Origin of the sequence: Stappia sp. (assembly GCF_040110915.1) — a bacterium.
Classification (GTDB): domain Bacteria; phylum Pseudomonadota; class Alphaproteobacteria; order Rhizobiales; family Stappiaceae; genus Stappia.
Genome location: NZ_CP157793.1, coordinates 3,819,350 through 3,875,541, shown reverse-complemented (window position 1 = coordinate 3,875,541; position 56,192 = coordinate 3,819,350). Strand labels below are relative to the sequence as shown.

Annotated in this window: 51 protein-coding genes (2 of these 51 running past the window's edge); 28 read left to right on the top strand and 23 right to left on the bottom strand. The window is 68.4% G+C overall.

What is annotated here, in order from left to right; genetic code table 11:
- Positions 1-131, bottom strand: the beginning of a protein-coding gene (locus ABL312_RS17290; RefSeq protein WP_349358645.1) for a TlpA disulfide reductase family protein. The gene continues 526 nt to the left of window position 1, outside the view; 131 of the gene's 657 nt are visible here — the first part of the coding sequence; it begins with the start codon at positions 129-131; its stop codon lies off the left edge, out of view.
- A 44-nt stretch (positions 132-175) separates the two neighbouring features.
- Here ABL312_RS17290 and argH point away from each other — a divergent pair, with 44 nt between their 5' ends.
- The 4 genes from argH (at position 176) to ABL312_RS17270 (ending at position 6,013) form a co-directional block, all read left to right on the top strand.
- Entirely contained in the window at positions 176-1,591 is a 1,416-nt protein-coding gene (gene argH / locus ABL312_RS17285) for an argininosuccinate lyase (protein WP_349358644.1), read from the top strand.
- 88 nt (positions 1,592-1,679) lie between these two features.
- Positions 1,680-1,913: a lipoprotein gene (locus ABL312_RS17280; protein ID WP_349358643.1), complete on the top strand. Its 234-nt coding sequence runs from the start codon at positions 1,680-1,682 to the stop codon at positions 1,911-1,913.
- Between the two features lie 112 nt (positions 1,914-2,025).
- The gene (lysA, locus tag ABL312_RS17275; RefSeq protein WP_349358642.1) at positions 2,026-3,300 is read left to right on the top strand and encodes a diaminopimelate decarboxylase; all 1,275 of its coding nucleotides are present in this window, start codon (positions 2,026-2,028) and stop codon (positions 3,298-3,300) included.
- Between the two features lie 109 nt (positions 3,301-3,409).
- On the top strand, positions 3,410-6,013 hold the full coding sequence (locus ABL312_RS17270) for a TIGR02302 family protein (protein ID WP_349358641.1): 2,604 nt from the start codon (positions 3,410-3,412) through the stop codon (positions 6,011-6,013).
- 404 nt (positions 6,014-6,417) lie between these two features.
- Here ABL312_RS17270 and ABL312_RS17265 read toward each other — a convergent pair whose 3' ends face one another.
- Genes ABL312_RS17265 through ABL312_RS17255 form a run of 3 tightly spaced genes read right to left on the bottom strand, consistent with a single transcriptional unit; the run spans position 6,418 to position 8,474 of the window.
- Positions 6,418-6,816 (bottom strand): response regulator, encoded by a 399-nt coding sequence (locus ABL312_RS17265; RefSeq protein WP_349358640.1) that lies wholly within the window; start codon positions 6,814-6,816, stop codon positions 6,418-6,420.
- A 15-nt stretch (positions 6,817-6,831) separates the two neighbouring features.
- Positions 6,832-7,380 carry a hypoxanthine phosphoribosyltransferase gene (hpt, locus tag ABL312_RS17260; protein WP_349358639.1) on the bottom strand — a complete coding sequence of 183 codons (549 nt, stop codon included), beginning with the start codon at positions 7,378-7,380 and terminating at the stop codon, positions 6,832-6,834.
- A gap of 8 nt (positions 7,381-7,388) precedes the next feature.
- Positions 7,389-8,474: a zinc-ribbon domain-containing protein gene (locus ABL312_RS17255; RefSeq protein WP_349358638.1), complete on the bottom strand. Its 1,086-nt coding sequence runs from the start codon at positions 8,472-8,474 to the stop codon at positions 7,389-7,391.
- 262 nt (positions 8,475-8,736) lie between these two features.
- Here ABL312_RS17255 and ftsE point away from each other — a divergent pair, with 262 nt between their 5' ends.
- Both ftsE and ABL312_RS17245 read left to right on the top strand, forming a co-directional pair.
- Positions 8,737-9,396, top strand: coding sequence for a cell division ATP-binding protein FtsE (gene ftsE, locus ABL312_RS17250; RefSeq protein ID WP_349358637.1), 660 nt, complete (start codon positions 8,737-8,739; stop codon positions 9,394-9,396).
- A gap of 184 nt (positions 9,397-9,580) precedes the next feature.
- Positions 9,581-10,480: an ABC transporter permease gene (locus ABL312_RS17245; protein WP_349358636.1), complete on the top strand. Its 900-nt coding sequence runs from the start codon at positions 9,581-9,583 to the stop codon at positions 10,478-10,480.
- Positions 10,481-10,641: 161 nt separating this feature from the next.
- Here ABL312_RS17245 and rplS read toward each other — a convergent pair whose 3' ends face one another.
- Positions 10,642-11,112, bottom strand: a complete 471-nt coding sequence (rplS, locus tag ABL312_RS17240) for a 50S ribosomal protein L19 (RefSeq protein WP_349358635.1) — start codon at positions 11,110-11,112, stop codon at positions 10,642-10,644.
- 275 nt (positions 11,113-11,387) lie between these two features.
- Complete coding sequence (gene trmD, locus ABL312_RS17235; protein ID WP_349358634.1) at positions 11,388-12,110, bottom strand: tRNA (guanosine(37)-N1)-methyltransferase TrmD; 723 nt, start codon at positions 12,108-12,110, stop codon at positions 11,388-11,390.
- A 110-nt stretch (positions 12,111-12,220) separates the two neighbouring features.
- Between trmD and ABL312_RS17230 the strand changes: the two genes are divergently transcribed.
- On the top strand, positions 12,221-12,739 hold the full coding sequence (locus ABL312_RS17230; protein ID WP_349358633.1) for an antibiotic resistance protein VanZ: 519 nt from the start codon (positions 12,221-12,223) through the stop codon (positions 12,737-12,739).
- Here ABL312_RS17230 and rimM read toward each other — a convergent pair.
- From rimM to ffh, 4 genes are all read right to left on the bottom strand, one after another.
- Positions 12,652-13,257: a ribosome maturation factor RimM gene (gene rimM, locus ABL312_RS17225; RefSeq protein WP_349358632.1), complete on the bottom strand. Its 606-nt coding sequence runs from the start codon at positions 13,255-13,257 to the stop codon at positions 12,652-12,654. The genes ABL312_RS17230 and rimM overlap by 88 nt on opposite strands.
- Positions 13,258-13,399: 142 nt before the next feature.
- Entirely contained in the window at positions 13,400-13,786 is a 387-nt protein-coding gene (gene rpsP / locus ABL312_RS17220; protein ID WP_349358631.1) for a 30S ribosomal protein S16, read from the bottom strand.
- A gap of 29 nt (positions 13,787-13,815) precedes the next feature.
- The gene (locus ABL312_RS17215) at positions 13,816-14,112 is read right to left on the bottom strand and encodes a chorismate mutase (protein ID WP_349361443.1); all 297 of its coding nucleotides are present in this window, start codon (positions 14,110-14,112) and stop codon (positions 13,816-13,818) included.
- Between the two features lie 59 nt (positions 14,113-14,171).
- Entirely contained in the window at positions 14,172-15,713 is a 1,542-nt protein-coding gene (gene ffh, locus ABL312_RS17210) for a signal recognition particle protein (RefSeq protein WP_349358630.1), read from the bottom strand.
- 438 nt (positions 15,714-16,151) lie between these two features.
- On the opposite strand from ffh, the gene ABL312_RS17205 reads away from it, so the two are divergent.
- Positions 16,152-17,594 carry a TrkH family potassium uptake protein gene (locus ABL312_RS17205; RefSeq protein ID WP_349358629.1) on the top strand — a complete coding sequence of 481 codons (1,443 nt, stop codon included), beginning with the start codon at positions 16,152-16,154 and terminating at the stop codon, positions 17,592-17,594.
- Positions 17,595-17,598: 4 nt separating this feature from the next.
- On the opposite strand, the gene ABL312_RS17200 is transcribed toward ABL312_RS17205, so the two are convergent.
- Positions 17,599-18,282, bottom strand: coding sequence for a YggS family pyridoxal phosphate-dependent enzyme (locus ABL312_RS17200; protein WP_349358628.1), 684 nt, complete (start codon positions 18,280-18,282; stop codon positions 17,599-17,601).
- Positions 18,283-18,475: 193 nt separating this feature from the next.
- Between ABL312_RS17200 and leuS the strand changes: the two genes are divergently transcribed.
- From leuS to holA, 3 genes are read left to right on the top strand one after another with little or no spacing between them, the layout of a single operon-like run.
- Positions 18,476-21,088: a leucine--tRNA ligase gene (gene leuS / locus ABL312_RS17195; RefSeq protein ID WP_349361442.1), complete on the top strand. Its 2,613-nt coding sequence runs from the start codon at positions 18,476-18,478 to the stop codon at positions 21,086-21,088.
- The gene (lptE, locus tag ABL312_RS17190) at positions 21,075-21,659 is read left to right on the top strand and encodes an LPS assembly lipoprotein LptE (protein ID WP_349358627.1); all 585 of its coding nucleotides are present in this window, start codon (positions 21,075-21,077) and stop codon (positions 21,657-21,659) included. Before leuS ends, lptE begins: the two co-directional genes overlap by 14 nt.
- A gap of 6 nt (positions 21,660-21,665) precedes the next feature.
- A complete protein-coding gene (holA, locus tag ABL312_RS17185) occupies positions 21,666-22,709 on the top strand; it encodes a DNA polymerase III subunit delta (protein WP_349358626.1) in 1,044 nt (347 codons plus the stop codon).
- Between the two features lie 151 nt (positions 22,710-22,860).
- Here holA and ABL312_RS17180 read toward each other — a convergent pair whose 3' ends face one another.
- Entirely contained in the window at positions 22,861-23,415 is a 555-nt protein-coding gene (locus ABL312_RS17180; RefSeq protein ID WP_349358625.1) for an RNA methyltransferase, read from the bottom strand.
- A gap of 160 nt (positions 23,416-23,575) precedes the next feature.
- Between ABL312_RS17180 and ABL312_RS17175 the strand changes: the two genes are divergently transcribed.
- Complete coding sequence (locus ABL312_RS17175) at positions 23,576-24,550, top strand: NADPH:quinone oxidoreductase family protein (protein WP_349358624.1); 975 nt, start codon at positions 23,576-23,578, stop codon at positions 24,548-24,550.
- A 214-nt stretch (positions 24,551-24,764) separates the two neighbouring features.
- On the opposite strand, the gene ABL312_RS17170 is transcribed toward ABL312_RS17175, so the two are convergent.
- Positions 24,765-25,568, bottom strand: coding sequence for an exodeoxyribonuclease III (locus ABL312_RS17170; protein ID WP_349358623.1), 804 nt, complete (start codon positions 25,566-25,568; stop codon positions 24,765-24,767).
- A gap of 219 nt (positions 25,569-25,787) precedes the next feature.
- Between ABL312_RS17170 and lysM the strand changes: the two genes are divergently transcribed.
- The 3 genes from lysM to ABL312_RS17155 all read left to right on the top strand — a co-directional run bounded on the left by lysM (position 25,788) and on the right by ABL312_RS17155 (position 28,663).
- Positions 25,788-26,225, top strand: a complete 438-nt coding sequence (lysM, locus tag ABL312_RS17165) for a peptidoglycan-binding protein LysM (protein WP_349358622.1) — start codon at positions 25,788-25,790, stop codon at positions 26,223-26,225.
- A 223-nt stretch (positions 26,226-26,448) separates the two neighbouring features.
- Complete coding sequence (locus ABL312_RS17160) at positions 26,449-27,174, top strand: GH25 family lysozyme (protein WP_349361441.1); 726 nt, start codon at positions 26,449-26,451, stop codon at positions 27,172-27,174.
- Between the two features lie 415 nt (positions 27,175-27,589).
- Positions 27,590-28,663 (top strand): pentapeptide repeat-containing protein, encoded by a 1,074-nt coding sequence (locus ABL312_RS17155; RefSeq protein WP_349358621.1) that lies wholly within the window; start codon positions 27,590-27,592, stop codon positions 28,661-28,663.
- Positions 28,664-29,148: 485 nt separating this feature from the next.
- On the opposite strand, the gene ABL312_RS17150 is transcribed toward ABL312_RS17155, so the two are convergent.
- Entirely contained in the window at positions 29,149-31,188 is a 2,040-nt protein-coding gene (locus ABL312_RS17150; protein WP_349358619.1) for a protein meaA, read from the bottom strand.
- A 438-nt stretch (positions 31,189-31,626) separates the two neighbouring features.
- Between ABL312_RS17150 and ccrA the strand changes: the two genes are divergently transcribed.
- The 3 genes from ccrA to ABL312_RS17135 all read left to right on the top strand — a co-directional run bounded on the left by ccrA (position 31,627) and on the right by ABL312_RS17135 (position 35,345).
- Positions 31,627-32,922, top strand: coding sequence for a crotonyl-CoA carboxylase/reductase (gene ccrA / locus ABL312_RS17145; RefSeq protein ID WP_349358618.1), 1,296 nt, complete (start codon positions 31,627-31,629; stop codon positions 32,920-32,922).
- 93 nt (positions 32,923-33,015) lie between these two features.
- Complete coding sequence (locus ABL312_RS17140; RefSeq protein WP_349358617.1) at positions 33,016-33,555, top strand: CAP domain-containing protein; 540 nt, start codon at positions 33,016-33,018, stop codon at positions 33,553-33,555.
- A gap of 122 nt (positions 33,556-33,677) precedes the next feature.
- Entirely contained in the window at positions 33,678-35,345 is a 1,668-nt protein-coding gene (locus tag ABL312_RS17135) for an AMP-binding protein (RefSeq protein WP_349358616.1), read from the top strand.
- Between the two features lie 8 nt (positions 35,346-35,353).
- Here the strand turns inward: ABL312_RS17135 and ABL312_RS17130 are convergent, their stop codons facing one another.
- Together ABL312_RS17130 and ABL312_RS17125 are read right to left on the bottom strand one after the other, a co-directional pair.
- Positions 35,354-36,487, bottom strand: coding sequence for a GNAT family N-acetyltransferase (locus ABL312_RS17130; RefSeq protein ID WP_349358615.1), 1,134 nt, complete (start codon positions 36,485-36,487; stop codon positions 35,354-35,356).
- A gap of 304 nt (positions 36,488-36,791) precedes the next feature.
- A complete protein-coding gene (locus ABL312_RS17125; RefSeq protein WP_349358614.1) occupies positions 36,792-38,201 on the bottom strand; it encodes a lipopolysaccharide biosynthesis protein in 1,410 nt (469 codons plus the stop codon).
- A gap of 237 nt (positions 38,202-38,438) precedes the next feature.
- Here ABL312_RS17125 and ABL312_RS17120 point away from each other — a divergent pair, with 237 nt between their 5' ends.
- From ABL312_RS17120 to ABL312_RS17110, 3 genes are read left to right on the top strand one after another with little or no spacing between them, the layout of a single operon-like run.
- Complete coding sequence (locus ABL312_RS17120) at positions 38,439-39,302, top strand: inducible mutagenesis protein A (RefSeq protein ID WP_349358613.1); 864 nt, start codon at positions 38,439-38,441, stop codon at positions 39,300-39,302.
- Positions 39,187-40,836 carry a DNA polymerase Y family protein gene (locus ABL312_RS17115; protein ID WP_349358612.1) on the top strand — a complete coding sequence of 550 codons (1,650 nt, stop codon included), beginning with the start codon at positions 39,187-39,189 and terminating at the stop codon, positions 40,834-40,836. Before ABL312_RS17120 ends, ABL312_RS17115 begins: the two co-directional genes overlap by 116 nt.
- Positions 40,833-44,213 (top strand): error-prone DNA polymerase, encoded by a 3,381-nt coding sequence (locus tag ABL312_RS17110; protein WP_349358611.1) that lies wholly within the window; start codon positions 40,833-40,835, stop codon positions 44,211-44,213. The genes ABL312_RS17115 and ABL312_RS17110 overlap by 4 nt, the downstream gene beginning before the upstream one ends.
- A 264-nt stretch (positions 44,214-44,477) precedes the next feature.
- Here ABL312_RS17110 and ABL312_RS17105 read toward each other — a convergent pair whose 3' ends face one another.
- The 4 genes from ABL312_RS17105 to ABL312_RS17090 form a co-directional block, all read right to left on the bottom strand.
- A complete protein-coding gene (locus tag ABL312_RS17105) occupies positions 44,478-45,194 on the bottom strand; it encodes a GAF domain-containing protein (RefSeq protein WP_349358610.1) in 717 nt (238 codons plus the stop codon).
- 403 nt (positions 45,195-45,597) lie between these two features.
- Complete coding sequence (locus ABL312_RS17100) at positions 45,598-45,909, bottom strand: DUF190 domain-containing protein (protein WP_349358609.1); 312 nt, start codon at positions 45,907-45,909, stop codon at positions 45,598-45,600.
- Positions 45,910-45,922: 13 nt separating this feature from the next.
- Positions 45,923-46,915, bottom strand: coding sequence for a sodium-dependent bicarbonate transport family permease (locus tag ABL312_RS17095; RefSeq protein ID WP_349358608.1), 993 nt, complete (start codon positions 46,913-46,915; stop codon positions 45,923-45,925).
- Between the two features lie 125 nt (positions 46,916-47,040).
- A complete protein-coding gene (locus ABL312_RS17090; RefSeq protein WP_349358607.1) occupies positions 47,041-47,766 on the bottom strand; it encodes a carbonic anhydrase in 726 nt (241 codons plus the stop codon).
- A 308-nt stretch (positions 47,767-48,074) separates the two neighbouring features.
- On the opposite strand from ABL312_RS17090, the gene ABL312_RS17085 reads away from it, so the two are divergent.
- Complete coding sequence (locus ABL312_RS17085) at positions 48,075-49,127, top strand: MaoC family dehydratase (protein WP_349358606.1); 1,053 nt, start codon at positions 48,075-48,077, stop codon at positions 49,125-49,127.
- Between the two features lie 16 nt (positions 49,128-49,143).
- Here ABL312_RS17085 and xerD read toward each other — a convergent pair whose 3' ends face one another.
- Together xerD and ABL312_RS17075 are read right to left on the bottom strand one after the other, a co-directional pair.
- Positions 49,144-50,076 (bottom strand): site-specific tyrosine recombinase XerD, encoded by a 933-nt coding sequence (xerD, locus tag ABL312_RS17080; protein WP_349358605.1) that lies wholly within the window; start codon positions 50,074-50,076, stop codon positions 49,144-49,146.
- Positions 50,077-50,112: 36 nt separating this feature from the next.
- The gene (locus ABL312_RS17075; RefSeq protein ID WP_349358603.1) at positions 50,113-50,256 is read right to left on the bottom strand and encodes a hypothetical protein; all 144 of its coding nucleotides are present in this window, start codon (positions 50,254-50,256) and stop codon (positions 50,113-50,115) included.
- A gap of 174 nt (positions 50,257-50,430) precedes the next feature.
- On the opposite strand from ABL312_RS17075, the gene ABL312_RS17070 reads away from it, so the two are divergent.
- From ABL312_RS17070 to ABL312_RS17060, 3 genes are all read left to right on the top strand, one after another.
- Positions 50,431-51,039 (top strand): shikimate kinase, encoded by a 609-nt coding sequence (locus tag ABL312_RS17070; RefSeq protein ID WP_349358602.1) that lies wholly within the window; start codon positions 50,431-50,433, stop codon positions 51,037-51,039.
- Positions 51,040-51,059: 20 nt separating this feature from the next.
- A complete protein-coding gene (gene aroB, locus ABL312_RS17065; RefSeq protein ID WP_349361440.1) occupies positions 51,060-52,211 on the top strand; it encodes a 3-dehydroquinate synthase in 1,152 nt (383 codons plus the stop codon).
- A 68-nt stretch (positions 52,212-52,279) separates the two neighbouring features.
- Entirely contained in the window at positions 52,280-53,617 is a 1,338-nt protein-coding gene (locus ABL312_RS17060) for an HlyC/CorC family transporter (RefSeq protein WP_349358601.1), read from the top strand.
- A gap of 108 nt (positions 53,618-53,725) precedes the next feature.
- On the opposite strand, the gene ABL312_RS17055 is transcribed toward ABL312_RS17060, so the two are convergent.
- Positions 53,726-54,031 (bottom strand): BolA family protein, encoded by a 306-nt coding sequence (locus ABL312_RS17055; RefSeq protein ID WP_349358600.1) that lies wholly within the window; start codon positions 54,029-54,031, stop codon positions 53,726-53,728.
- Between the two features lie 185 nt (positions 54,032-54,216).
- Here ABL312_RS17055 and ABL312_RS17050 point away from each other — a divergent pair, with 185 nt between their 5' ends.
- The 3 genes from ABL312_RS17050 to cobT all read left to right on the top strand — a co-directional run.
- Positions 54,217-54,837 (top strand): J domain-containing protein, encoded by a 621-nt coding sequence (locus ABL312_RS17050; protein ID WP_374730143.1) that lies wholly within the window; start codon positions 54,217-54,219, stop codon positions 54,835-54,837.
- 349 nt (positions 54,838-55,186) lie between these two features.
- On the top strand, positions 55,187-56,173 hold the full coding sequence (gene cobS / locus ABL312_RS17045) for a cobaltochelatase subunit CobS (RefSeq protein ID WP_349358599.1): 987 nt from the start codon (positions 55,187-55,189) through the stop codon (positions 56,171-56,173).
- Between the two features lie 11 nt (positions 56,174-56,184).
- Positions 56,185-56,192, top strand: partial view of a cobaltochelatase subunit CobT gene (gene cobT, locus ABL312_RS17040; RefSeq protein ID WP_349358598.1) — the start only. It continues 1,879 nt past the right edge of the window; 8 of the gene's 1,887 nt are visible here — the first part of the coding sequence; the start codon lies at positions 56,185-56,187; its stop codon lies off the right edge, out of view.

Sequence of the window (56,192 nt, the reverse complement as noted above, 5' to 3'; positions counted from 1 at the left end):
GCGGCCTGCTCCCGGTTGCCATTCGACCCGCCGATCACGTATACCGCCGCCAGTCCTGCCACGAGTGCGGCCAGCCCAAGCGCGACGAAGACGATCGGGCGGTTTCGCCGGGGCTGCTGTCCATCGGTCATTTCGTTTCTCATCCGTCCATTCAGGGCGCCACGGGGGCATGTTCATGAGCAATCGCATGTGGGGAGGCCGGTTCGCGGAAGGACCGGACGCCATCATGGAGGAGATCAATGCCTCCATCGACTACGATCGCAAGCTGTACCGGCAGGATATAGCGGGTTCGCAGGCGCATGTCCGCATGCTCGCGGCGTGCGATATCGTCGCCGCCGAGGATGCCGAGACGATCGCTCACGGTCTAGACACGATCCGGTCAGAAATCGAGGCGGGGGAGTTCACCTTCTCCCGGGCGCTCGAGGACATCCACATGAACATCGAGGCCCGGCTGGCCGAGCTGATCGGCCCCGCCGCCGGGCGCCTGCACACGGCGCGCTCGCGCAACGATCAGGTGGCGACCGACTTCCGCATGTGGGTGCGCGACACGCTGGATGCGCTCGACGGGCAGTTCACCGATCTGATCCGCGTGCTGAGCGAGCGCGCCTTGGAACACGCCGGCACGGTGATGCCGGGCTTCACCCATCTGCAGTCGGCGCAGCCGGTCACCTTCGGCCATCACCTGATGGCCTATGTGGAGATGTTCGCCCGCGACCGGAGCCGGATGCGCGATGCGCGCGCGCGCATGAACGAATGCCCGCTCGGCTCCGCGGCGCTGGCCGGCACGTCGTTTCCCATCGACCGGGAGATGACCGCGGCCGCACTCGGCTTCGACCGCCCGACGGCCAATTCGCTCGACGCGGTGTCGGATCGCGATTTCGTGCTGGAAGCGGTGTCGGCGGCGGCCATCGCCTCGATGCATCTGTCGCGTCTGGCCGAGGAAATCGTCATCTGGTGTTCCGCGCAGTTCGGCTTCGTCACCCTGTCGGACAGGTTCTCGACCGGCTCCTCGATCATGCCGCAGAAGAAGAACCCGGACGCGGCCGAACTGGTGCGGGCCAAGACCGGGCGCATCTACGGTGCGCAGACCGCGCTGCTCGTGATGATGAAGGGCCTGCCGCTGGCCTATTCCAAGGACATGCAGGAAGACAAGGAGCAGGCCTTCGACGCCCTGCCGAACCTGTCGCTGGCGCTTGCGGCGATGACCGGCATGATCGGCGATCTGACGGTGAACCAGAAGGCGATGAAACAGGCGGCCGGCTCGGGCTATTCGACCGCCACCGATCTCGCCGACTGGCTGGTGCGGGTGCTCGGCATGCCGTTCCGCGACGCGCACCATGTGACCGGCCGGGTCGTGGCGCTCGCGGTGCAGAAGAACCTGACGCTGCACCGTCTGCCGCTCGCCGATCTGCAGGCGATCGAGCCGCGCATCACCGAGGACGTGTTCTCGGTGCTCTCGGTCGACAAGTCGGTGCGCTCGCGCGTCAGCCTCGGCGGCACTGCCCCGGCCAATGTCCGCAAGCAGGCGCGCAAGTGGCTGAAGGCGCTGGAGCGCGAGGCGGCGCGCGAGGGCCGGTCGGCGACGGCGTGAGCGGGCCTTGCGGTGCCGCGCGGGCCATGCGAGGAAAACCCCATGGCCGCGGCTCGCGGCACGGGGTGTTGAAGGAGATGCGCGCATCATGGCGAACGCAGTGATCTGGCCCACCGCGCGGCGCGGTCTTGTGCTTGCGACGGTTCTGGCGGGCGTTCTGGCGCTGTCGCTTGCCGGCTGCGGCCGGCGCGGCGCGCTCGACAGTCCGGCGGCCGTCGACCCGGCGGGCGGGCCGGGCGCCGTCGAGACGCAGGGCGGCGCGGCCTCGGCGCCGGCCGCGGCCGGAAACGATGCGCCCATCGCGCTCGATATTCTCATCTGAAGCTTTCCGGCCCCTCTGACGCTTGCCGGCGCGGGGCCGGCGGACCATGTGCGCCACAGGCTGCGCCGTCACCGGCCCCGCCCGGCAAGACTCCCAACCAGGACCGCGATCCGTGCATCATTTCGACTATGTGAACGACCGGCTCCATGCCGAGGACGTGCCGATCGCTGAGATTGCGGCGGCCGTCGGCACGCCGTTCTACTGCTATTCGACGGCGACGCTCACGCGTCACTACAAGGTCTTCGCGGAGGCCTTCAAGGGCATTCCGACGCTCGTGGCCTACGCCATGAAGGCCAATTCCAACCAGGCGGTGCTGACCACGCTGGCCCGGCTCGGCGCCGGCATGGACGTGGTGTCGGAGGGCGAATTGCGCCGGGCGCGCGCCGCCGGCGTGCCGGCCGACCGCATCCTGTTTTCCGGCGTCGGCAAGACCGAAGCCGAACAGGCCCATGCGCTCGACGAGGGCATTTTGTGCTTCAACGTCGAAAGCGAGCCGGAACTTGTGCAGCTGTCGCGGGTGGCGACGGAAAAGGGGATGACCGCGCGGGTGTCGCTCAGGATCAATCCGGACGTGGATGCGCGCACCCACGCCAAGATCGCGACCGGCAAGGCGGAGAACAAGTTCGGCATTCCCTGGGGCCGGGCGCGGGCAATCTACGCGGAGGCCGCCGCGCTTCCGGGCATCGAGGTGTCCGGCATCGACATGCACATCGGCTCGCAGATCACCGAGCTGGAGCCCTTCGACGCGGCCTTCTCCCGCCTCGGCGGGCTGATCGCGGAGCTGCGCGCCGACGGACACGCAATCGACCACGTCGATCTCGGCGGCGGGCTCGGCATTCCCTACCGCGACAACAACGAGCCGCCGCCGCACCCGGAAGCCTATGCCGAGGTGGTCCGCAAGCACGTCGAACCGCTTGAGTGCAAGGTGATTTTCGAGCCAGGCCGGATGATCGCCGGCAACGCCGGGATCCTCGTCACGGAGGTGATCTACGTGAAGGAGGGGGCCGACAAGACCTTCGTCATCGTCGATGCGGCGATGAACGATCTGATCCGGCCGACGCTGTACGACGCCTATCACGAGATCCGCCCCGTCGACCGTCCCGGTGCCGACCATCCGCGCATGCTGGCCGATATCGTCGGGCCGGTGTGCGAGACGGGCGACTATCTCGGCCACGACCGGGAGATGCCGCGCGTGAAGGCCGGCGACAGGCTGGCCGTGTTTTCCGCCGGCGCCTATGGGGCGGTGCAGGCCTGCACCTACAACACCCGGCTCCTGATTCCGGAGGTTCTGGTCGACGGGAACCGCTTCGCGGTGGTGCGCCCGCGTCCGCGCTACGAGGACCTTATCGGCGCCGATGTCCTGCCCGCGTGGCTCGCCGGGGACTGACCTCGCGGGGTCCGTGCGTCGCGACGCCTTGCCAAGCCGGGCGAAACGCCCCACCCTAAGGACAACGGGGGCGGACAACCGGATCGGGTGATCCGTGGAGGCAAGGCACGTGAACCAGGCGACACCGCCGGGCGATCCCGTCCGAAACCCGAACAGCCAGTCGCAGGACGGCGGGGCGGAGCATGCCGCGTCGACCGCCGGGCACGCCGGGCTGGAGCGCGCCGTGTGGCGGGCCTCCGCAGCGCTTGCGTGGGAACGCGCCTGGCCGCCGCTGCACTCCGTTCTGATCGTCATCGCCTTCTATGTCGGCCTCTCCTGGCTCGGCCTGTGGGCGCTGCTTCCGGTCTGGCTGTCGGCGCCGCTTGCGCTCGGGTTTCTCGTCGCCGCGCTTTATGTGGGGCGTCCGCTCGCGGGTCTGCGCTGGCCGACCCGGGCCGAGGCGCTCACCCGGATCGAGCGCGAGACCGGACTTTCGCATCATCCGCTCGTGCTGCTCGAAGACCGACTGTTCGATGAGGGCGACACGCCGCTGACCCGGGCGCTGTGGGCGGCGCACCGCGAGAGGGCGCGTGCCGCGCTCGCCGCGCTCAAGGCGGGGACGCCGCGTCCCGATGCCTTCCGCCGCGATCCCTACGGCCTGCGCGTCGTCGCGACGCTCCTGCTCGTGGTCGGGTTCTTCACGGCCTCCGGCGGGCATTGGCAGCGCCTGTCGCCCCTCGACGGAGCGGACCCGGGGGCCGCGGCCGCGCCCGTGCGGCTCGATGCCTGGATCACGCCGCCGGTCTACACGGGGCGGGCGCCGATCTTTCTGACCGGTCAGGCCGGCGCCTTGCGCGACGAGGCAAGGGCGGTCGGAGCGCCGGAGGGCAGCGAACTGATCGTGCGCGCGCAAGGGGTCGAGGCGCTGACGGCGGTGCTGGTGCGCGGCGAGACGGAGGTTCCGCTCGACCCTGAAATGGCGACGTCCGATGCCGGGCCGGGCAGCCTGCGGACGACGCTGCGCGAAAGCGCGGATCTCGAGATCCGCGACGGCGGGCGGTTGCTGGAAAGCTGGCGCATCGCCGTGGAGCCGGACGCGGCGCCGACCATCCGCCTGCTCGACGATCCGGAGGAACAGATCAGCGGGGCGCTGAAGCTCGGTTATCTCACCGGCGACGATCACGGCGTGGTGGCGGCCGCGGCCGACATCCGCCCTGTCCGCATCCTGGGGCTCGACGACGACCGCCCGGCGCGGCCGCTCGTCGAGGCGCCGAGCTTTCCGCTGTCGCTGCCGGGCGGCGACACGAAGACCGGCGCGGCCGAAACGATCCGCGATCTCACCAGCCATCCCTGGGCGGGCTCCGAGGTCGACCTGATCCTGTCGGCGCGCGACCATGCCGGTCAGGCCGGCTACTCGACCCCGCATCGCTTCACGCTGCCGCAGCGCCGCTTTTCCAAGCCGCTGGCACGCGCCATCGTGGAGCAGCGGCGCGATCTGGCGCTCGACGCCAACGCCCAGCTGCGGGTTGTCGATGCGCTCGACGCGCTGATGCTGGCGCCGGAGCGCTTCATCGACGATGCCAAGACCTATCTGGGTCTGAATTTCGCGCGCGCCCGCCTCGTCGCGGCGCAGGACGACGATGGCTTGCGCGAGGTCGTCGACCTGCTCTGGGATCTCGCGCTCACCATCGAGGACGGCGACCTGTCGCTCGCGGAGCGGGCCTTGCGCGACGCGCAGGAAGCGCTGCGCCGGGCGCTGGAGGAGGGCGCCTCGGACGAGGAGATCGCGCGGCTGACGCAGGAGTTGCGCGAGGCGATGAACGAGTATTTCCAGGCGCTCGCCGAGCAGATGCGGCAGAACCCGCAGGCGATGCAGCCGATGGACCCGAACGCGCAGAACCTCCAGCCTCAGGATCTCGACGAGATGCTGTCGCGCATCGAGGAACTGGCGCGACAGGGCTCGCGCGAGGCGGCGCGCGAACTTCTCGCCCAGATGCAGCGCATGCTGGAAAACCTGCAGGCCGGGCGGCCGCAGATGATGCCCGACGGCATGACGCAGGACATGATGGAGGCCCTGAACGAGCTTGGCGAGATGATCCAGCGCCAGCAGGAACTGATGGACCGCACCAACCGCTTCGATCAGGACAACCGCTCGGGGCAGCAGCCGGGCCAGCAGCAGGGGCAACAGCGCGGGCAGCAGCCGGGCCAGCAGCCCGGAGACGGCCAGCCGATGACGCCGGAGCAACTGGCCGAGGCCTTGCGGCAGTTGCAGCAGGGGCAGGGCCAGCTCGGCGAACAGCTTCAGCAGCTGATGGATCAGATGGCCGAAAACGGCATGCCGCAGAACGGCGATCTGGGCCGGGCCGGAGAGGAGATGGGCAACGCCCGCGACAGTCTCGGCGAAGGCCAGCCCGGCGCGGCGGTCGGCCAGCAGGGCAATGCGCTGGAGGCGCTTCGCCAGGGCGCGCAGGGGCTTGCAGAGCAGATGCTCGGCCAGGGCCAGGGCCAGGGCCCCGGCATGGCCGGGCGGCAGGGCAACCCGCGCGACGAGGACCCGCTGGGGCGGCCGCGCCGCAACGAAGGTCCGGATTTCGGCGAGCGGGTGCGCGTGCCCGACGAGATCGACGTGCAGCGGGCGCGCCGGATTCTGGAGGAACTGCGTCGCCGCTTCTCCGATCCCGACCGTCCGATGCTCGAGCTCGACTATCTGGAGCGCCTGCTCAGGAGCTACTGACGCTCTGGCAAGACATGCGTGTCATCGGACGCTTCGCGGAGCGCGTGACGCGCGCGGCCGGTGGCACGGCCATAATCCATGCATAGCGAATGCGGGCGTGCGAGGGGGCGTCCCGTCCCTGCGCCGATCGCGGCGGGATGGCGATCGGGTCGCCTGTATCCGGGCGGGCTGTTTTGGTGGGCCATGTCGGGCGGTGGTGCCGCGCGCTGCGGCGATGGTGGGCACCCCGGGGTGGCTGGACAAGGGGCGCCCAAGACAGAGCGGCGATCCGGTCGGTCGCGGTCGGCACCCCTTCCGCACGGCCGGTGGACGGCCGCGACAGGCGCGGTGGCGCATCGCGGTCAGGCGGTCTTGTGCGAGGCCCTCTCGCGGGCTCCCCGGGTCGCTCTTGCGGGAATTCCCGCTCAGGCGTAGCGGCGCGGGGCTTCCTCGCGCACCACGCCCTGCAGCGCGTCGGCGACGGCGCGGCGGATGTCGGCGAGCGAGAAGGGTTTCGTCACCACGTCGTGGATGAGCGCTTCCAGTCCGTTGGCCCGCTCGCGCTGGTCGGCGAAGCCGGTCATCAGCAGGATCGGGACATGGGGATGGTCGCGGGCGGCGATCAGCGCGAAGGCGATGCCGTCCATCACCGGCATCTTGATGTCGGAGAGGATGAGGTCGAAGGCGCCGTCCTCGGCGGCGAGCCGTTCGGCGGCGGCCGCGCCGTCCTCTTCCGCGATGACCGTGTGGCCGTCGAGTTCCAAAGCCCGTTTCACGAAGCTGCGGACAGCCTCATCGTCCTCTGCAACCAGAATGTGGGCCATGTCCCTCTCCCGTTCTCAAACGTCCGCGTCAGCCGCCGGCGCCTGGACCACGTAGCCGATGAACGGGAGCTGGCGCCATTTGTGGCCCATGTCCATCCCGTAGCCGACGACGAATCGATCCGGACAATCGAATCCGACATAATCCGCGGAAATGGCGGATTTGCGGCGCATCGGCTTGTCCAGCAGCGCCGCGATGTGAACGGATCTTGCGCCGCGCTCGGTGAGTCGGTCGCGTGCGAAGGCCAGCGTCCGGCCACTTTCCAGGATGTCATCCACGAGAATCACATCGCGGCCGGCCACATCGCTCTCCACGTCGCGCAAGACCCGGATTTCCCTTGACTCGGTGCCGGCGCCATAGCTCGAGAGGTGAATGAACTCCATCTCGGGGCGCAGCCCGACCCGGTGCATCGCGCGCACCAGATCGGCGGCGAACATGAAACTGCCCTTCAACACGGCGACCACCAGCAGGTTCTGCGGGTCGGTCGCGGCGATGTCGCGAGCCATCTGCTCGACGCGCGCGGCGATGGCGGTCTCGTCGAACAGCGTGCGGATGTCGTCGGGCATGAACGTCCTCAAAGGCGAGCCTGTTGTCGGTCGCGCTCCACGAAGCGGACCTGAATATCCGCGGCGAGGTCCGGAGGGGAGGACAGCCGCGTGCGGAACCGGGTGGAGCCGCCCACGTCCAGCCAGCGCAGGCGCGGTTCCACCACCCAGGCATATATCTCCTGCGCGTCCTCGCTGCGCAACGCGAATCGCAAGGCGGGCACGGCCGTGCTTTGCGGATTGACGTTCTCGATCGCGCCTTCCACGACGAGCACGATGGTGCCGTTGTCCAGTTCCCGGAAGGTGCGCAGGTCGCGGAACTCGAGCCCGCGCAGATTGACCTCCATGCCCGCCAGGGCGAACAGCCCGGCCAGGTCCGGCATGCGCTCCACGATCGGATTGCGCAGCGCGATCGCCAGCGCGCAACTGCCGATCGCGGCAAAGAACACCAGCGCCCCGACGACCCGGCGCGGCTTGACCTGCCGCGCCCGGCGCGCCACCGCGCCCGCGACCCGCTTGAGCACCGGTTCCGGCGCCTTGGTCCTGATCTGGATCTTCGGCTTCTTGGCCAGCGTCTCGATGTCGATGGGCTGCGGCGCGGCCTCGGCGGGCGGGCCCGCGGCGTCCGCGAGAGCGTCGACATCGAAGTCCGCGAGGGGATCGTCGAAGGCGTCGTCGCTTCCGCCATCGCGCGGAGCGTCGTTCATGTCGAACACGTCCAGGTCGCCGGTCTCGCCTGTCTCGCCGGCCTTGTCGGACCCGGTCGTCGCTTCCGCCCCGGCGCCGGCGTCCGCGCTCTCCTGCGTGTCGTCCTCGGCAAGCGCGCTCGCCCAGGCGTCGTCCAGCGCCGCTTCATCCTCCGGGGGAGCGTCCGCGCCGGCCATCGCCATCGCCCGGGTCTGGGCCTGGGTCTGGGCCTGGGCCTGGGCCGGGCGGGCGGTTGCCTCCGCCTCGGCGGGAAGATCGGTTTCTATGGAGATCGTATCGGTCGCGTCGTCGCCGCCGGCATGCCACCGGGTGCCGCAGCGTGCGCATTTCACGCTGCGCCCCTTGGGGCCGAGCGCCTTGGCGCTGACCTCGTAGGATGTGGAGCAATCCGGGCAGGTGATCTTCATCTCTGGACAGGCCTCGTCTCGACCACATGGGCTACCGGGCCGTCCTTGCCCGCACCCCGACCCGCGCAGTATTGCTGTTTGAGCGTAAACACGGACCAAACGACGCGGGCGCCCGGATCCGCGACCCGTCGCCGAAGTCCCATACCGCCCCCATATCGTTAATGAAGCGTTAACGGGGGGCCGTTAGGGTCTGCGTCCCGAGGCTGGCAGACCGCGTCCGTCCGAGACCGCGTCCCGCGGACCACACCACGAAGAGGTCACCGTGATCCGATTCGAAAACGTTGGGCTGCGCTACGGCATGGGGCCGGAAGTCCTGCGCGACCTGACCTTCGAGATTGAGCCGCAGTCCTTCCAGTTCCTGACCGGTCCGTCGGGGGCGGGCAAGACCAGCCTCATGCGGCTGCTGTTCCTGTCGCTGTCGCCGACGCGCGGGCTGATCAAGGCCTTCGGCAAGGATACCTCCGTCCTCGACAAGAGCCAGATCCCGGCGCTGCGCCGGCGCATCGGCATCGTGTTTCAGGATTTCCGGCTTCTCGATCATCTGACCACCTATGAAAATGTGGCCCTGCCGCTGCGCGTGTCCGGCCAGGAAGAGGGCCAGTATCGCTCCGACGTGGTGGAACTGCTGAAGTGGGTCGGGCTCGGCGAGCGCATGCATGTGCTGCCGCCGGTGCTGTCGGGCGGGGAGAAGCAGCGCGCGGCGATCGCGCGCGCGCTCATCACCCGGCCGGAACTGCTGCTCGCCGACGAGCCGACCGGCAACGTCGATCCGCCGCTCGCGCGGCGGCTGCTGCGGTTGTTCATCGAGTTGAACCGGCTGGGCACCTCGGTGGTCATCGCGACCCACGATCTTGCGCTGATGGATCAGGTTCATGCCCGGCGCATGGAGCTTGCCGAGGGGCGGGTGCGTATCCATGACTGACGAGCCGACCGATTCCGCGTCGCGGGCGGGACCCGCGCGTTCGACAAGGGACAAGAGCGGCGGGCGGCGTCCGAAGCTGCCGGGAAAGCTCTCCGGCAAGCTGCAGGACAAGCTCCCCGGCAAGCGGACCCCGGGTGGCAAGCAGGGCGGCCGACCGGGAGGCAGACAGGGGGGCGGATCCCGCTTGCGGCCGCCCGCGCCCATCGTGCCGCCGCAGGCCGTCGCCGGGCGCGCGCTGACGCTGGTCGTCGCCATCATGAGCTTCCTCGCCTGCCTGACGGTGGGCGCGGTCACCGTCATCCATGAGGCGGCGACCGACTGGTCGAACGATCTGGTGCGCGAGGTCACCATCCAGATCCGCCCGGCGCAGGGGCTCGACATGCTGCGCGAGATCGACAAGGCGATCGAGGTCGCCGAGCGTCAGCCCGGCGTCGGACGCGTCGCGGCGCTGTCCGACGATCAGACACGGGCGCTGCTGCAGCCCTGGCTCGGCGCCGGTCTCGATCTCGACACGCTGCCGGTGCCGCGTCTGGTGCAGGTGGCGGTGGACGACGTGACGGCCTTCGATCTCGGGGCTCTCAGGCAGGCGGTCTCCGACGAGGTCGCGGGCGCGAGTGTCGACGATCATTCCAACTGGACGGACCGGCTGGCGGCCATGGCCAATGCGGTGGTGCTGGCGGGCATCGCGATCCTGGCGCTGGTGCTGGGCTCGATGGTGCTGTCGGTCGTCTTCGCCACGCGCGCGGCGATGGCGGGCAACAAGGACGTGGTCGAGGTGCTGCATTTCGTCGGCGCGGAAGACAGTTTCGTCGCGCGCGAGTTCCAGCGCCACTTCCTGCTGCTCGGCCTGAAGGGCGGGATCGCGGGCGGCGTGTGCGCGATCGTCGTCTTCGTGGTGCTTGGCCTGCTGGCGGACGAGGCGACGGGCTTTGCCGCAATGGAACAGGCGATGGCGCTCTTCGGCGGGGCCTCGGTCGGCGTCGCCGGCTATCTCGGCGTGCTGGCGATCATCTTCCTGGTCACGATCCTGACCGCCGCCACCTCGCGGCTCGCCGTGCGGGCGCATCTGCGCCGCATCGACTGAGCGCTCCCGGCGGCGTCGGACCCCGCACGGCACGGCTCATGACGGCGCGGCTCGCCCGAGGCATGCGACCGAAACAGCCTTCCGGAACGGGAAAAGCGGCCGCAGGGGCCGCTTTTCGAACCATCGCGATGTGACGAAACCGCCGCTCGGGCGCGTCGGTCTTATTCCGACGCGGCCTCGGCTTCGGCCTTCTTCGCCGCGTTGGCGGCTTCCTTCGCCGCCTTGGCGGCGGCGGCCTCGGCCTTCGCCTCGTCGTTCAGGCGACGCGCGCGGGTGTTGGTCGCTTCCACGATACGCGCCGACTTGCCGCGACGGCCGCGCAGGTAATAGAGCTTGGCACGGCGCACCTTGCCGCGACGCACGACGTCGACGCCTTCGAGCATCGGCGAGTAGACCGGGAACACGCGCTCCACGCCCTCGCCGTAGGAGATCTTGCGGACGGTGAAGTTCTCGTTCAGGCCGCCGCCGGAGCGGGCGATGCACACGCCTTCATAGGCCTGCGTACGGGTGCGGTTGCCTTCGGTCACGCGCACGTTCACGCGGATGGTGTCGCCCGGCGAGAATTCGGGAAGCTTGCGCTGCGCCTCGATCTTCGCCATTTCCTCGGCGTTGAGCTGCTCGATGATGTTCATGGCACTGCCTTTTCGATGCTTTGCCGGTCAGAGCGTCCGCGCGCATGTCACGCATGCGGGGGCGAATTCACCGCGTTTTGGCCATGCCGGCGTCCCGCCGGCGGTGGAATTTCGGTCGGGTGCGTGCCCCTGGCCGGTTCGGCCCGGACTTTCGGTCTGGACCTTCGATCCGGCAGAGCGTTCCAGGGAAAATGGACCCACGAAACAACGACAGGCGCCCGCGGCGCCGAGGGGCACCCGAGTGAGGCGCGTGATACCTCAAGTCCGGGCGCTTGTCATGCCTTTTTTGGCCCGGGATCCGGCCGTTTTGCCCGATAGGCGTGCCAAAGGTCGGGCCGGCGCTCGGCGGTCAGGCGCTCGGCCTGCTCCTGGCGCCACCGGGCAATGCGCTTGTGGTCGCCGGAGGTGAGCACGTCGGGGATCGTCCGGCCCTCGAAGTCGCGCGGCCGGGTGTAGTGGGGGTGTTCGAGCAGGCCCGTCTCGAAGCTCTCCTGCGCGCCGCTTTCGGCGTTGCCCATCACCCCGGGCAACAGGCGCACCACGGCGTCGAGCAGAACCATCGCCGCCAGCTCGCCGCCCGACAGGATGTAGTCGCCGATGGAGACCTCCACGAGATCGCGCGCCTCGATCACCCGCTGGTCGATGCCCTCGAAGCGGCCGCAGACGATCAGCGCGCCGGGACCGGCGGCAAGCTCGCGCACCAGCGCCTGATCGAGCGGCCGGCCGCGCGGGCTCATCAGGAGACGCGGGCGCGGATCGTCGCTCGGGCTGGCGGCGTCGATCGCTCTTGCCAGAATGTCCGGGCGCAGCACCATGCCGGCGCCGCCGCCGGCCGGCGCGTCGTCGACCGAGCGGTGCCTGTCGGTCGCGTGATCGCGGATCTGCCGCGCGTCGAGCCGCCAGTCGCCGCGCTCCAGCGCCTTGCCGGCGAGGGAGACCCCGAGCGGACCGGGAAACATCTCCGGATAGAGGCTGAGAACGGTGGCGGCGAAGGTCATGATCGGGTCGTCGGGTCCATGCGGCGCGGGCGTCGTGCGGCGGTTACCATTGGTTAAGATCCGGAGCCTAGCCTGTCCGGCCAAGGGTGCCGTCCCGCGCCGGAGTTGCCATGCCCATCGTGACCGTTTCCCTCCCGCGCTGGATCGCACGCTTCGCGGAGCGCGACTACATCGATCTGTCCCTGTCCCGCGTTCTGCCGATGGCGGTGCTGATCGGCTACGGCGTGCTCGTCGGGCTGGTGTTCAACACCGGGCTTCAGCATCCCTGGGACAAGGTGCAGCATCTGGTCTTCTTCGCGCTGCTGACGCTTGCGATCCATGCCTTCTTCTGTTGCCGGCTGCGCCTGTCGGCGGGGGCCGCCATGGCGCTCGGCATTCTCGGCGAGGGCATCCAGGCGCTGACGCCGCACCACCATGCCTCGCTTCTCGACGTGGCGGCCAACACGGTCGGTGTCGCCCTCGTGGTGGGAACCGTGGTGCTGATCCGCTCCGAAACGCGGGCCGCGCTCGCCGAACAGGCGGACGGGTTCGAACCGCAGGATCAGCTCTCCGACGCGCCCTTGGCCGCGTCGCCATCCGCGCCGTCGTCTGCTCCGTCCGCTGTCTCGTCCCCCGTTTCATCCACGTAATCGGCTGGCGGAACCACGATCACGCGTCCGCCCGCGATATCGATTTCCGGCACCGCCTCGCGCGTGAAGGGCACGTAGAAGGTCGCACGACTGTCGGATCCCCGCTCCGGCGCGATCTCGAGCAGGTCTCCGGCGCCGAAATCCGGCACGGCGACGATCCGGCCCAGCGTTTCGCCATCGCGGGTCACGGCGGCGAGGCCGAGCAGGTCGGCGTGATAGAACTCGTCCGCATCCTCAAGGTCCGGCAGGGCATCGCGCGGCACGAAAAGCTCCGTGCCGTTCAGCGCCTCGGCGGCGCTGCGGTCGTCGACGCCGGCGAACTTGGTGATCGCCATCGCCTTTTGCAGGCGCGCGCGTTCGACCTCGAGGATCTTGCCTTGCGCGGTGCGAAGCGGTCCGTAGTCGGCAAAGGACAGCGGATCGTCGCCGAAGCCCTTGACCCGGACCTCGCCGCGAATGCCGTGCGGAGCCCCGATGCGGGCCATCAGGATCAAGTCGGACGCCTGATCGGAGGACACGAGCGCACCTCTCCCGCTGGAACCGTGACACGTTGAAGCTGTGACCCGGCCGTCTCCCGGCCGGCGCACCCGCCGCGACGCGCTCGCGCGCCCGGCAGCGGGACCCGTCCCGTGCGCGGGGCCGGGTCCCGAGAGACGCGGATTACTCGGCCGCGGCTTCCTCGCCACCCTCGGCGGCGGCAGCGGCGGCTTCCTCGGCGGCCTGCTGACGCGCTTCCAGTCGCTCCTTGGCCTTCGCGCCCGGCTCGGCCTTCTTCGGGTTGTTGCGCGGCGCGCGCGTCGCGACGCCGGCGGCATCGAGGAAGCGCAGGACGCGGTCGGTCGGCTTGGCGCCATGCTGCAGCCAATGCTGAACGCGCTCGATGTCGATCGAGATGCGGTTCTCGTCGTCCTTCGGCAGCATCGGGTTGTAGACGCCGACCTTCTCGATGAACCGGCCGTCGCGCGGCGAGCGCACGTCGGCGATCACGATGCGGTAGAACGGACGCTTCTTGGCGCCACCGCGGGCAAGACGGATTTTCAAAGCCATGGGGGTGTCTCCTGTGATCGTTCGCCTGATTATCGGCGAATGGCTTCGTGGTGGCGGATGACATCCTTCACGATGAAGTTCAGGAATTTCTCCGCGAAATCGGGGTCGAGATCGGCATCGCGGGCAAGCGCCCGCAGCCGTGCGATCTGTCGCTCCTCGCGCGCCGGATCGGCGGGCGGAAGATCGTGGGTCGCCTTCAGCACGCCGACCTTCTGCGTGCACTTGAAGCGTTCGGCCAGCATGTGGACGAGCGCGGCGTCGATGTTGTCGATCGAGGCGCGCAGTCGGCCAAGCTCGCCCAGCGCCTCGGAGGCGGGATCGAGCAGGCGTTCGGCGTCGGTGCCGGCCGTGCGGGTTCGGGCGTCGCGGGCGGTCGGAATATCGGTCATTTTTTCTTTCCCCGTGCCATGCCCGGCATGCCGCCGAGGCCCGGCAGTTTCGCGCCGCCGGGGCCGGGAAGACCCGGCATCCCGCCGGGCAGGCCGCCCGGAAGACCGCCGCCGCCGCCCATGCCCGGCAGCTGACCGGACTTGGCGAGTTTTTCCAGTTCCTTGGGATCGATGTTCGGCATGCCGCCAGGCATCCCGCCGCCCATGCCGCCCATCATCTTGCCGAGCAGGCCGCCCTTGCCCTTGCCCATCTGCTTCATCATGTCCGCCATCTGGCGGTGCATCTTCAGGAGCTTGTTGACCGCGGCGACGTCGACGCCGGAGCCGGCGGCGATGCGCTTCTTGCGGCTGGCCTTGAGGAGCTCGGGCTTGCGCCGTTCCTGTGGGGTCATCGACTGGATGATCGCGACCTGGCGCTTGATCATCTTGTCGTCGAGATTGGCCTCGCCCATCTGCTTCTTGAGCTTCCCCACGCCCGGCATCATGCCCATGATGCCCGACATGCCGCCGAGCTTTTCCATCTGCTTGAGCTGCTCGGCGAGGTCCTCCAGATCGAAGGCGCCCTTCTGCATCTTGGCGGCCATCCTGGCCGTCTTTTCCTCGTCGAACTCGCGCGCGGCCTTTTCGACCAGCGAGACGATGTCGCCCATGCCGAGGATGCGGTCGGCGATGCGCGAGGGATGGAAGTCCTCCAGCGCGTCCGCCTTCTCGCCGGTGCCGATCAGCTTGACCGGCTTGCCGGTGACCGCGCGCATCGACAGGGCGGCGCCGCCGCGCCCGTCGCCGTCCATGCGGGTCAGCACGATGCCGGTGATGCCGACGCGCTCGTCGAAGGAGGTCGCGACGTTGACCGCGTCCTGACCGGTCAGCGAATCCGCGACCAGCAGGATCTCATGCGGCGCGGCGGAGGCCTTGATCTCGGCCATCTCCACCATCAGCGGCTCGTCGATATGCGTGCGGCCGGCGGTGTCGAGCATGACGACGTCGTAGCCGCCGAGCTTCGCCGCGGTCATCGCCCGGCTAGCGATCTGCACCGGCGACTGGCCGGCGACGATCGGCAGCGTGTCGATGCCGGTCTGCTCGCCGAGCACCTTGAGCTGTTCCTGCGCGGCCGGGCGGCGGGTGTCGAGCGAGGCCATCAGGACCTTGCGCTTGTCCCGCTGGGTCAGCCGCAGGGCGATTTTCGCGGTGGTCGTCGTCTTGCCCGAGCCCTGCAGGCCGACCATCATCAGCGCCACCGGAGCCGGCGCGTTGAGGTCGATCGGATCGGCCTCGGCGCCCAGCATCTCCACGAGCTGGTCGTGCACGATCTTGACGACCTGCTGGCCCGGAGTGACCGACTTCAGGACTTCCTGGCCGACGGCGCGGTTGCGCACCTTGTCGGTGAAGGACTTGACGATCGGCAGGGCGACGTCGGCCTCGATCAGCGCGCGGCGGACCTCGCGCAGCGCCTCGGACACGTCGGCCTCAGACAGCGCACCGCGTCGGGTGAGCTTGTCGAGAATGCCGCTCAGGCGATCGGACAGACTTTCAAACATGTCCTTCGTGTCCTTTCACGTGCCGTCTCAGGCGTCCTGCGTGAGGCGCGTCCGGAGGCTCCGGGGCGCGCGTTCGGTGGCGGGCGCGGCCCCGCAAGGGCGCGCCTACGAAAAGAAAAGCCCACGGCGGGGCGGCACCCGAGGGCGCATCGCGCTGTCGGGTGGGAGCCTCCGGGATCTCTTTAGACCTTCGCGGGTCCCGGTCGGCCGATCTGATTGTGGTCGCTCTTTTCGAAAGTTGCAGGCGCAATGCCGCAAAATGGTCCGCGAGTCAAGCGGAACCGGCCGGCACGTCCGCTCTGCCGGCACATTCCCCCGCCGGCGTATCCGGCGCGCCGCGGCTCGCCGAGTCGATGGTTTGGTCTTGCCTGCCGCGGCGACGAGGCGCATAAGGCGAGTGATCCTGGCGCCGTTGCGCGTCGAAACCGGACGTGGACGATGGACTTTCGCGCGGTGGCGCAGCCGATCGGCTGGCTGATGATCGTGATCGCCGTGTTCATGCTCCTGCCCGCCGCGGTCGACCTGAGCGCGGGCAACGCCGACTGGAGCGGCTTCGTCCTGTCGGCGGCGCTGGTCGGATGCACGGGTGCGACCATGGCGCTGGCCTTTTCGGCGCCCTCCAACGTCATGCGCCGACGCGAGATTTTCCTCTTCGTCAATCTTGCCTGGGTGGTGAGCGGACTGTGCGCGGCCTTGCCGATGATGTTCGGCGCGGCGCGCATGTCCGTGTCGGACGCGGTGTTCGAGGCGGTGTCCGGGCTGACGACGACGGGCGCCACGGTTCTCACCGGTCTCGACACGCTGCCGGTCGGCCTGCTGCTCTGGCGCTCGCTGCTGCAATGGATGGGCGGGATCGGCATCGTCGTGCTCGGCATCTGGCTGCTGCCGGGACTGCGGTCGGGCGGCGCACAGCTGTTCGCGGTGGAATCCTCGGAGACCGCGACGAAACCCTATGGCCGCATCGAGCCGTTCCTGATGCGGCTGCTGGTGCTTTACGTCGGGCTGACGGCGGCGGCGGGGCTTCTCTATCGCCTCGGCGGCATGGATGCGTTCCAGGCGCTCAATCACGCGCTGACGACGGTGTCGACCGGCGGCTACTCGACCTCCGACCGGTCCTTCGGCCAGTTCACGGCCCTGCCGCTCTACTGGGTCGCGATCGTCTTCATGACGTTGTCGAGCCTGCCGTTTCTCTTTCTCATCCGCTTCGTGGAACGGGGCGAGCGGCGGGATCTGCCGCAGATCGCGTTCTTTCTCGGCCTGGTGGCGTGTGCCTCTCTCGCCGCCTTCACGGTGCTCCACCTGCATGCCAGCGCCGACCCGTGGCGCGAGCTCACACTTGCCGTCTTCCATGTGGTCTCCGTCGTTTCGACCACGGGCTACGCGAGCGAGGATTATCTGAGGTGGGGGCCCTTCGCCCTGACGCTCTTCTTCCTGCTGACGTTCTTCGGCGGGTGCAGCGGGTCGACCTCGGGCGGTTTCAAGGCGTTTCGCGCGGTCGCGCTGCTGAGGCTGATCCGCACGCGCGTCCAGCTCCTGATCCGCCCGCACCGGGCCTGCGCGGCGCGCTATGACGGGCGCAGGCTGACGCCGGACGTCGCCGAGGGCATCTTCGTCTTCGCCATCGTCTATGTCGGGACCTTCGCGCTGTTCGCGCTGGTCTACGCGGGCGCGGGGCTCGATCTGGAGACCGCGCTGAGCGCGTCGATCACCGCGCTCGCCAACGTGGGTCCGGGCGTGGGCGCGATCATCGGGCCGGCGGGCACGTTCCAGTCGCTCGGCGATGCCACCAAGCTGCTTCTGGCCTATGAGATGATCCTCGGCCGGCTGGAGATCCTGGCCGGCCTGCTCGTGCTTCTGCCGGAATTCTGGACCGGCGATTGAGGCCTCAGCCCGCCGGCGTGTCCCGGGCGCCGAAGATCGCGGAGCCGACGCGCACATGGGTGGCGCCGAAACGGATCGCGCTTTCGAAGTCGCCGGACATGCCCATCGACAGTTCCTCCAGGCCGGTTTCGCGGGCGAGTTTCTCAAGCAGCGCGAAATGCGGGCCCGGCATGTCCTCGACCGGGGGAATGCACATGAGGCCGGCGACGTCGAGGCCGAGCTCGTCGCGGCACAGCGTCACGAAGGCGGGCGTCTCCTCGGGCGCGATGCCCGCCTTTTGCGGTTCCGCGCCGGTGTTCACCTGGATGAAGAAGCGCAAGGCGCGGCCCTGGCGCTCGCATTCGCTCTTCAGCACGCGGGCGATCTTCTCCCGGTCGAGCGTATGGATCACGTCGAAGAGGGCGACCGCGTCCTTCGCCTTGTTCGATTGCAGCGGTCCGATCAGATGCAATTCGAGGTCCGGCGTCTCTGCCTTCAGCGCCGGCCATTTGCCCTGTGCCTCCTGCACGCGGTTTTCGCCGAAGACGCGCTGGCCGGCGGCGATCACCGGGCGGATCGCGTCGGCGTCGAAGGTCTTGGAGACGGCGATCAGCGTGGTGCTTTCGGGGGCGCGGTCGGCCTCGGCCGCGGCGGCGGCGATGCGGGCGCGGATGTCGGCGAGACGGGCGGGGGCGTCGGCGGCGGTCATGATGGGCACTCTCCAGTATCGCGATCGGCCGGTGTCGGGCCGTGATGCGCCGACTTCGCCGCGAATGCAAGCGCGGGCATGTGCGCGGCCGGCGCGCGCGGGCGCGCGGTGCGATGCCGGTTGACCGCGCGCCGGATTTCTGGTGACAGTCCCGCCACGTCTCATCATCACCCACGGGAAAAGCAATCACATCATGGCGACGGAGCGCTACAACGCCGGCGAGGCGGAGAGCCGCTGGCAGCGGGTCTGGGACGAAACCCAGGTCTTCGCGACCGCGAACGACGACCCCCGGCCGAAATACTACGTGCTGGAAATGTTCCCCTATCCGTCGGGCCGCATCCACATGGGGCACGTGCGCAACTATGCGATGGGGGATGTCGTCGCCCGCTACAAGCGCGCCAAGGGCTTCAACGTGCTGCACCCGATGGGCTGGGACGCCTTCGGCATGCCGGCCGAGAACGCCGCCATGCAGAACAAGGTGCACCCGCGCGACTGGACCTACCAGAACATCGAGACCATGCGCGGCCAGCTCAAGGTGATGGGCCTGTCGCTCGACTGGGCGCGCGAGTTCGCGACCTGCGACGTGGCGTATTACACCCAGCAGCAGCGCCTGTTCCTCGATTTCCTGAAGGCGGGGCTTGCCTACCGCAAGAACTCCAAGGTCAACTGGGATCCGGTCGACATGACCGTGCTCGCCAACGAGCAGGTCATCGACGGGCGCGGCTGGCGCTCGGGCGCGGTCGTGGAGCAGCGCGAGCTGACCCAGTGGTTCTTCCGCATTTCCGACTGGTCCGAGGAGCTTCTCTCGGCGCTCGACGATCTCGACCGCTGGCCGGAAAAGGTCCGGCTGATGCAGAAGAACTGGATCGGACGCTCCGAAGGCCTGCACATCCGCTTCGAGTTCACCGAGCCGGCGCCGACCGGCGACGCGGTGCTGGAGATCTTCACCACCCGCCCGGACACGCTGTTCGGCGCCTCCTTCATGGGACTGTCGCCGGACCATCCGATCGCGCTCAAGCTGGCAGAGGACAATGCGGAGATCGCGACGTTCCTCGAGACCTGCCGGCACATGGAGACCTCGGAAGAGGCGCTGGAGACGGCGGAGAAGATCGGCATCGACACCGGGCTGAAGGTCGTGCATCCGCTCGATCCGGAGCTGGAGCTGCCGGTCTATATCGCCAACTTCATCCTGATGGATTACGGCACCGGCGCGATCTTCGCCTGTCCGGCGCACGACCAGCGCGATCTCGACTTCGCCCGCAAGTACGGCCTGCCGGTGAAGCCCGTCGTGCTGCCCGAGGGCGCGGATCCGGCGACCTTCGAGATCGGCGACGAGGCCTATGTCGAGGCCGGCACGATCTACAATTCCGACTTCATGGACGGGCTGTCGATCGAGGATGCCAAGAAGGCGGTGGCCGAGCGGCTGGTCACCCGGCCGGTCGACGGCGGCGTGCCGCAGGCGGAACTGCAGGTGAACTACCGGCTGCGCGACTGGGGCATTTCGCGCCAGCGTTACTGGGGCTGTCCGATCCCGGTCATCCATTGCGACGATTGCGGCGTGGTGCCGGTGCCGGTCAAGGATCTCCCGGTCGAACTGCCCGACGACATCGACTTCGACAAGCCCGGCAATCCGCTCGACCGGCATCCGACCTGGCGGCACGTGGAGTGCCCGTCCTGCGGCGGGCCGGCGCGGCGCGAGACGGACACGATGGACACCTTCGTGGATTCGTCCTGGTATTTCGCGCGCTTTACCGATTCCGGCGCCGAGACGCCGACCGATCCCGAGGTCGCCAATGCCTGGCTGCCGGTCGACCAGTACATCGGCGGCATCGAGCACGCGATCCTGCATCTGCTCTATTCGCGCTTCTTCGCCCGCGCCATGTGCGAGACCGGACACCTGGGCGTGAAGGAGCCGTTCAAGGGTCTGTTCACCCAGGGCATGGTGACGCATGAGACCTACAAGGGGCCGGACGGGGCCTGGCTGTCGCCGGCCGAGGTACGCATCGAGGGCGACGGCGACCAGCGCCGCGCGCTGCGTCTCGACGACGGCGAACCGGTCGCCATCGGGTCGATCGAGAAGATGTCGAAGTCGAAGAAGAACACCGTCGACCCGACCGACATCATCGAGACCTATGGCGCGGATACCGCGCGCTGGTTCATGCTCTCCGACAGCCCGCCCGAGCGCGACGTGCAATGGACGGAAGCCGGCGTGCAGGGCGCGTGGCGCTTCATGCAGCGCGTCTGGCGGCTGGTGAAGGAGATCACCGAGGACATTCCGGCGCGGGTGCGCCCGGCCGAGGTGGGCGAGGCGGCCACCGCGCTGCGGCGCACGACGCACAAGACCTGCGCGGCGGTGTCGGCCGACATCGAGGCGCTCGCCTTCAACCGCGCCGTGGCGCGGCTCTATGAGCTCGTCAACACGCTCTCCAAGGCCTGCCAGGGCGATACCAGTGGCGACGACATGCGGTTCGCCATTCGCGAGGCGGCGGTCTATCTGGTGCAGATGATGGCGCCGATGGCGCCGCATCTGGCCGAGGAATGCTGGAGCATGTTCGGCCACGCCGAGCTGCTGGCGACCACGCCCTGGCCGGATGTCGAGGACGAGCTTTTGATCGAGGACACGGTGGTTCTGCCGGTGCAGGTCAACGGCAAGAAGCGCGCCGAGGTCACGGTCGCGCGCGAGGCTTCCAAAGACGAGGTGGAAGCGGCTACGCTGGCGCTCGACGCGGTTCAGCGCGCCCTCGACGGCAAGCCGGCCCGCAAGATCATCGTGGTGCCGCAGAGGATCGTGAATGTCGTCGTCTGATACGAGGATGCGCCGGCCGGGCGGCCCGGCACCGACGCGCCGGGCGGCGCTTGGCCTGGGCCTTGCGGCCGCGCTGGCGCTCGCCGGCTGCCAGGTGCGCCCGCTCTACGGCACGGTGGGGAGTGCGGCCGGCGATCCGGCGCTCGCCGACGAGCTTGCCCGCATCGACATCGATCCGGTCGACACGGTGGCGGACCGCGAGCTGGAGCGCGTCGGGCAGGTGCTGCGCAACGAGCTGATCTTCGGCTTCCAGCGCGGACGCTCCGCGCCCGATCCCGCCTATCGCCTCAGGATCATCATCGACCGGCCGCTCGGCGAGGTCGGCGTGGAGCGCCTCGCCGACGTGCCGGCGGCCTATACGGTCACGGTGAACGCAAGCTATGTGCTGAGCGAAATCGGCTCGGGACGGACGCTGGAGACCGGCAGCGCCTTTGCCACCGCGTCCTTCGACTTTTCCAGCCAGCGCTTCGCCAACCTGCGCGCCGAGCGCGACGCGGAAGACCGGGCCGCCAAGGCCGTCGCCGTCGACATCCAGACCCGCATCGCCGGCTTCTTCGCCGCCCGGAGCTGATCCGCGATGGTGGCGCTCAAGGCCGGCGAGGTCGACCGGTTCGTCGCCAATCCGCCGGACAATGTCCCGCTGGTGCTGGTCTTCGGTCCCGACGTCGGGCTCGTGTCGGAACGCGCGCAGGCGCTCGTCGCGGCGGCGAGCGGCGGCGTCGACGATCCGTTTTCCCTGGTCAAGCTCGATGCGTCCGATGTCGTCTCCGATCCTGCGCGTCTGATCGACGAGGCGCTGACCGTGCCGCTGTTCGGCGGTCGGCGCGTGGTCTGGGTGCGCGACGGGGCGGGCAAGAACCTGGCCCCCGCCGTCGATCCGCTGTTCGGCCAGCTCGATCCGGCGACCGCGCTCGTCGTCATCGAGGCCGGCGATCTGAAAAAGGGAACCGGGCTGCGCAAGAAGGTCGAGAGCGACCGGCAGGCGGTCGCCATCGCCTGCTATGCGGACGCGGAGCGGGATCTCGAACGCATCATCGACACCGAAACCCGGGAGGCCGGGCTCACGATCACCCGCGAGGCGCGTCAGGCGTTGATGGGCCTGCTCGGGGCCGACCGGCTGGCGAGCCGGGGCGAGGTGCGCAAGCTCTGTCTCTACGCGCATGGCCAGACCCGCATCGAGACGGCGGACGTGGAGGCGATCATCGGCGATGCGTCGGCCTTCGCCGTGGACGCGCTGATTGACGCTGCGGCACTCGGCGACCTCGCGACGCTCGATCACGGGCTGGAGCGGCTGGAGGCCACGGGGCAGCGCGCCGACGTGATCGCGGGCAGCGCCCTGCGGCATTTCCAGTTTCTGGCGCGCGCGCGCGTCGACGTCGACCGCGGGGTGGCACCGGCGCAGGTGGTCGAGCGGGCGCGCCCGCCGGTGTTCTTCAAGCGCCGCGCGGTCATTGCGCGGCAACTGACGCTGTGGTCGGCGGAGGATCTCGGCAAGGCCGGGGAGCGGCTGGGGGCGGCCGTGGCGGAGGCGCGCAAGGCGCCGACACTCGCGCCGGCGCTGGTCAGCGACGTGTTCCTCACGCTCGGGCGGGTCGCCCGCGCGAGGGCCGCGCGGAGATAAGAAAGCGCGAGGGCCGCGCGGAGATAAGAAAGCGCGAGGGCCGCGCGGAGATAAAAAAGGGCCCGGGCCGCGCGGAGACGGACAAGCGCGCAGGGAGCGCGGGTCGCCCCCTCGCCTTTCCGGATAATGGCCCCTTCCGGGAAAAGCCCCGTCAGCCGGCTTCGATGCCGGGGATCTTGCGGTCGGTGCGCATGATCGGGCCGCCGTGCTTGTGTTTCGGCTTCGGCGTCCTGGGGCCGCCGGCGGTGAGCGGGCGATCCGCATACTGGCCGTGCACGCGGTGGCGATCGTAGAGCACGATGGCGCCGGCGACCGCGATGTTCAGGCAGAAGCGCGTCGGGATCTTGATGGTGTGGTGGCAGGCGGCCTGCATTTCCGGCGACAGCGAGCCGCGTTCGGGACCGAGCACATAGGCGGCCTTGAGCGGATGCATGAAGCTTGGCAGGTCCACAGCGTCGTCGGTCAGTTCGACGCCGACGAGCTGGCAGCCGTGCGGCAGATCCATGTCGGCCATCGTCGGCCAGTGGAACAGCGGCAGGTGGCCGGGGCTTTTCGAGGTGTCGGAGGCGGGCGCCTTGCGGATCTTGCGGTCCGCGTCGACGGTGAAGAAGAAGCTCGCGCCGAAGGCATGCGCGGAGCGCATCAGATTGCCGAGATTCATCGGCTTGGAAATGCCTTCCGCCCCGACGGCGAAGTAACCGCGCATGAAACCTGCCTGTGATGGACCGTGGATGCGCCCGACATACGCGCCGAACGGCCGGCTTGCAAGCATCGGTCTCTTGCCGGATTCTCCCGACTCGTCGTTCATGCTAGTCATTCATCGTGAAAAATGCGGGGGCACTGCGAAAAATGCGGGGGGCATCGTCTTGAAAGCAGTGATTTGCGACAGGCTGGGGCCGCCGGAAGACCTGACGATCGCCGAGATCGCGGCGCCCGAGCCGGGCCCCGGCGAGGTGCTGGTCGCGGTCCAGGCGGCGGCGCTCAACTTCTTCGATACGCTGATCATTCAGGGAAAGTATCAGTTCCGGCCCGAGCCGCCGTTCTCGCCGGGCGCGGAGTTCGCCGGCACGGTGACGGCCATCGGCGAGGGGGTCGAGTTGTTCGACCCCGGCGACCGGGTGATGGGCTACATCAAGTGGGGCGCGGTGCGCGAGCAGGTCGTCGCCAGCGAGGACGATCTCGTCGCCTTGCCCGACGACGTTTCGGATGCCGCCGCGGCTGGCCTGACGGTGACCTATGGCACCACGCTGCACGCCTTCCGCGATCGCGCCGATCTGCAGCCCGGAGAGACCGTCGCGGTTCTGGGCGCGTCGGGCGGGGTCGGGCTGGCGGCCGTGGAGATCGCCAAGGCGATGGGCGCGCGGGTGATCGCCTGTGCCTCCAGCGCGGAGAAGCTCGAGCTTGCCCGCAAGCACGGGGCGGACGAACTCGTCAATTATGCCGAGGAAGACCTGAAGCTTCGCCTCAAGGCGCTGACGGACGGCTGCGGCGTCGATGTGGTCTACGATCCCGTGGGCGGACCCTATGCCGAGCCGGCGCTCAGGGCGACCGGCTGGCGCGGGCGCTATCTCGTCATCGGGTTCGCCGCCGGCGAGATCCCGAAACTGCCGCTCAATCTGGTGCTGCTGAAGGGCTGTGACGTGCTGGGCGTGTTCTGGGGCGATGCGATCGTCCGCGAACCCGAGGCGCATCGCGACAACATGGCGCAATTGCTGGCCTGGGTCGCCGACGGGCGGATCGTGCCGCATATCCACGGCGTCTATCCGCTTGGCGAGACGCCGTCGGCGCTGCGGCAGATCGCGGAGCGCAAGGTCTCGGGCAAGGTCATCATCACGCCGTGAGAGCGGTCCCGGCCGTCCGGCGCCTGGGCGGCCGGTCAGGCCGCGCCGTCGCAGGCGTGCGCGCGGCGCACTGCCGTGAGACCAGGGAGTGTCGCGTCTCGATGGCGATGTTTCGAGCGCGGCAAACGCACGACCGTGCGTCGGCCGGTCAGGCCGCGCCGTCGCAGGCGTGCGCGCAGCGCACTGCCGTGAGACAAGGAAAGCGCCGCCGACGTCAGGCTTCGAAGCGGGCGATCACCGGCGCGTGGTCGGAGGGCTTTTCCCAGCCGCGTGCGGCGCGCAGCACCTCCATGCGGGTCGCCTGACCGGCGAGATCCGGCGTCGTCCAGACGTGGTCGAGGCGGCGGCCCTTGTCGGCGGCCGACCAGTCCTTCGCCCGGTAGCTCCACCAGGTGTAGAGCTTGTCCTCCATCGGCACGAAACGGCGCATCACGTCGACGAGACCGCCGGCGGCGCGCACGGCCTCCAGCCTGTCGCATTCCACCGGCGTGTGGCTGACCACCTTCAGAAGCTTCTTGTGCGACCAGACGTCGTGCTCATACGGCGCGACATTGAGATCGCCGACGACCACGGTCGGTGTGGTCAGGGAGGCGAAGCGGTCGCCCATCTCGTCCAGGAAGGCGAGCTTGTGGGCGAACTTGTCGTTCACCTCCGGGTCCGGCTCGTCGCCGCCGGCCGGCACGTAGAAATTCTGCACCGCGACGCGCGAGCCCGCGACATCGACCTCCACCGTCAGGTGACGGCTGTCGCCCTTGCCGCAGTAGTCGATCCGCTCCTCGCTGAGGAAGGGGCGGCGGGAGAGCGTCGCGACACCGTGATAGCCCTTTTGCCCGTGCACCGCGATGTGCTCGTAGCCGAGCTTGCGCAGGGGGCCGAGCGGGAAATTGCCGTTCGGGCACTTGGTTTCCTGCAGGCACAGGATGTCGGGCGCATGATCGAGCAGCAGCTTTTCGACGATCGGCAGGCGCAGGCGCACCGAATTGATGTTCCAGGTGGCGATCGTCAGGCGGTCGGTCATGGGCGCGGGTGGTCCTGCGAAAGAGCGGAAAGGTCCCCCCGGACATGCCAGCCCCGGCGCCGCGATGCAAGCGGGACGCGAGGTGTGGCCGCGCTGGCGCGCGATGGCCGGACGATTGCGGGGAGCGCCCGTTCATTCTCCTTGCCGGGCGCGCGCGGGCTCGCGATAACGAAGGCGGCCGCGATGTCGCGGCGACACACCAGACAATGGGGCTGTGCCATGGGCTTTTTCGATTTCGTGAAGGATGCGGGCAAATCGCTGTTCGGCAGCGACGAGCCGGAGACGAATGCCGCCGAGGCCATCGAGAAGGAAGTCGCCGCGCTCGGGCTCGACGGGGACGTCAAGGTCGAGGTCGCCGGCGACACGGTGAAGATCGCCGGCGCCGCGCCGACGCAGGAAGCGCGCGAGAAGCTGATCCTCGCCGCCGGCAATGTGCTCGGCGTCGCCAAGGTCGAGGAGGAGATCGCCGTGGCCGAGGCCGCACCGGAGGCGACCTTCCACACCGTGGACAAGGGCGACACGCTGTGGGCGGTGGCCCAGAAGGCCTATGGCGACGGCTCCAAGTATCAGGTGATCTTCGAGGCCAACCGCCCGATGCTGTCCGATCCGGACAAGATCTATCCCGGTCAGGTCCTGCGCATTCCGGCGCTGGGCTGATCCGGTCTTTCTCCGTCTCCCCCGTCGTTTTGACGAGGGGGGCGATCACGATCGCGCGAGGCCGTGCCGAAAGGCGCGGCCTTTCGCGTTTCGCCTCCGTGCCGTCGCGGTTTCTTGGTAAGCTCCTCGTTAACGCTTGTCCCCTACGGTCTCCCCGTGAGGAAGGGGAAGGGCGCTCCGGCCAGACCGCCGGCGCTGCCCTTGGTGGACCGAAGAGAGAATGATGCTGGCGCGCGTGCTGTCCCTGATCTGTGCCCTGTCGCTGGCCGCCTGCGCGGCGTTCGACTTTCCCGATCCCACGCCGGAGGATTTCGCGATCCACGGCATCGACGTCGCGCGCTATCAGGGCGACATCGACTGGCACCGGGTGAAGCGCGCGGGCACGGAGTTCGCCTTCATCAAGGCGACCGAGGGCGGCGACTATCTCGATCCGAAGTTCATGCAGAACTGGATGGGCGCCAAGGCCGCCGGCGTGCCGCGCGGGGCCTATCATTTCTATTACTTCTGCCGTCCGGTCGAGGACCAGATCGCCTGGTTCATCGAGAACGTGCCGAACGATCCCGATGCCCTGCCGCCGGTCCTGGACATGGAGTGGAATGCCTACTCCAAGACCTGCCGCGATCGCCCTCCGCGCCCGCAGATCATCCGCGACATGCGGCTCTTCCTGGAGGCGGTCGAGGCGCATTACGGCAAGCGGCCGATCATCTATTCCTCGGTCGACTTCCACCGCGACCGGCTGGTCGACGCCAAGCACGGCCACGATTTCTGGCTGCGCTCGGTGGCAAGCCACCCCGACCGCAAGTACGAGAACCGCAAGGACTGGGTGTTCTGGCAGTACACGGCCGAGGGCCGCGTCGACGGCATCAAGGGCGACGTCGATCGCAACGTCTTCTTCGGCACCCGCTCGCAGTGGCGGAAGTGGCTCAAGGGCGAGCTGAAGCGCCGGTAGGGGGTCGGGGCGGCCTCCGGCTTCAGGCGCATCGGACTTGCACAAGCGCTGTTGTGTCGCGTTTCAGCCCGATTTTCTTCCACAAGCCGTCTTGTGGTGCGGGAAACTTGCACAAACCGGTTTGTGTGAGACTTTCCGAGATTTTCCGACCGCAAACGGCGCGCTCTTGTCTCTCGCTCGGGCTCTACCGGGAAGCGGGCGAAGCAGCAACCGGTGGCACACTGCGGCTACCTGCACGTTTCTCCGCGGCCGGCTGGAAGGTCATCTTCGGCGGCCGGTCACAACAGTAGGAGTGACCCAAGGGCGAGTTGAAGCGCCGGGCGCGCGCTCGCATCAGGGACCTCAGCGCGTTGCGTGGCCTAGCACCATCTGATCTTATGCATGCGTTCTCAAAGTTCTTTTGGATCGCGTATGCATGGATCGTGACCGGTTACCGACCTCCCGAGAATCCAGGACGAGCAACGGTGGCCTCGGTCTCGTTTTTGCCGGAGCGCTGGCCGGGATCGTCGTCACCGTCTTTGCCGTCGTTTTTCTTGTCGACAGCCTTTCCTGGGATTGGCAGCGGCTGACTGGATCGGACTCCCCCAATCTGATCGAGGCCTGGCGCAACATCGGACTGATCGCGCTCGGCGCGGTCGGGATCGGTCTCGCCACCTGGCGCTCCATGATCGCACATCGGCAGACCCGAACCGCCGTGGAACAACGGCGGATTTCGGAACGTGGTCTCAACGTCGACCGCTACCAGAAGGGCGCGGCGATGCTGGAAAGCGAGGAGTTGCCGGTGCGTATCGCTGGCATCTACGGCTTGCGCGAACTGGCGATGAGCGACCCGGAAGAAAGCTATATTCTGGTTCAGTCGGTGTTGTTTGCGTTCATTCGGGAGACGTCAAAAAAACGCGCGCTGAAGGCGCCCGATACTGCTGTTAGTGGCAAATCTCAATTCGCGACCACCGAAGTGCGGCAGATCAATGAGGGCATAGGTGTGGATATCGAGGAGGCATTGGACGCTACAAAGTCGCTGCGGAGAATTGTAAAGACCGCCTCCGCTTTGGAAGCCGCCGCAGCTTGGCGCCCGAATCTCAAGAATTCAGTTTTCTCAGGGTTGGATCTAGCTCGCGTCGACCTTCGAGGGGCTGATCTTCAAAATGCCAATTTTAAAGGAACGAGGCTTTTCTGTTCCGATTTATCCAACACTCGATTGAAAGATGCAGACCTTACTGGTGCAGAACTGTTGGACGCCAATTTGTCTGGGGCTATCCTAGCTGAAGTGAACTTTTCTCAAGCGAGTTTGAGGCGCTCTAATATTTCCGCAGCGGAGCTGGTATCTAACAATATATCAGATGCTAATCTTTACAATTTGATTTTTGATAATCAAACATTGTTAATTGGTGTCTGGGCGTGGGCGGATCGCCCACCAAAGAACATACCGCAAGAAATCGCGGATCAGGTCATCTATTGCGATCCGGCTATGCGCAAAGAGGGGGAATGATTTCGTAGTCTTGTCAGAAAGTGTGTCTGCGCGACGTCCACCCGTTAGGATAGCAGGTTGCGATACCGGATTGCGCGAGCGCGGTGACCAAGAGCCCAATCGTTTACAGGGCTGTGGCGGCCGCGCACGGGCGATCGCTGCGAATACCATGGGCTCTCAGGGGACGTCCGGGTGCCAATGGGCCCCGGCTCTCGCTTGCGCTCGGCCGGGGTGACGTCCATGGAGGCCGAACCAGATGGGCATCGCGGCAGCCGGTACGGCTTGCCTGTTTCGGTTTTTGTCTTGTCGGCGCATCCGGCCGAAATGACGTCGGATTGGTGACCCCACTTGGCATCACTCTCCACCTCTGGCGTCCGCCCGGACCCAGGGCCGTGGAGACCTGGGGCAGCGGAGACCCGGAGGGGGCGCAGATGCGGGCTTGCGGAGCCGGGGCGGGGACGGGCGGAGGTCGGCGTCTGCCGCCCCCAACCCGTTTCCCGGCCTCGTTAGGCCGCCGCTTCGGCGCGGGTGCCGACGATTTCCACCACTTCGCGCATGATGTCGTTGAGCTGGAAATCCTTCGGCGTGTAGACGGCGGCGACGCCCATGGCCTTGAGCTGCCTGGCATCCTCGTCGGGGATGATGCCGCCGACGACGAGCGGGATGTCGTCGATGCCCTGGGCGCGCAGGCGCTCCAGCACGTCGCGCACCAGCGCCAGATGCGAGCCGGACAGGATCGACAGGCCGATGACGTGGACGTCTTCCTCGAGTGCTGCGTTGACGATCTGCGCCGGCGTCAGGCGGATGCCCTCGTAGACCACTTCCATGCCGCAGTCGCGGGCCCGAACGGCGATCTGCTCCGCGCCGTTGGAATGCCCGTCGAGGCCGGGCTTGCCGACCAGGAACTTGAGTCGGCGGCCGAGCTTCGTCGACACCGCGTCGACGGAGGCGCGGATGTCGGCCAGATCCTCGGCATCGGTCCGGGCCGCCTTGCCGACGCCGGTGGGCGCGCGGTACTCGCCGAAGACGTCGCGCAGCGCCGCGCCCCATTCGCCGGTCGTCACGCCCGCCTTGGCCGCGGCAATCGACGGTTCCATGATGTTGCGGCCCTCGGCGGCCGCCTGCTTGAGCGCGGCGAGGGCGGCCTGCGCGGCCCCTTCGTCGCGCGCCTCGCGCCAGGCCTGGAGCTTCTCGATCGCTTCCGGCTCGACATGCTCCGGCACGGTGAGAATGCCGCCGTCCTCGCCGCTCGCCAGCGGCGACGGTTCGCTTTCGGTGAACTTGTTCACGCCGACCACGATCTGATCGCCGCTCTCGATGCCCGCCAGCCGCTCCGCGTTGGCGGCGACCAGCGCCTGCTTCATGTAGCTCGACTCGACCGCCGCGATGGCGCCGCCCATGTCGTCGATGCGGGCAAGCTCGGCGCGGGCCTCTTCCTTCAGCGCCTCGACCTTCTGCGTGATCACCTCGGAGCCGTCGAAGATGTCGGCGTACTCGAGCAGGTCCGTCTCATAGGCGAGGATCTGCTGGATCCGGAGCGACCATTGCTGGTCGAAGGGGCGCGGCAGGCCGAGCGCCTCGTTCCAGGCCGGCAGCTGCACGGCCCGGGCGCGCGCGTTCTTCGACAGCACGACGGCGAGCGCCTCGATCAGGATGCGGTAGACGTTGTTTTCCGGCTGCTGCTCGGTCAGGCCGAGCGAATTGACCTGCACGCCATAGCGGAAGCGGCGGTAGCGCTCGTCCTCCACGCCGTAGCGCTCCCGGCAGATCTCGTCCCACAGCTCGGTGAAGGCGCGCATCTTGCAGATCTCGGTGATGAAGCGCATGCCGGCGTTGACGAAGAAGGAAATACGCCCGACCGCCTTGGGGAAGTCCTCAGGCGGGATCGCGCCGCTGCCCTTCACCTCGTCCAGGATGGCGACGGCGGTGGCGAGCGCGAAGGAGAGCTCCTGCACCGGCGTCGCGCCGGCTTCCTGCAGGTGATAGGAGCACACGTTCATCGGGTTCCACTTCGGCATCGCCTCGTAGGTCCAGGCGATGACGTCGCGGGTCAGCCGGAGCGAGGGCGCGGGCGGAAACACATAGGTGCCGCGCGACAGGTATTCCTTGACGATGTCGTTCTGCGTCGTGCCGGACAAAAGCTTGCGATCCGCGCCCTGCTCGTCGGCCGCCGCGACATAGAGCGCCAGCAGCCAGGGGGCCGTCGCGTTGATCGTCATGGAGGTGTTCATCTTCTCCAGCGGGATCTCGTCGAACAGCGCGCGCATGTCGCCGAGATGCGCCACCGGCACACCGACCTTGCCGACCTCGCCGCGCGACAGCGGATGATCGGGGTCGTAGCCGGTCTGCGTCGGCAGGTCGAAGGCGACCGACAGGCCGGTCTGTCCCTTGGCCAGGTTGCGGCGGTAGAGCTTGTTGGATTCCGACGCGGTGGAATGGCCGGCGTAGGTCCGGAAGATCCATGGCCGATCACGGGGCCGATCACGGGTCGACGCACCGGGTTGCGTTGTGCCGGTCGATGCCGCACTCTTTGGGGCCTGGCTCATGGGGTACTCCTCGCATTCGCGCCCGTGACGGCCGTCGCTTGCCGAATGGCCGGGCATCTTCCTGTTTTCTCTCGGTTTCGTCGAGGCCGCCGACGTTCCGAGATCTCCCGAAAGGACGCTGCACGCGCCCCTGCTTGCCCAATTTTTTCTATGTGCAATGCAAAAACAGTCTTGGGCAAACGCGTGAATTAAGCAATAGTCCAATAGCGTGAAGCCTCTTTTTCGCACGATAGTTTCGTGCATGCGGGCGTCGGACGGGATTTGCATGACGCAACGCAGCATTTGCGAAACGAGGCTGCGCATCGGGTGCAATCGGAAGGGGCGGTCGGATCGCGGGGGCTTCCGGCGATCGCGCCCGGGATCGCATCACCACAAACGCGAACTTGCGGCGTCGCCCGCAAGCGTAACGACGACGGGTCGACGGGAGGTCAGGAGACGATGAGCACTGTGGCACAAGCGAACGACAACCGCGAGGCGGAGGACAGGCCGGTGAAGGATCTCTATGAAATCGGCGAGATTCCGCCCCTCGGGCATGTGCCCAAGAACATGTATTCCTGGGCCATCCGGCCGGACCGGCACGGCCCGCCGGAAGAGGCGATGAAGCTCGAGGTGGTTCCGACCTGGGAGCTCGACAGTCACGAAGTGCTGGTCATGGTGATGGCCGCCGGCGTCAACTACAACGGCATCTGGGCGGCGCTCGGCGAGCCGGTGTCGGTGTTCCGCGCGCATGACGTGCCCTATCACATCGCCGGGTCGGACGCGGCCGGCGTCGTGTGGGCGGTCGGCTCCAAGGTGAAGCGCTGGAAGGTCGGCGACGAGGTCGTCATCCACTGCAACCAGGACGACGGCGACGACGAGGAGTGCAACGGCGGCGATCCGATGTTCTCTCCGACCCAGCGCATCTGGGCGTTTGAAACGCCGGACGGCTCCTTCTCGCAGTTCTGCCGCGTGCAGTCGCAGCAGCTGATGCCGCGTCCCAAGCATCTGACCTGGGAAGAAAGCGCCTGCTACACGCTGACGCTGGCGACCGCCTATCGCATGCTGTTCGGCCATGCGCCGCATCAGCTGCGTCCGGGCCAGAACGTGCTGGTGTGGGGCGCTTCCGGCGGCCTGGGCGTCTTCGGCATTCAGCTCGCGGCCGCGGCCGGCGCCAATGCCATCGGCATCATCTCCGACGAGGACAAGCGCGACTACGTGCTGTCGCTCGGCGCCAAGGGCGTGATCAACCGCAAGGACTTCGACTGCTGGGGCCAGATGCCCAAGGTGAACTCGCCGGAGTACAACACCTGGCTCAAGGAAGCCCGGCGCTTCGGCAAGGCGATCTGGGAGATCACCGGCAAGGGCAATGACGTCGACATGGTGTTCGAGCATCCCGGCGAGGCGACCTTCCCGGTCTCCTGTCTGGTGGTGAAGCGCGGCGGCATGGTCGTGTTCTGCGCCGGCACCACCGGCTTCAACCTGACCTTCGACGCCCGCTACGTCTGGCAGCGTCAGAAGCGCATCCAGGGTTCGCACTTCGCCCACCTCAAGCAGGCGTCGGAGGCCAACAAGGCGGTTGTCGACCGGCGCATCGACCCCTGCATGAGCGAGGTCTTCCCCTGGGACGAGATCCCGCAGGCGCACACCAAGATGTGGAAGAACCAGCACGCGCCGGGCAACATGGCGGTGCTCGTCGGCGCGCCGACGACGGGTCTGCGGTCCTTCGAGGACGTGGTCGAGGCGGCCAAGCGCTGATCACCTGCGCCCGGCGCCGGTCGGGCGGGCAACCTTGCGGCGGCGCGGCGGTTTTCGCTCGCGCCGTCCCGCGTTCGGAGATAAGACATCCGCATGACGACATTCACGCGACGTGCGGGACCGACGAGGCTCGCGGGGCTGACCGCACTGGCGCTGGGCGCGTTCGCGCTCGCCGGCTGTCTGCCGGAGCGCGGCGTCACGCCGCCCTTCTATCAGGATCTGGCGCGCGACGGGGCCGCCGTCGATACGGCCTCCGCCGTGCAGATGATCTCCAGCTATCGCCAGTCGAACGGGCGCGGCGTGCTGACGCTCGATCCCGTGCTGATGCGCGCGGCGCAACGGCAGGCGGACGCGATGGCGGCGGCGAACGACGTGCGCGCCTCGCTTGCGCGCGGCAACACGCTGGCGGCCCGGCTGACGGAGGCCGGCGAGCCCAAGACCTACGCGGTCGAGAATGTCAGCGCGGGCTATCGCACGCTCGCGGAGGCATTTTCCGGCTGGCGGGATTCGCCCAAGCACAACGCCGTCATGCTCGACGACAAGGCCACGCGCATGGGGATCGCGACCGCCCATGCGCCCGGCTCGAAGTACCGTGTGTTCTGGTCGCTCGTGCTCGCCGCCCCGGCGCCGTGAGACGGCGCCTTTCACTCGGGCGGTGACCGGCCGTCATGACAGGCGCCGGCGATGACGGGCGTCGGCCATGAGCGGGCCGGCGATGCGCCAGTCCGGCGATGACCGCAACGGCAAGGACAGCCATGCTGCATCCCGCATCCAGCGCTCCGGCAGAGGCCCCGGCAGACTATGACGCGCTCGTGCGCGCCTTTCGCTGGCGGATCCCCGAGCGCTACAACATCGCCGTCGACGCCTGCGACCGCTGGGCGGCGGCGGAGCCGGAACGCGTGGCGCTTGTCCACGTGCCGGAGACGGGCGCGGTGGAAACCTGGCGCTACGGCGATCTGGCGCGCGCCTCCAACCGCTTCGCCCATGCGCTGGCCGCACACGGAGTTGCCCGGGGCGATCGCGTCGCATTGCTCCTGCCGCAATCCCCGCCGACGCTGATCGCGCATCTCGCGGTCTACAAGCTCGGCGCGATCGCGGTGCCGCTCGCCAATCTCTTCGGCGTCGACGCGTTGCGCTACCGGCTCGGGCACAGTGGGGCCGCGGCCGTGGTGACCGATACGGCGGGGCTTGCCAAGATCCAGGACATCCGCGACGACCTGCCCGAGTTGCGCCTCGTCGTCTCCACCGGCGAGACGCCCGGTGACGCGCTCGGCTTTTCCGGGCTGCTGGAGCGCGGGCGCGACGCCTTCGAGGTCGTGGCGAGCACGCCCGACGACCCGGCGATGATGATCTACACCTCCGGCACCACCGGCCAGCCGAAGGGCGCGCTGCACGCTCACCGCGTCCTGCCCGGTCATCTGCCGGGCATCCGGATGGCGCAGGAGTTCCTGCCGCGCCCCGGAGACCTGTTCTGGACGCCGGCCGACTGGGCCTGGGCGGGCGGTCTGCTCAACGCGCTCTTGCCGGCGCTCGCGCTCGGCGTGCCGGTTGTCTCGCACCGTTTCGAGAAGTTCGATCCCGAGCGCGCCTTCGCGCTGATGGCGGACATGGGCGTCACCAATGCCTTCATTCCGCCCACGGCACTGAAGATGCTGCGGGCCGTGCCCGATCCGCGGTCGCGGTTCGCGCTCGCCCTGCGCGCCGTCGGGTCGGCCGGCGAGGCGCTCGGCCGCGACACCTACGACTGGGCGCGCGATCGCCTGGGTCTCACCGTCAACGAGTTCTACGGCCAGACCGAATGCAACGCCGTGCTTGCGTCCTGCGCCGGGATCGGTGTCACGCGGGCGGGGGCGATCGGGCGGCCGGTGCCCGGCCACACGGTCGGCATCATCGCCGAGGACGGGCGGGAATGCGCGGCCGGCGAGCAGGGCCAGATCGCCATCCGCCGGCCCGATCCGGTGATGTTCCTGCGCTATTGGAACGACGCCGCGGCAACGCGCGACAAGTTCGTCGGCGACTGGATGACGACCGGCGACCAGGGCGTGCGCGATGGCGACGGCTATGTCCATTTCGTCGGGCGCGACGACGACATCATCACATCGGCCGGCTATCGTATCGGGCCTGGCGAGATCGAGGATTGCCTCCTGTCGCATCCGGCCGTGGCGCTCGCCGCCGCGGTCGGCAAGCCCGATCCGGTGCGCACCGAAATCGTCAAGGCCTTCGTGGTGACGAAGCCCGGCGTGTCGGGCGATGCCGCGCTGGAGGAAAACATTCGCGAGCATGTGCGCACGCGGCTGTCGGCGCATGAGTATCCGCGCGAGATCGCCTTCGTCGACGCGCTGCCGCTGACCACCACCGGCAAGGTCATTCGCCGGCTGTTGCGCGAGGGCGGGGCGGCGGCGCCGGCGCTCGCCGAGGAATAGGGCGGGGGTTACCCGTCGCCACCGCGCAGGGCGGTCACCACGCGTTTGGCCGCGCGCCGCAGCCGCCGCTCCAGCGCATGATCGAGGGCGGTGAGCGACAGCCGCAGATCGGCCGCCGGCCCGCGCGTCAGGATGGCCGTGGCGTAAGGAATGCGCCCGCGCCACAGGGGCGTGATCATCGGATGGTCGGGAACGGCGAGCGAATCCGCCTCCGCCACGCCGTCGGTTTCGAGCGTGCGCCGCATGGAGTAGCGCGACACCTGCGCGCCGGGCGAAAAGCGGGCGAGGTCCTCGTCGTAGGCGATTTTCCAGGACAGCATGCGCGCGCCGTCGCGCAGCATGATCATCATGGCGATGGGGGCCGCGTCGCGGCGCAGGATGTCGATGCGCACCCGTCCCGCTTCGGCCATGCGGGCGATGAAGGCGCGGGCGAAGCTTGCGCGGTCGTTTCGGCAGGCGAGTGCGGTTCCGCGTCGCCCTTTCCAGCCGCGCGCTTCCAGCGTCAGAAATGCCTCGAAGGCGGCGGCGACCGCTTCGGGCTTGTCGAGGCTGACGAGGTCGACCGCGCCGGTGTCCGACAGGCGGCGGAACTGGCGCTCGATCTCCTTGCGCCGGCGCGTGCCGAGGGCGCGGTATTGCTCCTCGCCGGTCGGGCCGGTGGCATGGCCGGCGCGCACGCATGGATTGTCGAGATCGAGGCGCCAGAGATTGGCCTCCTCCAGATCGAGCACCAGGTCGTAGACCGGGCCGTCCGTGCGCAGATAGGGCAGCGTCACGATGTCCGTGCCGACGGCGGTGTGGGCGGTGTCGATGAGCGCGGCCAGAACGTCGGCATCCGCGTCGGGCGCCACGAGCGGCGTGCCGAGCGGGCCGTAGTCGCCGGCATGGGCCGTGGCGCCCGACAGCAGCAGGCCGAGACGGCGGCGCGCAAAGGGGGCAAGCGCCAGAAAGGCGCCGTCCGTATCGCGCCGCACGGCGCACAGGGTGACGTCGGCGCGTTCCATGTGCCGCAGATAGGGCAGCAGGAAGTCGGGCCGGTAGAAGGGGTTGGGCTCCAGGGCGCGGTCGGCCAGCGCCTGCCAGTCCGCCAGATGCGCCGCCGCCTCGCCGGCGGTGAAGGTGAGCGTCGCGATGCCGGTCACGCCGGTGTTCCCCTGGGTCTGTGGCGCATAGGCGCGCAGGCGGGCGCGGGTCTGCGGCCGGCGTCGCCCGCGCCGGAGGGACGGCTCGGACGGTGTCGCCTGAGGCGCGGATGGCTGCGGGTCGGGCGGTGTCGCAAGGGGCATGGGGATCGCCGTTCGATGGAGACCCGGCCGGGAACGCCGGGGGTACGATTGGAGGCGACTGTGCCACAGCCTGTGCGTGTGCGCGCCGGTTTCCTTAAGGAGTGGTTAACATCGTGCCGGGGGGAGGGCCGGGCGGTTGGGGCCGGGGGGCGGGGCGGCGTCACGGCGCGGCCGACACCCGGGTGGCGCCGAAGGCGAAGGGATTGAGGCCAAGCCGCGTGCGGGCCTGATGGTTGAGCGCGGTGGCCTCGAAGGTCATCGCAAGGGCGGTGGCGATGGCCGCGCCATACAGGCCGTAGGCGGGAATGAGCGCCACGTTGAGGGCGATGTTGAGCACGAAGGTGGCGGCATAGACCATGGCGCAGCGGTTCTGCTGGTCGGCCATGGTCAGCAGCGCATCGACCGGGCCGACGGAGGCGCGCGCCAGCACGCCGGCGAGCAGGATCAGCATGACCGGATAGCCGCTGTCGAAGCCCTCGCCGAACAGCGACAGCAGGAACGGTCCGGCCAGGGCAAGCAGCGCGCACAGGGCGAGCGTGGGCCAGAAGGTCCAGCGGGCGGTCTTGCCGACGAGCGTTTCCAGATCGGCGTGGGCGCCGGCGTGATACAGCGCGGAATAGCGATGCGCGGTGGCCGAGCGCACGGCGAAATAGACGAAATGGGCGAGCGCCGGGGTCTTGGAGGCGGCGAAATAGATCGCCACCTCGTCCGGCGTGCGCCAGAAGCTGACGAGAATGGCGTCGGCGCTGGTGATGAGCTGGAAGAAGCCGTCGACCAGCAGGATCGGCAGCGAGATCTTCAGCCAGGTGCCCAGGCTCCAGTGCTCGCGGGCCGGCAGGCGCGGGGCGCGGCGGGGGAGCGCGCGGGCGAGCACCAGCGTCTGCAGGAGCGTGACCGACCAGGTGGCGACGATCGCCACGACGCAGGCGGTGGGCGCGGTCGCCGGCGCGCCGAGCGCCACCGCGAGCACGAGCCCGCCCAGGATGGCGAGCGGGCGCCAGATGTAGGTCGGCAGCATGCCGAGCAGCGGCCAGTCGTAGGCCCGGGCGATGCCGTCCTGGATGCTGCCGATGGTGTAGAGCGGCAGGCACACGGCGGCGAGCACCAGCGGCAGCACGTAATAGGACGTGATCCGCTCGCCGAGCAGCCACACGGCGAGAATGCCGAAAAGCGCGATGGCGGTCGCCGCCAGGCCGCCGGCGAGCCGGCTTGCAAGCAGCAGCGCCTGCAGCCGGTCCGGCTGCGCACGGTATTCCGGGATCAGGCGCAGCACGGAGGAGGAAAAGCCGAGCGGCGCGAAGATCCCCAGAATGACGACGAGCGTCCAGACGACGACATAGATGCCGTATTCGTGGCCGCCCAGCAGGCGGGCCAGAATCACCTGCGAGACATAGGCGAGCAGCGCGCCGAACACACGCACCGCGAAGACGGTCAGCGCCATGCGCTGGGCCCGGGAGGTGTCGCCGTCGCCCAGCAGCATCTCGTCGAGCCGCATCAGTCCGGGGCGCAGCAGCGCCGACAGCCGCCCTGGCAAAAGACGGTCGGCCCATTTCGTGGGGGACAGGCGCACCGGGCGATGGCTCCTTGTGATCGTTGGGCCCAAGGATACGGGCCATAGGTTTAAATTTTCGTGGCGCGCGAGGCGCCGCCGCACCCGGTCGTCGCGGCCTCGCCCGGCAAGGGATGACGGAGGCCGAAAGCCGCGGCTTGACTCCGGCGCGCGGTTCCGGAATCAAGCCGCGGCTTGACTCCGGCGCGCGGTTCCGGAATCAATGAGAACATATCAGGAACAAAAGAGCGTGCCGCCGTGACCTCCTCCGTCCCGGGTCGATCGACCCTTGCCGATCTGCGCAGCCGCATCGCGGCGCTCGAGGGGCGCCTCCCCCACGAGGCGCAGCTTGCGCCGGGCCCTGCCTCCGCCGCACACGGGCGGGGTCCGGCGCGTTTGCGCACCGGCGTGGCGCGTTTCGATCGCCTGTTCGCCGCGCCGGGCCTGCCCTGCGGGGCGCTGCATGAGCTGACGAGCGCGGAAAGCCGGCATGGCGGGGCCCTGACCGGCTTCGCCACCGCCCTGCTGGCGCGCCTGTGCGCGCAGCGCGACGGCGATGTGGTGTGGGTGAGCGAGCCGGAGTGCCGGCGGGAGACCGGCGGTCCGCATGCGGATGGGCTGGCGCGATTCGGGATCGATCCGGCGCGGCTCATCCTGGTGCGGGCGCGGCGGATCGAGGAGGTGCTGTGGGCCGCGGAAGAGGGCTTGCGGGCCCGCGCGCTGGCCGCCGTCGTGGCGGAGGTGCGCGGCGCGCCCCGGGTGCTCGACCTGACGGCCTCGCGGCGCCTGCACCTGCGCAGCGAGGAGGGCGGGGTCTCCGCCTTTCTGCTGCGCCATGCGGACGGGGCGGCTCCCACGGCGGCGGTGATGCGCGCGCGCATCGCGCCCCGCGCCAGCATCGGCGCCGGCGACAGCCGCTTCGCGCCGCTCGGCCGTCCCGCCTGGCGGGTCGACGTGGAGCGCAATCGGGACGGGCGTCCCGGCCTTGTCGAGCTGGAATGGGATCATGCGACACAGCACTTCGCCGCGCCAGCGGATCGTCAGCCTGTGGTTTCCGGAGCTTGCGACCGACCGCCTGGAGCGGCTGGAGCGGGGCGTGTCGTGGCGTTCGCGCGCGGGTGAGTCGCCCGCGCGGATCACGGTGGCGCGGCAACGCGGTGCCGAGCGGGTGGCGGCGGCGAACGCGGCGGCCCTGCGCCTCGGCGTGGTGCCGGGCGAGGGGCTTGCGGATGCCTGCGCCCGCCTGCCCGGTCTCGTCAGCGATCCGGCCGCCGAGGCGGAGGACGCGGCATTGCTGGCCGCGCTCGCCGACTGGTGCGACCGCTACACGCCGCTCGTCGCGCTCGACGGCGCGGACGGGCTCTTGCTCGACATCACCGGCTGCGCCCATCTCTTCGTGCCCCGTGCGCCGGGGATGGACAACGGGACGCCCGGCTGCCTGCCGGGCGAGGCGGAACTGATGGCGGATTGCGTCGCGCGGCTCGAGCGGCAGGGCTTCGCCGTGCGCGCGGCGGTGGCCGACACGCCGCTCGCCGCCTGGGCGATGGCCCGGCACGCGCTGAGCGAGACCACGCGGGTCGGCGGCGTCGCGCCCGGCGACGGCTGGCGGGTGCTGGCGGAGCTGTCGCCGGCCGCGCTGCGGGTGGGGGAGGCGTGCGTCGCCGCGCTGGCGCGCGTCGGGCTGACGCGCATCGCCGATCTTCTCGACCGCCCGCGCGCGCCGCTCGCCGCGCGCTTCGGCGCCGATCTCGTGCGTCAGCTCGACCGTCTGCGCGGCATCGAGCCGGCGCCGATCTCGCCGCGTCTGGCGGTGCCCGCGCTGGTGTGCGAGCGCCGGTTCTTCGAGCCGATTGCGCGTGAAGAGGACGTGCGCGGCGTGATCGCCGCCCTGGCCGGACGTCTGGCCGGCGATCTGGAGACGCGCGGCGAGGGCGGACGGGCCTTCGAGCTGGCGCTGTTTCGCGTCGACGGGGTGGTCAACCGGGTGACGGTCGGCACGGGACGCCCGATCCGCGCGCCGGAGCAGGTGCTGCGGCTGTTTTCGGAAAAGCTCGCGGCGCTCGGCGACGATCTCGATGCCGGCTTCGGCTTCGATCTGGTGCGGCTCGCCGTTCTGGAGGCGCAGTGCGTGACGGCCGTTCAGGGCGACATGGACCGTCGGGCGGATGACGGCGAGGCGCTCGCCGATCTGATCGACCGCCTCGGCGCGCGGCTCGGGATCGCCCGCGTCGCCCGGTTTCTGCCCTGCGACAGTCACCTGCCCGAAGCGCGGCAGAAGCTGGTGCCGGCCGCGCTGGTCGATCCGGCCGCCCTCGTCTGGCGGGCGGAAACGCCGATTGCCCCCGACACGCCGCAACTGCGCCCCTTGCGTCTGCTCGATCCGCCGGAACCGGTCGAGGCGGTGGCGATGGTGCCGGAAGGCCCGCCCTTGCGTTTCCGCTGGCGCCGGGCGCTCTATGAGGTCGCGGCCTGCGAGGGGCCGGAGCGCATCGCGCCGCCCTGGTGGACGGCGCCAGGCCCCGCGCCGGCGCGCGACTATTACCGGGTGGAGGACGGGGCGGGGCGCCGCTTCTGGCTCTATCGGGAAGGCCATTACGCCGATCCGCAAGAGGGCCTGCCGCCGCCGCGCTGGTTCCTGCAGGGGCTTTACGCATGAGCCCCGGGCGGTTGGGCGGCGGGCGCGCCAAGGGCTATGCGGAATTATGCGCGGCCACCAATTTCTCCTTTCTGCGCGGGGCCTCGCACCCGGAGGAACTGGTGCGCCGCGCCGCAGACCTGGGGCTCGCCGGGCTCGGGATCTGCGACCGCAATTCGCTCGCCGGCGTGGTGCGCGCCCATGTGGCGGCGAAGGAGGCGGGCTTGAGGCTTGCCGTCGGTTGCCGGCTGGTGTTTTGCGACGGCACGCCGGACGTGCTCGCCTGGCCGCGCGACCGGGCGGCCTATGGCCGGCTCACGCGCCTGCTCACCCTCGGCAACCGCCGGGCGGAAAAGGGCGACTGCCATCTGACGCTCGCCGATCTGCTCGACTGGGGCGAGGGGCTGCTGCTCGCCGTGGCGCCCGACTCACGGGATGCGGCGCGGGAGGAGGCGACGCTGCCCGATCTCTTCGGGCGTCTGACGGCGACCTTCGCCGACCGGCCGCGGCTGGCGGTCGCGCTGGGGCACGGGCCGGACGACCGGCGCCGGCTCGACCGGCTGGCGGAGGTGGCGCGTGTTGCCGGCGTGCCGCTGTTGGCGATCAACGACGTGCTCTATCACGATCCCGCCCGCCGGCCCTTGCAGGACGTGCTCACCTGCATCCGCCTGCATGAAACGCTGGACAGCGCGGGGCGCCGGCTCGCCGCCAATGCCGAACGCCATCTGAAGGGGGCGGAGGCGATGGCCCATCTGTTCCGCGCCCATCCGCAGGCGGTGCGCGAGAGCCTGCGCCTGCTCGACGAGCTTGCCTTCTCCCTCGACGATCTCGCCTATGAGTATCCGGAAGAGCCCTGTGGCGAGAGCGCGAGCCCGCAGGCCGAACTGGAGCGGCTGACCCGCGAGGGCGCGCGGCGGCGCTATCCCGCCGGCGTGCCGGAGAAGGTCGAAAAGGCGCTGGCGCAAGAGCTGGCGCTGGTCGCGGAGCTGGCCTATGCGCCCTATTTCCTGACCGTGCATGACATCGTCCGCTTCGCCCGCAGCCGCGGCATTCTCGCGCAGGGGCGCGGCTCGGCGGCCAATTCCGCCGTGTGTTTTTGCCTCGGCATCACCGAGGTCGATCCGGACCGGGCCGATCTCCTGTTCGAGCGCTTCATCTCGCCGGAGCGCCGCGAGCCGCCCGACATCGACGTCGACTTCGAGCACGAGCGGCGCGAGGAGGTCATCCAGTACATCTACGAAAAATACGGCCGCGAGCGCGCCGGTCTGGCGGCGACCGTCATCACCTACCGCAGCCGGTCGGCGGTGCGCGAGGTGGGCAAGGTCTTCGGCCTGACGCGGGACACGCTCGACCGGCTCGCCGGCACCATCTGGGGCTGGTCGAGGAGCGGGGTGGACGCGGCCGAGATCCGCCAGGCGGGGCTCGATCCGGCCGATCCGCGTCTGGCCCAGGTGGCGCGGCTCGCACGCGAGATCGCCGGCTTTCCCCGCCACCTGTCGCAGCATGTCGGCGGCTTCGTCATCACGCGCGGGCGGCTCGACGCGGTCGTGCCGATCCAGAACGCGGCCATGGCCGATCGCACGGTCATCGAGTGGGACAAGGACGATCTGGAAGCGCTCGGGATGTTGAAGATCGACATTCTCGCGCTCGGCATGCTGACCGCGATCCGCAAGGCGCTCGATCTGCTCGCCGAGAATTACGGCCGGCACGAGACGGTCGCCTCCATTCCGGCGGAGGAGCCGGAGGTCTACGACATGCTGGGGCGGGCGGATTCGGTCGGCGTCTTCCAGGTCGAGAGCCGGGCGCAGATGACCATGCTGCCGCGCCTCAGGCCGCGCAGCTTCTACGATCTGGTCATCGAGGTGGCGATCGTGCGCCCCGGGCCGATCCAGGGCGACATGGTGCATCCCTATCTGCGTCGGCGTCAGGGACTGGAGCAGGTCACCTATCCGAGCAAGGATCTGGAGGCGGTGCTCGGCAAGACGCTCGGCGTGCCGCTCTTTCAGGAACAGGCGATGAAGATCGCCATCGTCGCCGCCGGCTTCTCGCCGGCCGAGGCCGACCGGCTGCGCCGGGCGATGGCGACCTTTCGCCGAGTCGGCACCATCGGCACCTTCCAGCGCAAGATGATCGACGGCATGGTGGCGCGCGGCTACGACGCGGCCTTCGCCGAGCGCTGCTTCCGCCAGATCGAGGGCTTCGGCGAATACGGCTTTCCCGAAAGCCACGCGGCGAGCTTCGCGCTCCTGGTCTATGCCTCCGCCTGGCTCAAGGCGCGCTATCCGGATGTGTTTCTCGCCGGGCTGCTGAACGCGCAGCCGCTCGGCTTCTACGCGCCGGCCCAGCTGGTGCGCGACGCGCGCGAGCACGGGGTGGAGGTGCGCGAGGTCGACGTCAATCTCTCCGACTGGGACGCGACGCTGGAAGCGGGATCGCCGGCCGCCGCCCGGCTGCATCCGCGCCATGCGTCCATGCGCGACACGGTGCTCACCACCCGCGCGGTGCGGCTCGGCTTTCGCAGCGTCAAGGGGCTGAAGGAGGTGGATATGCGCGCCCTGATGGCGCGGCGCGGGCGGGGCTATGATTCGGTGCGCGACCTGTGGCTGCGCTCGGGCCTGCCGCGTTCGGCGATCACCCGGCTCGCCGAGGCCGATGCGTTCCGTTCGCTCGGGCTCGACCGGCGCGCCGCGCTTTGGGCGGCGCAGGGGCTCGACGAGGCCAGGTCGACCGAGCGCCTGCCGCTGTTCGACCGGGCCGAGGCCGGCGAAACCCGGCGCGAGCCCGATGCCGACCTGCCGCCCATGCCGCCCGGCGCGCAGGTGGTCGCCGACTATCAGACGCTGTCGCTGTCGCTGAAGGCGCATCCGGTCTCCTTCCTGCGCGCCCGCCTGTCGGCGCTCAGGATCGCGCCCTGCGACGATCTTTCGCGGGCGCGCAACGGCGCGGGCCGCGAGGTGGCGGGGCTGGTGCTGGTGCGCCAGCGTCCCGGCACGGCGAGCGGCGTGATCTTCATGACGGTGGAGGACGAGACGGGCGTTGCCAATATCGTGGTCTGGCCGAAGGTGTTCGAGCGGTTCCGCGCCGTGGTGCTCGGCGCGCGGCTGGTGCGCGTGCGCGGCAGGGTGCAGTCGGATCAGGGCGTGGTGCATCTCGTCGCCGACCGTCTGGAGGACGCGACCGGGATGCTCGGGCTCCTGTCGCGCGACCCTCTGGCGGATGCGGGACTGGCGCGCGCCGACGAGGTCCGGCGCCCCGTGCCCGAGCACCGCCATAAAATTGCGCCGGGCGCGAAACTGGTGCGGCTGGTGCGCGAGGTGCCGGAGGTGGCAAGCGATCTGTCCGCCCCCGCCGCCCGGGCGGTGCGCGCGGCCCTGCCGAAGGGGCGGAATTTCCACTAATGCTGAAGCGTGCTTTACAAGTCCAAGGAGAATATAATAAATTTTTACTATTACATCCGTGACTTCTAGCTAGCCTTGGCGCTAGGTTTTCGCGAGAAAAGTTTCGAAGATCTCGATATGGACTCATTGACGAGCTGTTTAGCAAATTCTGCCTGCTCCGCAACGGAACTGTCTCGATGCATCGCAAGCTGAGTCGCTAACTTAATTGATTGAAATTCAACGGTTTTTACGGCAGAGTCACGTACTTTTCGCTGATCCGACATTTCAGTCTCCCTGCTCATTCTTAACGATATTGTGATTTGGGCTCAAAAGGCAACTCATATCGATATCAGAAAGCTCAAAAATCAACGCTAATGTCTCTGCTGCGTGCATTAAAAGCTCTGTTGTCGACTCTTCATAAAAACGGCCTTCCTGGTCACTAGTAACAACAAGGACGCCGAATGGGTTTTCCTCTTCCTTTCCAGAAATCGCTATTGGAACGCTGGCAAATGAAATATAAGCGGATGAATCGTAGGGTAATTGTTTAGAATTTCTAGCCCTGCAAAGCTGAGCTACCGCTTCGTCGTTTGCATTTCCGGTCAATATCGGTCGTCTATCGAGGAATGCCTTGCCGACATGTCCTTCGCCCGGCAGCCAGTCCCTTCCCAGTCCAGTAGATGGATGGCCATTGGCTCTATGTCGCCAAACTGACTGCAAAACGCCGATGTCTTCATTAAATAAATATACGCCGACATTCCATTTTTCTGATATTTTGAATCCAAAAACCTTATCCCCCTCCAAATAAAACATTGATAAAATTTCATTGAATATTTCTTTCAGTTGAAAAATATCTATTCCATCTCTTTTTATTGAATTAATATAATATATAGACATTGCTCTATAAGCGAAAGATAAAAGATTTTTAAGATATAAATTCTCAATATCATTTTCTAGTTTGTATACATTTTTGTGAAGACTAGATATTTCTTCGTCATCTTTCATTTTTTGTAGAAGTAATTTGTATGCGTCGCTATAAAGCGGTGCGTTCTTCCACCAAATCAATCCATATAAAACCGAAATAAAAATCCATAACGCTATAACCAAAATCTCGCTAATAATCCAAATTTTACTAGTAAAAATACCTAATATAGCGATCGAGAGCGGTAAAAAACGTGCTCTGTAATCACAGACGCCATTGTCTTCTCCGAAGAGCGAAGGGTAATTCTTTCAAATTCTTTCTTAAAATCAAGGTTCATGGCTTTCCTCCGATTTAAATAATACGCTTAGAGGTCCAATACATACGAATTATCTTCGTTCAATTATGTTTATCAAGAATTCGGGAGACATAGTTTTATAATTGTTTTTCCGGTAGTCTCCCGGTAACTCTTTATAGCTCGTCGCGGCGTCAGAAATGCTCCGCGCGCACCACCTCGACATCGCTGATCGAGACGATGCCGGAGCGGCGCGAGACCATCGAGAACACCTTGTCGAGCACGCCGTCGACGCGATCGCCGTCGATCAGGCAGATCACGACGATCATGCGCCCGGCCTCGCCGACCATCCCCTCGCGGCTCCATTCGCCGTCGTGTCCGCGTCCGGCCAGCGCCGGCAGAACCGTGTAGCCGGTGACCTGGAGCCGGTCGAGCAGGGCGATCAGGCGATCCTGGATCGGGGCCTCGACGACGATCTCGAGCCGTTTCTTCGTGTAGGTCTTCATGGGTCGCGCCTCCTCACCCGGACAGATACTGGCCGATCGCGGCATAGAGCGGAATGCCGACCGTCAGATTGAAGGGGAATGTCACCCCGAGCGACAGGGTCAGATAGATCGCCGGCCGCGCCTCGGGCAGCGCCACGCGCATGGCCGCCGGCACCGCGATGTAGGAGGCGGAGGCCGCCAGCGTCACGAGCAGCGCCGTGCCGCCGGCCGACAGGCCGATCGCCCAGGCGGTGGGGGCGGCAATCGCCGCGCCGATCAGCGGCATGGTCAGGCCGAAGCCGATCACCGCCGGCGTCAGGCTGCGGTAGCCGGCGCGCAGGCCCCGCCCGGCGATCACGCCCATGTCCAGCAGGAACAGGCAGAGGATGCCCTTGAAGGGATCGACGATGAAGGCGGAAATGTCCGCAAGCCCCTTCTCGCCGGTGACGAAGCCGATCACGAAGGCGCCGACCAGCACCACGATCGAGCCATTCAGCGCGATCTCGCGGAACAGCGAGCCGGAGTCGGCATCGTCGTCGCTCGCCCGGTCGGGATCGCGGCCGCGCGAGGCGAGCCAGAGCGCGGTCAGGATCGCCGGCGTCTCCATCACCGCGGCGACGGCCACCAGATAGCCCTCGTAATCGAGCCCCAGCGAACGCACGGTCTCCGTCGCCGCGACCAGCGTGACGATGGAGATCGAGCCGTAATGGCCCGCGACGGCCGCTCGGTCGGCGCGCGGCAGCCTGGAGACGAAGGAGAGATAGGCGAAAGCCACCAGCGGGATCACCGCAGACAGCACCGCGCCAGCGAGGAGCGTTGCGATCAGCCGGGCGTCGAGCCCGTGCGCGGCGACACCGACGCCGCCCTTGAAGCCGATCGCCAGCATGAGATAGAGCGCCAGCGCCTTGGCCACCGCCTCGGGCAGCGCCAGATCGGAGCGCGCCAGTGCCGCCGCCAGCCCGAGGGCGAAGAACAGCACCATCGGCGAGGTCAGATTGGAAATGGCGATCGCCAGCGTCTCGCCCATGCGCACCCCCTTTGCGCGCGAACGCCCGCGTCCGCGCCGCAGCCTGTCTCACAGCCCCTGCGCAGGCGGTGTAGTCCAGGCGCACCGGGGGCGCAACCGCCTTGCGGGGGCGGGTGCGTCGGGCGTCAGGGATTGGCGGCGACGCCGGGCTTGTGGGTGCACAGGTCGAAGCGGCCGGTTTCCGCGTCCATCACCCGCAACTCGCCCGAACCGATGTCGAACCAGGCGCCATGCAGCGACAGGCGGCCCTTGTCCTCCAGCACGCGGATGCAGGGGAAGGTTCGCAGATTGTCGAGCGACTGGCGTATGCCGGCATACTCCAGCGCAAGCTGCGGGTCTTCCGCGCGTTCCAGCGCGAAACAGCGGAAGCGGTCGGCCGGCTCGAGCAGGCTCATCCACTTGCCGATGAAGTCGCCCGGCGACAGCGGCGCGGCGCCCTGCTCGCGGAACGCCTTGACGCCGCCGCACTGGCAATGACCCAGCACGACCACGTGGCGCACCTTGAGCGCCTGCACGGCGAATTCGAGCGCGGCGCTGGTGGAGTGATAGTCGCCGTCCGGCTCGTAGGGCGGCACGAGGTTCGCCACGTTGCGCACCACGAACAACTCGCCGGGCCCCGCCCCGAAGATGCCTTCCGGCGTCACCCGGCTGTCGCAGCAGGAAATCACCATCACCCGCGGTTCCTGACCGTAGACGGCGAGATGCTCGTAGTCGGTCCGGTGCGGCGTGTGCGCGCGTTCGCGATAGGTGCGATACCCGTCGATCAGGCTCGGCGGAAAGGCCGAGGTGTCGTCATCCGGCCGGGGCAGGCTGCGCGGCTTGGGATGGGGCGCGGTGCGTCTCCAGGGCATGGCATGGTCGCTTTCGTCTTCGCCGTGCGCGCAATCGGCCGTCCGGGAAACCCGAGAGCGGGCGCACGATCTTCTTGGCGCAAGGGCAGCCCCCGCGCGACGTGCAAGGCTAGGCCGTCGAGGGCGCGCGCGCCAGTTCGACAAACTGCGGATCGGGTGCCGGCGATTTTCCCGAAAGCTTCGGCTTGCGCCGGCCGGGCGTGCACGCTCATATGTGCGGCGCACAAGACCCATGAAACGGATCGGCCGGCACGCACCGGACCGCAAGGACCGGTCGGCGAAGACCGACCGGCGAAAGGAGCAAGGCGTTGAGCAAGACGAACCCCGGCAACTTCTTCGAGGATTTCCAGGTCGGACAGGTGCTGCGTCACGCCACGCCGCGCACGGTGACGGCGGGCGACGTGGCGCTCTACACCGCGCTCTACGGGTCGCGGTTCGCGGTGCAGTCGTCGGATGCCTTCGCTCGCGCGCTTCACTATCCGCAGGCCCCGGTCGACGACATGCTGGTGTTCCATATCGTCTTCGGCAAGACGGTGCCGGACATCTCGCTCAATGCCGTCGCCAACCTCGGCTATGCCGGCGGCCGCTTCCTCGCGCCCGTCTATCCCGGCGACACGCTGTCGGCGGTCTCCGAGGTCATCGGCGTCAAGGAGAACTCCAACGGCAAGACCGGCGTCGTCTACGTGCGCTCCACCGGCTACAAGCAGGACGGCACCGAGGTGCTGGACTATGTGCGCTGGGTGATGGTGCGCAAGCGCGACCCGGCCTCGCCCGCGCCGACGCCGGTGACGCCGGTGCTGCCGGACGCCATCGAGCCCGACGCGCTGGGCGATGCCTGTCCGCTCATCAACAGCGGGGCCTGGGACGCGGACCTTTCCGGCGCGCCGCATCGCTTCGACGACTACGCCCTCGACGAGAAGATCGACCATGTCGACGGCATGACCGTGGAGGAAGCCGAGCATCAGCTCGCCACACGGCTCTACCAGAACACCGCCAAGGTGCATTTCAACCAGTACACGGAAGGTCAGGGCCGCTTCGGCCGCCGGCTGATCTACGGCGGCCACGTGATCTCGCTGGCCCGGGCGCTGTCCTTCAACGGGCTGGGCAACGCGTTCCACATCGCCGGCATCAACGCCGGGCGGCATGTGGCGCCGCTGTTCGCCGGCGACACGGTCTTCGCCTGGTCGCATGTGATCGAGAAGGCGACGATCTCGGGCCGCGACGACGTCGGCGCGCTGCGGCTGCGCATGATCGCCACCAAGGATCGTCCGTGTTCCGACTTCCCGCTGGTCGACGGCGAGGGGCGCTATGACGCCTCGGTGATCCTCGACTTCGACTTCTGGGCGCTGATCCCGCGTTGAGGCGGGAACGCCCGCGTCAACGTTTCGCCAGCGGGTGATGGGCATCGACGAGCGCCTTGAGGCGTTCGTCGAGCACATGGGTGTAGATCTGGGTGGTGGAGATGTCGGCGTGGCCGAGCAATTGCTGCACCACGCGCAAGTCCGCGCCGTTCTGCAGCAGGTGCGAGGCGAAGGCGTGGCGCAGCACATGCGGCGACAGCGCCGCCGGGTCCAGCCCGGCGCGCGCGCCGAGCGCCTTGAGGTCGCGGGCGAAGGCCTGGCGCGTCAAATGCCCGCTCTCCCCGTGCGAGGGAAACAGCCAGCGCCTCTCGGCCGCGCCCTTTTCCGCCCGCAGGCCCGCCACATAGGCGCGCATGGCGGCCCGTGCGTCGTCGCTCAGCGGCACGGCGCGTTCCTTGCCGCCCTTGCCGACGATCTGGATCAGCCGGTCGTCCCGGAGCGCCGCGGACAGCGGCAGGGCGACCAGTTCCGACACGCGCAGGCCGGTGGCATAGAGCGTTTCCAGAAGCGCATGCAGGCGCAGGGCGCGCAGGGCGGCGGCCGGCGTCGCGTGCGCGGCCCCGGCCTCGGCCTGCGCGGTGTCGAGCAGGCGGTCGACCTCGGCGGTGCTCAGGACCTTGGGCAGGGCGGCGCGGGTCTTGGGCGAGGCGACGGTGCGGGTCGGATCGTCGGCGCGGATGCCGTCGGCATAGAGATGCCGGTAGAACTGCCGCAGAGCGGAGAGATGGCGGGCCTGGGTCGTGGCGGCGAAGCCTTGCGCTGCGAGCGTGCCGAGATGGCCGGTGATGTCGTCCTTGGTCGCCGTGGCCAGATCGCGCCCGCTTCCCCCGAGCGCGGCCGAGAAGCCCTCCAGATCGCGGCGATAGTTCTCCAGCGTGTTGCGCGCCGCGCCGCGCTCCGCCGACAGCATCTCCAGGAAATCCTCGATCAGATCCGAATCGCGCGCCATGCGGGGCGGCCTCTCCTGTCGCGGCGGGACGGCGCGTCAGCGCCCGAAACCGTCCATCTGCACGCGCACGGTGATCTCGCGCGGCGCGGGCTCCACATAGGTGCCAAGCGCATAGACCGCAGCCGCGCCCAGCCCGGCCAGCAGGCACAGGGACACCAGCAGTCGCGTCAATGTGGGCATGGGCACTCCGGAGCGGCGATTCTGGCGAGCGGGCTCGAAGCGCGATCTTGCCGCCGGCGCGGGCGCGTTGCAAGCGCGTGCACCCGCGCGGACCGCACCGCACCATGTGCGCACTTGACGCGGGCCGTGCCGGAAGGGCAAAGCGAAGGGGCAACCGGGGAGCAGGAGGGGTCGATGTCCGCACAGGCGAGGATCGTGGAGGCGGATCGCGCCCGCCGTCTGACCGCCGCGCTCGGCGGACGGGCGGTCGTGCTCGTCGGCATCATGGGCTGCGGCAAGTCGAGCGTCGGCCGCCGGCTCGCCCAGGCGCTGGAGCTTCCCTTCGTCGATGCGGATACGGAAATCGAGGCGGCGGCAAACCTGACCATCGCGGAGATCTTCGCCCAGCACGGAGAGCCGTATTTTCGCGCCGGGGAACAGCGGGTCATCGCCCGCCTGCTGAAACAGGGGGCGCAGGTTCTGGCGACCGGCGGCGGGGCCTATATGAACGCCGAGACGCGGGCGGAAATCGCGCGCACGGCCGTGTCCGTCTGGCTCAAGGCCGATCTCGACATCGTCATGAGCCGCGTGCGCCGCAAGCCGACCCGGCCGCTTCTCAACGATCCCGATCCGGAGGGCGTGATGCGCCGGCTGATGGCGGAGCGCTATCCGGTCTATGCGGAGGCGGATGTCACCGTGCCCTCGCGCGACGTGCCGCATGAAACCGTGGTGCTCGACATCGTTGCCGCCCTCGAAACCCATCTCGGGTGCGCCGCCCCGGAAGCGACGCCGCAGGAAGGCTGACCGCCATGTCCACACCCATCATGTCTTCCACTGCCGATGCTGCCGCTGCCGCGCCCGTGGACGTCGACCGTGTCCCGGTCGACCTGGGCACGCGGGGCTATGACATTCTCATCGGCGACGGCCTGATCGCGACCGCGGGAGAGGAGATCGCCCGCGTGCTCCCCGGCGCCCGGCTCGCCGTCGTCACCGACGAGACGGTCGCCGCGCATCATCTCGCCGCGCTGGAAGACGCACTCGACGCCGCCGGTCTGGACCATGTGGCGATCCGCGTGGCGCCGGGCGAGCGCAGCAAGTGTTTCGCCGAATACGAACGGGTCTGCGGCGCGGTGCTCGACGCGCGTCTGGAGCGCGGCGATGCCGTCGTCGCGCTGGGCGGCGGGGTGGTCGGCGATCTCGCCGGCTTCGTGGCGGCGAGCGTGCGCCGGGGCATGCCCTTCGTACAGATCCCGACAAGCCTGCTCGCCCAGGTCGACAGTTCCGTCGGCGGCAAGACCGGCATCAACGCCCCCCAGGGCAAGAACCTGATCGGCGCCTTTCACCAGCCCGCCCTCGTGCTGGCCGACACCGGCGCGCTCGACACGCTGTCGCAGCGGGAATTTCGCGCCGGCTACGCGGAGGTGGTCAAATACGGCCTGCTCGGCGACGCGGCGTTCTTCGCATGGCTGGAGGAGAACCACGCGGCGATCTTCGCCGGCGGCGCGGAGCGCCGGGCGGCGATCGCCGCCTCCTGCCGGGCCAAGGCGCGCGTCGTCGCGGCGGACGAGCGCGAGGGCGGAGTGCGCGCCCTGCTCAATCTCGGACACACCTTCGGCCATGCGCTGGAGGCGGTCGTCGGCTACGACGGCACGCGCCTCGTGCATGGCGAGGGCGTGGCGATCGGCATGCGGCTCGCCTTCGACTTTTCCGCCCGTCTCGGCCTGTGCGCGGCGGAGGAGGGCGCGCGCGTCGCGGCGCATCTTGCGCGGGTCGGGCTGCCGACCCATATCCGGCAGGTCCCCGGCCAGATGCCGCCGGCGGAGACCTTTCTCGACATCATGGCGCAGGACAAGAAGGTGAGCCGCGGCGCGCTGACCTTCATTCTGGTGCGCGGGATCGGCGAGGCCTTCGTGGAGCGCGGCGTGGACCCGACCGCCTTGCGCGACTTCCTCAGCGAGGAACTGGCTGCACGGTGAACGGGGCGGGCGCCGGCGCATTGGCCCTGGCCCGCGTTTCTGGCCCATCGAACAAAGCGAGCTGACGCATGAGTGACGCAAGCCTCTGGTTCTCGATCCTGGCGATCTTCGTCCTGCTGTCGATGTCGGGATTCTTCTCCGGCTCGGAAACGGCGCTGACCGCCGTGTCGCGGGCGCGCATGCTGCAGCTCGAGCGCCAGGGCGACAAGCGGGCCGGCGTCGTCAGCCTGCTGATCTCGGCGCGCGAGCGGCTGATCGGCGCGCTGCTGCTCGGCAACAATCTGGTCAACATTCTCGCCTCCGCGCTGGCGACCAACGTCTTTCTCAGCCTGTTCGGCGATGCCGGCGTCGTCTACGCCACGCTGGTGATGACCGCGCTGGTGCTTGTCTTCGCGGAAGTGCTGCCCAAGACCTGGGCGATCTCCACGCCGGACCGTTTCGCCGTGGCGGTGTCGCCCATGGTGCGGCTGGTGGTGATCCTGTTCGGCCCCGTGGTGATGGGCGTCGAGGTGATCGTGCGCTTCATGCTGAAGACGCTGGGCGCCGACGTGTCGAACCAGAACGTCCTGTCCGCGCATGAGGAACTGCGCGGCACGGTCGACCTGCAGCACCTGGAAGGCGGGCTTGTGAAGGCCGAGCGCGACCGCATCGGCGGTCTGCTGGACCTCGCCGATCTCGAGGTGTCGGACGTAATGGTCCACCGCACCAAGATGAACACGCTCAATGCCGACGACGATCCGCAGGTGCTGATCAACGCCGCCCTCGACAGCCCGCACACGCGCCTGCCGCTGTGGCGCGGCGAGACCGACAATTACATCGGCGTGCTGCACGCCAAGGATCTCCTGCGTGCATTGGCCCGTGCCGGCGGCGATGTGAGCAAGATCGAGATCGAGCAGCTCGTCTCCCCGCCCTGGTTCGTGCCCGACACCACCAGCCTGCAGGATCAGCTCAACGCCTTCCTGAAGCGCAAGGCGCATTTCGCCCTCGTCATCGACGAATACGGCGAGGTGATGGGGCTGGTGACGCTGGAAGACATTCTGGAGGAAATCGTCGGCGAGATCTCCGACGAGCACGATGTGGAGCTGGCCGGCGTGCGCCCGCAGCCGGACGGCTCGATCATCGTCGACGGCGGCGTGCCGATCCGCGACCTCAACCGGGCGCTCGACTGGCGGCTGCCCGACGACGAGGCGACGACCATCGCCGGTCTGGTGATCCACGAGGCGCGCATGATCCCCGACGAACGTCAGGCCTTCACCTTCCACGGATACCGCTTCACGGTGCTGCGTCGGGAGAAGAACCGGGTGACGCGGCTGAGAATCACGCCGCTCAGCAAGGACGCGGCGGGACCGGCCAAGCCAGCGGCGGCGCTCGCGCAGTCCTCCGCGCCGACGGTGCTGCCGGGATAAATCCGCCCCGGCGCAAGGGCAGCCTTGGAAAAATCTTCAGGGATACCGGCGCGGCCAGGCAGCCGCGCGCGATCTCCTGTCAAAATGGTTTGCGCGGGAGACGTCCCCTCAGGAGGGCTCCGCCGCGCGCCCGCGCTGACGCGGATCGGCCTCGCCCGGCGCGCGGGCCTCGATCGCCAGCGCGTGCAGCCCGGCGTCGAAGGCCTCGGCCAGGGCGGCGTTGACCGCCCGGTGGCGCGCGACGCGCGTCTGGCCGTCGAAGGCGGCCGCCACGATGCGCACGCGGAAGTGGGTTTCCCCGCCCTCGCGCCAGCCGGCATGGCCCCGGTGCTTCTCCGATTCGTCGATCACCTCGAGCAGCTCGGGCGCGAATGCCTCGCTCAGGCGGGTCTGGATGGTGCTTTTGATCGTCATGACCTTTTCATGGGCGGGAGATTCGCCCGCGTCAAGATCTTGCCGAAGCGGGCGGCGAACGCCTATTTAGACGGATCGTGCCGGCGCCCCGGGCTTTTGTCCTGCGTCGCGCGCCGCCAGTCACCGGCGCCTCGAGCCCAGGCGCCTGCGAGATCACGCCCCGAAGGACCACGGACATCAAACCGGTGAGCTCGGACATCTTCGATCGCATCCGCATCAGCCCGAACCGCGCGCGCGGCCGCGCGCGCGTCGAGGAGCCGGTAAGCGAGCGGCCGTGCGACTGGGAGGGGTGTGAAAACGCAGGCACGCACAAGGCGCCCATGGGGCGCAACCGCGACGGCCAGTACTATTATTTCTGTCTCGACCACGTGCGGCAATACAACAAGTCCTACAACTACTTCTCAGGGATGGACGACGACGAGACGCGCGCCTACCAGCGCGACGCGCTGACCGGGCACCGGCCGACGTGGAAGATGGGCGTCAACGCCAAGGCGGCGACGGAGGACGCGACCGCCTGGTCGGACATCGATCCCCGCGCCGCCGCCCGGGCCCGGGCGCAGGCCCGCAGGGCGGCCGGGGAAGCCGCGCGCCGGGCGCGGGCGCCCAAGCTCAAGCAGCTGGAAGCGCGCGCCTTCGACACGCTGGGTCTCGCGCACACCGCCCGCGGTGCGGAGATCAAGGCCCGCTACAAGGCGCTGGTGAAACGCCATCATCCCGATGCGAACGGCGGCGACCGCTCGTCCGAGGACCGGCTGCGGGAAATCATCCAGGCCTACACGCTCCTGAAGAAGGCGGAATTCTGCTGAGGTGGACCTGTCCGAGCCGGGGCTTGCCGGGCCACGGGGCGCGGGTCCGGGGCTTTTCCGCCTTGCCTTTCGCACGCGCTCCGCGCTCCCTTGCAGGATCGCGCCGATGCGCTAGAACACAGGTTCGGTTTGCGGTGCGCCTGTGCCCGCGCGCCGCTTCGACCTCGGCTGCCGGCCGCCCGTCGCACGGTGTCATCGCCTGCGCCACGGCGGCATCCGATCCCGGCGACAAACCGTTTTCCCTCGAGCGGACTTTGTTCTAGGGTCCGCTCCGATTGTCGTCCGCTCCCGGCGGGCGGTGACCCACATTCGAACGACCCGCCCCCGCGGACGGGGCAGCGGAGGACCAATGACCGACAAGACGCAGCCCGCCGAATATCTGCCCGACACGACCGTTTCCGTGCGCGAGGTGTTCGGCATCGACAGCGATCTGACCGTGCCCGCCTACAGCGAGCGCAACGAATATGTGCCGGATCTCGACGCGGATTACCTGTTCGACAAGCAGACGACCCTCGCGATCCTCGCCGGCTTCGCCCACAACCGCCGCGTGATGGTCACCGGCTATCACGGCACGGGCAAGTCGACGCATATCGAACAGGTCGCCGCCCGGCTCAACTGGCCCTGCGTGCGCGTCAACCTCGACAGCCACATCAGCCGGATCGACCTGATCGGCAAGGACGCGATCGTCATCAAGGACGGCCAGCAGGTCACCGAATTCCGCGACGGCATCCTGCCCTGGGCCTATCAGCACAATGTGGCGCTGGTGTTCGACGAATATGACGCCGGCCGGCCGGATGTGATGTTCGTGATCCAGCGCGTGCTGGAATCCTCGGGCCGTCTGACGCTGCTGGACCAGAGCCGCGTGATCCGTCCGCACCCGGCCTTCCGCCTGTTCGCCACCGCCAACACCATCGGCCTCGGCGACACATCGGGCCTCTATCACGGCACGCAGCAGATCAACCAGGCGCAGATGGACCGCTGGTCCATCGTCACGACGCTGAACTATCTGCCGCATGACAATGAAGTCGAGATCGTGCTGTCCAAGGCCAAGCACTATCAGACCGACGAGGGCCGCAAGATCGTGTCGCGCATGGTCCGCCTCGCCGACATGACGCGCAACGCCTTCGTCAACGGCGATCTGTCGACCGTCATGAGCCCGCGCACGGTGATCACCTGGGCGGAGAACGCCGAGATCTTCGAGGATGTCGGCTTCGCCTTCCGCGTGACCTTCCTCAACAAGTGCGACGAAATGGAACAGACGCTGGTCGCCGAGTTCTATCAGCGCTGCTTCGGCGAGGATCTGCCGGAGTCCGCCGCCAACGTCGTCATGAGCTGAGCCGGGGCGTCATGCGCAC

What these genes read in the sequence shown, in the direction of transcription:
- cobS (WP_349358599.1), top strand. Translation starts at nt 55,187, where the DNA reads ATGACCGACAAGACGCAGCCCGCCGAATATCTGCCCGACACGACCGTT.
- ABL312_RS17055 (WP_349358600.1), bottom strand. Translation starts at nt 54,031, where the DNA reads ATGACGATCAAAAGCACCATCCAGACCCGCCTGAGCGAGGCATTCGCG.
- aroB (WP_349361440.1), top strand. Translation starts at nt 51,060, where the DNA reads ATGTCTTCCACTGCCGATGCTGCCGCTGCCGCGCCCGTGGACGTCGAC.
- ABL312_RS17070 (WP_349358602.1), top strand. Translation starts at nt 50,431, where the DNA reads ATGTCCGCACAGGCGAGGATCGTGGAGGCGGATCGCGCCCGCCGTCTG.
- holA (WP_349358626.1), top strand. Translation starts at nt 21,666, where the DNA reads ATGGTGGCGCTCAAGGCCGGCGAGGTCGACCGGTTCGTCGCCAATCCG.
- ABL312_RS17110 (WP_349358611.1), top strand. Translation starts at nt 40,833, where the DNA reads ATGAGCCCCGGGCGGTTGGGCGGCGGGCGCGCCAAGGGCTATGCGGAA.
- ffh (WP_349358630.1), bottom strand. Translation starts at nt 15,713, where the DNA reads ATGTTTGAAAGTCTGTCCGATCGCCTGAGCGGCATTCTCGACAAGCTC.
- ABL312_RS17075 (WP_349358603.1), bottom strand. Translation starts at nt 50,256, where the DNA reads ATGCCCACATTGACGCGACTGCTGGTGTCCCTGTGCCTGCTGGCCGGG.
- lysM (WP_349358622.1), top strand. Translation starts at nt 25,788, where the DNA reads ATGGGCTTTTTCGATTTCGTGAAGGATGCGGGCAAATCGCTGTTCGGC.
- ccrA (WP_349358618.1), top strand. Translation starts at nt 31,627, where the DNA reads ATGAGCACTGTGGCACAAGCGAACGACAACCGCGAGGCGGAGGACAGG.
- leuS (WP_349361442.1), top strand. Translation starts at nt 18,476, where the DNA reads ATGGCGACGGAGCGCTACAACGCCGGCGAGGCGGAGAGCCGCTGGCAG.
- argH (WP_349358644.1), top strand. Translation starts at nt 176, where the DNA reads ATGAGCAATCGCATGTGGGGAGGCCGGTTCGCGGAAGGACCGGACGCC.
- ABL312_RS17180 (WP_349358625.1), bottom strand. Translation starts at nt 23,415, where the DNA reads ATGCGCGGTTACTTCGCCGTCGGGGCGGAAGGCATTTCCAAGCCGATG.
- ABL312_RS17230 (WP_349358633.1), top strand. Translation starts at nt 12,221, where the DNA reads ATGCCCATCGTGACCGTTTCCCTCCCGCGCTGGATCGCACGCTTCGCG.
- hpt (WP_349358639.1), bottom strand. Translation starts at nt 7,380, where the DNA reads ATGCCCGACGACATCCGCACGCTGTTCGACGAGACCGCCATCGCCGCG.
- ABL312_RS17155 (WP_349358621.1), top strand. Translation starts at nt 27,590, where the DNA reads ATGGATCGTGACCGGTTACCGACCTCCCGAGAATCCAGGACGAGCAAC.
- ABL312_RS17255 (WP_349358638.1), bottom strand. Translation starts at nt 8,474, where the DNA reads ATGAAGATCACCTGCCCGGATTGCTCCACATCCTACGAGGTCAGCGCC.
- ABL312_RS17115 (WP_349358612.1), top strand. Translation starts at nt 39,187, where the DNA reads ATGCGACACAGCACTTCGCCGCGCCAGCGGATCGTCAGCCTGTGGTTT.
- rpsP (WP_349358631.1), bottom strand. Translation starts at nt 13,786, where the DNA reads ATGGCTTTGAAAATCCGTCTTGCCCGCGGTGGCGCCAAGAAGCGTCCG.
- ABL312_RS17200 (WP_349358628.1), bottom strand. Translation starts at nt 18,282, where the DNA reads ATGACCGCCGCCGACGCCCCCGCCCGTCTCGCCGACATCCGCGCCCGC.
- ABL312_RS17060 (WP_349358601.1), top strand. Translation starts at nt 52,280, where the DNA reads ATGAGTGACGCAAGCCTCTGGTTCTCGATCCTGGCGATCTTCGTCCTG.
- ABL312_RS17265 (WP_349358640.1), bottom strand. Translation starts at nt 6,816, where the DNA reads ATGGCCCACATTCTGGTTGCAGAGGACGATGAGGCTGTCCGCAGCTTC.
- ABL312_RS17105 (WP_349358610.1), bottom strand. Translation starts at nt 45,194, where the DNA reads ATGAAAGATGACGAAGAAATATCTAGTCTTCACAAAAATGTATACAAA.
- lptE (WP_349358627.1), top strand. Translation starts at nt 21,075, where the DNA reads ATGTCGTCGTCTGATACGAGGATGCGCCGGCCGGGCGGCCCGGCACCG.
- xerD (WP_349358605.1), bottom strand. Translation starts at nt 50,076, where the DNA reads ATGGCGCGCGATTCGGATCTGATCGAGGATTTCCTGGAGATGCTGTCG.
- ABL312_RS17095 (WP_349358608.1), bottom strand. Translation starts at nt 46,915, where the DNA reads ATGGGCGAGACGCTGGCGATCGCCATTTCCAATCTGACCTCGCCGATG.
- rplS (WP_349358635.1), bottom strand. Translation starts at nt 11,112, where the DNA reads ATGAACATCATCGAGCAGCTCAACGCCGAGGAAATGGCGAAGATCGAG.
- trmD (WP_349358634.1), bottom strand. Translation starts at nt 12,110, where the DNA reads ATGACCTTCGCCGCCACCGTTCTCAGCCTCTATCCGGAGATGTTTCCC.
- ABL312_RS17090 (WP_349358607.1), bottom strand. Translation starts at nt 47,766, where the DNA reads ATGCCCTGGAGACGCACCGCGCCCCATCCCAAGCCGCGCAGCCTGCCC.
- ABL312_RS17170 (WP_349358623.1), bottom strand. Translation starts at nt 25,568, where the DNA reads ATGACCGACCGCCTGACGATCGCCACCTGGAACATCAATTCGGTGCGC.
- ABL312_RS17205 (WP_349358629.1), top strand. Translation starts at nt 16,152, where the DNA reads ATGGACTTTCGCGCGGTGGCGCAGCCGATCGGCTGGCTGATGATCGTG.
- ABL312_RS17140 (WP_349358617.1), top strand. Translation starts at nt 33,016, where the DNA reads ATGACGACATTCACGCGACGTGCGGGACCGACGAGGCTCGCGGGGCTG.
- ABL312_RS17150 (WP_349358619.1), bottom strand. Translation starts at nt 31,188, where the DNA reads ATGAGCCAGGCCCCAAAGAGTGCGGCATCGACCGGCACAACGCAACCC.
- ABL312_RS17280 (WP_349358643.1), top strand. Translation starts at nt 1,680, where the DNA reads ATGGCGAACGCAGTGATCTGGCCCACCGCGCGGCGCGGTCTTGTGCTT.
- ABL312_RS17135 (WP_349358616.1), top strand. Translation starts at nt 33,678, where the DNA reads ATGCTGCATCCCGCATCCAGCGCTCCGGCAGAGGCCCCGGCAGACTAT.
- ABL312_RS17160 (WP_349361441.1), top strand. Translation starts at nt 26,449, where the DNA reads ATGCTGGCGCGCGTGCTGTCCCTGATCTGTGCCCTGTCGCTGGCCGCC.
- ABL312_RS17100 (WP_349358609.1), bottom strand. Translation starts at nt 45,909, where the DNA reads ATGAAGACCTACACGAAGAAACGGCTCGAGATCGTCGTCGAGGCCCCG.